At 72.7% G+C, this 57671-nt stretch carries 48 protein-coding genes and 1 pseudogene (2 of these 49 only partly in view); 35 read left to right on the top strand and 14 right to left on the bottom strand.

The features are described from left to right. Positions 1-1599 carry the 3' portion of a hypothetical protein gene (locus ABT014_RS02045; protein ID WP_350635800.1) on the top strand. 231 nt of this gene lie to the left of the window's left edge, so the window shows 1599 of its 1830 coding nt (coding positions 232-1830); its start codon lies off the left edge, out of view; the stop codon is at positions 1597-1599. A gap of 248 nt (positions 1600-1847) precedes the next feature. On the opposite strand, the gene ABT014_RS02040 is transcribed toward ABT014_RS02045, so the two are convergent. Then, the gene (locus ABT014_RS02040) at positions 1848-3794 is read right to left on the bottom strand and encodes a hypothetical protein (RefSeq protein ID WP_350635798.1); all 1947 of its coding nucleotides are present in this window, start codon (positions 3792-3794) and stop codon (positions 1848-1850) included. Between ABT014_RS02040 and ABT014_RS02035 the strand changes: the two genes are divergently transcribed. The 7 genes from ABT014_RS02035 to ABT014_RS02005 all read left to right on the top strand — a co-directional run bounded on the left by ABT014_RS02035 (position 3772) and on the right by ABT014_RS02005 (position 11022). Continuing rightward, positions 3772-5505, top strand: a complete 1734-nt coding sequence (locus ABT014_RS02035) for a hypothetical protein (RefSeq protein WP_350635796.1) — start codon at positions 3772-3774, stop codon at positions 5503-5505. The two genes, ABT014_RS02040 and ABT014_RS02035, sit on opposite strands and share 23 nt — an antisense overlap. Before the next feature lie 1268 nt (positions 5506-6773). Next, entirely contained in the window at positions 6774-7235 is a 462-nt protein-coding gene (locus ABT014_RS02030) for a hypothetical protein (RefSeq protein ID WP_350635793.1), read from the top strand. Between the two features lie 757 nt (positions 7236-7992). After that, positions 7993-8127 (top strand): hypothetical protein, encoded by a 135-nt coding sequence (locus tag ABT014_RS02025; RefSeq protein ID WP_350635791.1) that lies wholly within the window; start codon positions 7993-7995, stop codon positions 8125-8127. A 9-nt stretch (positions 8128-8136) separates the two neighbouring features. Then, positions 8137-8406, top strand: a complete 270-nt coding sequence (locus tag ABT014_RS02020; RefSeq protein ID WP_350635789.1) for a hypothetical protein — start codon at positions 8137-8139, stop codon at positions 8404-8406. A gap of 245 nt (positions 8407-8651) precedes the next feature. Next, the gene (locus tag ABT014_RS02015; RefSeq protein WP_350635788.1) at positions 8652-9083 is read left to right on the top strand and encodes a hypothetical protein; all 432 of its coding nucleotides are present in this window, start codon (positions 8652-8654) and stop codon (positions 9081-9083) included. Between the two features lie 152 nt (positions 9084-9235). Further along, entirely contained in the window at positions 9236-10126 is an 891-nt protein-coding gene (locus ABT014_RS02010) for a peptidoglycan-binding protein (RefSeq protein ID WP_350635786.1), read from the top strand. Between the two features lie 68 nt (positions 10127-10194). Then, positions 10195-11022 (top strand): CHAP domain-containing protein, encoded by an 828-nt coding sequence (locus ABT014_RS02005; protein ID WP_350635784.1) that lies wholly within the window; start codon positions 10195-10197, stop codon positions 11020-11022. A 228-nt stretch (positions 11023-11250) separates the two neighbouring features. On the opposite strand, the gene ABT014_RS02000 is transcribed toward ABT014_RS02005, so the two are convergent. From ABT014_RS02000 to ABT014_RS01990, 3 genes are all read right to left on the bottom strand, one after another. Next, positions 11251-12252: a LuxR C-terminal-related transcriptional regulator gene (locus ABT014_RS02000; protein WP_350635783.1), complete on the bottom strand. Its 1002-nt coding sequence runs from the start codon at positions 12250-12252 to the stop codon at positions 11251-11253. A 241-nt stretch (positions 12253-12493) separates the two neighbouring features. Beyond that, entirely contained in the window at positions 12494-12883 is a 390-nt protein-coding gene (locus tag ABT014_RS01995) for a peptidase inhibitor family I36 protein (RefSeq protein WP_350635782.1), read from the bottom strand. A 108-nt stretch (positions 12884-12991) separates the two neighbouring features. Further along, positions 12992-13939, bottom strand: coding sequence for a hypothetical protein (locus tag ABT014_RS01990; RefSeq protein ID WP_350635780.1), 948 nt, complete (start codon positions 13937-13939; stop codon positions 12992-12994). A gap of 601 nt (positions 13940-14540) precedes the next feature. On the opposite strand from ABT014_RS01990, the gene ABT014_RS01985 reads away from it, so the two are divergent. Then, on the top strand, positions 14541-16448 hold the full coding sequence (locus tag ABT014_RS01985; RefSeq protein WP_350635778.1) for a transglycosylase domain-containing protein: 1908 nt from the start codon (positions 14541-14543) through the stop codon (positions 16446-16448). Between the two features lie 4 nt (positions 16449-16452). Here ABT014_RS01985 and ABT014_RS01980 read toward each other — a convergent pair whose 3' ends face one another. The 4 genes and pseudogenes from ABT014_RS01980 to ABT014_RS01965 form a co-directional block, all read right to left on the bottom strand. After that, the gene (locus ABT014_RS01980; RefSeq protein WP_350635776.1) at positions 16453-17727 is read right to left on the bottom strand and encodes a polysaccharide deacetylase family protein; all 1275 of its coding nucleotides are present in this window, start codon (positions 17725-17727) and stop codon (positions 16453-16455) included. Between the two features lie 173 nt (positions 17728-17900). Continuing rightward, the gene (locus ABT014_RS01975; protein WP_350635995.1) at positions 17901-19022 is read right to left on the bottom strand and encodes a chitinase; all 1122 of its coding nucleotides are present in this window, start codon (positions 19020-19022) and stop codon (positions 17901-17903) included. Positions 19023-19112: 90 nt separating this feature from the next. Further along, a pseudogene (locus ABT014_RS01970) lies at positions 19113-19577 on the bottom strand (carbohydrate binding domain-containing protein); the annotation flags it as partial. 174 nt (positions 19578-19751) lie between these two features. After that, on the bottom strand, positions 19752-21917 hold the full coding sequence (locus tag ABT014_RS01965) for an alpha-galactosidase (RefSeq protein ID WP_350635774.1): 2166 nt from the start codon (positions 21915-21917) through the stop codon (positions 19752-19754). Between the two features lie 161 nt (positions 21918-22078). On the opposite strand from ABT014_RS01965, the gene ABT014_RS01960 reads away from it, so the two are divergent. From ABT014_RS01960 to ABT014_RS01935, 6 genes are all read left to right on the top strand, one after another. Next, positions 22079-23236 (top strand): ROK family protein, encoded by a 1158-nt coding sequence (locus ABT014_RS01960; RefSeq protein ID WP_350635772.1) that lies wholly within the window; start codon positions 22079-22081, stop codon positions 23234-23236. A gap of 149 nt (positions 23237-23385) precedes the next feature. Continuing rightward, positions 23386-24660, top strand: a complete 1275-nt coding sequence (locus ABT014_RS01955) for an ABC transporter substrate-binding protein (RefSeq protein ID WP_350635770.1) — start codon at positions 23386-23388, stop codon at positions 24658-24660. Continuing rightward, positions 24660-25652 carry a carbohydrate ABC transporter permease gene (locus ABT014_RS01950; protein WP_350635768.1) on the top strand — a complete coding sequence of 331 codons (993 nt, stop codon included), beginning with the start codon at positions 24660-24662 and terminating at the stop codon, positions 25650-25652. The genes ABT014_RS01955 and ABT014_RS01950 overlap by 1 nt, the downstream gene beginning before the upstream one ends. Before the next feature lie 5 nt (positions 25653-25657). Then, a complete protein-coding gene (locus ABT014_RS01945; protein WP_350635766.1) occupies positions 25658-26500 on the top strand; it encodes a carbohydrate ABC transporter permease in 843 nt (280 codons plus the stop codon). 73 nt (positions 26501-26573) lie between these two features. After that, entirely contained in the window at positions 26574-28565 is a 1992-nt protein-coding gene (locus tag ABT014_RS01940; RefSeq protein ID WP_350635764.1) for a glycoside hydrolase family 5 protein, read from the top strand. A 56-nt stretch (positions 28566-28621) separates the two neighbouring features. After that, positions 28622-30373, top strand: coding sequence for a glycoside hydrolase family 35 protein (locus ABT014_RS01935; RefSeq protein WP_350635762.1), 1752 nt, complete (start codon positions 28622-28624; stop codon positions 30371-30373). Between the two features lie 140 nt (positions 30374-30513). Here the strand turns inward: ABT014_RS01935 and ABT014_RS01930 are convergent, their stop codons facing one another. Then, complete coding sequence (locus ABT014_RS01930) at positions 30514-31143, bottom strand: LamG-like jellyroll fold domain-containing protein (RefSeq protein WP_350635992.1); 630 nt, start codon at positions 31141-31143, stop codon at positions 30514-30516. Further along, positions 31080-31448, bottom strand: a complete 369-nt coding sequence (locus tag ABT014_RS01925; RefSeq protein ID WP_350635761.1) for a hypothetical protein — start codon at positions 31446-31448, stop codon at positions 31080-31082. The genes ABT014_RS01930 and ABT014_RS01925 overlap by 64 nt, the downstream gene beginning before the upstream one ends. A 303-nt stretch (positions 31449-31751) precedes the next feature. Between ABT014_RS01925 and ABT014_RS01920 the strand changes: the two genes are divergently transcribed. The 3 genes from ABT014_RS01920 (at position 31752) to ABT014_RS01910 (ending at position 33522) form a co-directional block, all read left to right on the top strand. Beyond that, positions 31752-32414 carry a DUF4097 family beta strand repeat-containing protein gene (locus ABT014_RS01920; protein WP_350635759.1) on the top strand — a complete coding sequence of 221 codons (663 nt, stop codon included), beginning with the start codon at positions 31752-31754 and terminating at the stop codon, positions 32412-32414. A gap of 76 nt (positions 32415-32490) precedes the next feature. Then, complete coding sequence (locus ABT014_RS01915; RefSeq protein ID WP_350635757.1) at positions 32491-33309, top strand: alpha/beta fold hydrolase; 819 nt, start codon at positions 32491-32493, stop codon at positions 33307-33309. Positions 33310-33357: 48 nt separating this feature from the next. Next, positions 33358-33522 carry a hypothetical protein gene (locus ABT014_RS01910; RefSeq protein ID WP_350635755.1) on the top strand — a complete coding sequence of 55 codons (165 nt, stop codon included), beginning with the start codon at positions 33358-33360 and terminating at the stop codon, positions 33520-33522. A 115-nt stretch (positions 33523-33637) separates the two neighbouring features. Here ABT014_RS01910 and ABT014_RS01905 read toward each other — a convergent pair whose 3' ends face one another. Continuing rightward, positions 33638-34243: a hypothetical protein gene (locus tag ABT014_RS01905; protein WP_350635753.1), complete on the bottom strand. Its 606-nt coding sequence runs from the start codon at positions 34241-34243 to the stop codon at positions 33638-33640. Between the two features lie 279 nt (positions 34244-34522). Here ABT014_RS01905 and ABT014_RS01900 point away from each other — a divergent pair, with 279 nt between their 5' ends. The 5 genes from ABT014_RS01900 (at position 34523) to ABT014_RS01880 (ending at position 39909) form a co-directional block, all read left to right on the top strand. Further along, on the top strand, positions 34523-35998 hold the full coding sequence (locus ABT014_RS01900; RefSeq protein WP_350635752.1) for a hypothetical protein: 1476 nt from the start codon (positions 34523-34525) through the stop codon (positions 35996-35998). A 5-nt stretch (positions 35999-36003) separates the two neighbouring features. After that, positions 36004-37269 (top strand): AAA family ATPase, encoded by a 1266-nt coding sequence (locus ABT014_RS01895; protein ID WP_350635751.1) that lies wholly within the window; start codon positions 36004-36006, stop codon positions 37267-37269. Next, positions 37266-38528, top strand: coding sequence for a vWA domain-containing protein (locus ABT014_RS01890; protein ID WP_350635749.1), 1263 nt, complete (start codon positions 37266-37268; stop codon positions 38526-38528). Before ABT014_RS01895 ends, ABT014_RS01890 begins: the two co-directional genes overlap by 4 nt. A 110-nt stretch (positions 38529-38638) precedes the next feature. Beyond that, positions 38639-38902, top strand: coding sequence for a hypothetical protein (locus ABT014_RS01885; protein WP_350635747.1), 264 nt, complete (start codon positions 38639-38641; stop codon positions 38900-38902). Positions 38903-38988: 86 nt separating this feature from the next. Continuing rightward, a complete protein-coding gene (locus tag ABT014_RS01880; protein WP_350635745.1) occupies positions 38989-39909 on the top strand; it encodes a formylglycine-generating enzyme family protein in 921 nt (306 codons plus the stop codon). 52 nt (positions 39910-39961) lie between these two features. On the opposite strand, the gene ABT014_RS01875 is transcribed toward ABT014_RS01880, so the two are convergent. Continuing rightward, positions 39962-42319 carry an arylsulfatase gene (locus tag ABT014_RS01875; protein WP_350635742.1) on the bottom strand — a complete coding sequence of 786 codons (2358 nt, stop codon included), beginning with the start codon at positions 42317-42319 and terminating at the stop codon, positions 39962-39964. A 102-nt stretch (positions 42320-42421) separates the two neighbouring features. Beyond that, positions 42422-43186 carry a sigma-70 family RNA polymerase sigma factor gene (locus ABT014_RS01870; RefSeq protein ID WP_350635740.1) on the bottom strand — a complete coding sequence of 255 codons (765 nt, stop codon included), beginning with the start codon at positions 43184-43186 and terminating at the stop codon, positions 42422-42424. 314 nt (positions 43187-43500) lie between these two features. On the opposite strand from ABT014_RS01870, the gene ABT014_RS01865 reads away from it, so the two are divergent. From ABT014_RS01865 to ABT014_RS01855, 3 genes are all read left to right on the top strand, one after another. Further along, a complete protein-coding gene (locus tag ABT014_RS01865) occupies positions 43501-44247 on the top strand; it encodes a response regulator transcription factor (RefSeq protein ID WP_350635738.1) in 747 nt (248 codons plus the stop codon). Then, positions 44244-45665, top strand: coding sequence for an ATP-binding protein (locus ABT014_RS01860; RefSeq protein WP_350635736.1), 1422 nt, complete (start codon positions 44244-44246; stop codon positions 45663-45665). Before ABT014_RS01865 ends, ABT014_RS01860 begins: the two co-directional genes overlap by 4 nt. A gap of 151 nt (positions 45666-45816) precedes the next feature. Beyond that, positions 45817-46743 carry an RICIN domain-containing protein gene (locus tag ABT014_RS01855; protein WP_350635734.1) on the top strand — a complete coding sequence of 309 codons (927 nt, stop codon included), beginning with the start codon at positions 45817-45819 and terminating at the stop codon, positions 46741-46743. A gap of 33 nt (positions 46744-46776) precedes the next feature. Here ABT014_RS01855 and ABT014_RS01850 read toward each other — a convergent pair whose 3' ends face one another. Continuing rightward, positions 46777-48069, bottom strand: coding sequence for a DUF6348 family protein (locus ABT014_RS01850; RefSeq protein ID WP_350635732.1), 1293 nt, complete (start codon positions 48067-48069; stop codon positions 46777-46779). A 265-nt stretch (positions 48070-48334) separates the two neighbouring features. Between ABT014_RS01850 and ABT014_RS01845 the strand changes: the two genes are divergently transcribed. The 9 genes from ABT014_RS01845 to ABT014_RS01805 form a co-directional block, all read left to right on the top strand. Beyond that, a complete protein-coding gene (locus ABT014_RS01845; protein ID WP_350635730.1) occupies positions 48335-48820 on the top strand; it encodes a hypothetical protein in 486 nt (161 codons plus the stop codon). Between the two features lie 104 nt (positions 48821-48924). Continuing rightward, on the top strand, positions 48925-49740 hold the full coding sequence (locus ABT014_RS01840; RefSeq protein WP_350635729.1) for an ABC transporter ATP-binding protein: 816 nt from the start codon (positions 48925-48927) through the stop codon (positions 49738-49740). Continuing rightward, positions 49737-52292 (top strand): FtsX-like permease family protein, encoded by a 2556-nt coding sequence (locus ABT014_RS01835; RefSeq protein WP_350635727.1) that lies wholly within the window; start codon positions 49737-49739, stop codon positions 52290-52292. The genes ABT014_RS01840 and ABT014_RS01835 overlap by 4 nt, the downstream gene beginning before the upstream one ends. A 232-nt stretch (positions 52293-52524) precedes the next feature. Continuing rightward, entirely contained in the window at positions 52525-53970 is a 1446-nt protein-coding gene (locus ABT014_RS01830; protein WP_350635725.1) for a glyceraldehyde-3-phosphate dehydrogenase, read from the top strand. A gap of 147 nt (positions 53971-54117) precedes the next feature. Further along, a complete protein-coding gene (locus tag ABT014_RS01825; protein ID WP_350635724.1) occupies positions 54118-54684 on the top strand; it encodes a TetR/AcrR family transcriptional regulator in 567 nt (188 codons plus the stop codon). A 116-nt stretch (positions 54685-54800) separates the two neighbouring features. Further along, complete coding sequence (locus ABT014_RS01820; protein ID WP_350635722.1) at positions 54801-55289, top strand: SRPBCC family protein; 489 nt, start codon at positions 54801-54803, stop codon at positions 55287-55289. Between the two features lie 81 nt (positions 55290-55370). Continuing rightward, positions 55371-56726: a carotenoid oxygenase family protein gene (locus tag ABT014_RS01815; protein ID WP_350635720.1), complete on the top strand. Its 1356-nt coding sequence runs from the start codon at positions 55371-55373 to the stop codon at positions 56724-56726. Between the two features lie 84 nt (positions 56727-56810). Next, the gene (locus ABT014_RS01810) at positions 56811-57038 is read left to right on the top strand and encodes a hypothetical protein (RefSeq protein ID WP_350635718.1); all 228 of its coding nucleotides are present in this window, start codon (positions 56811-56813) and stop codon (positions 57036-57038) included. A 196-nt stretch (positions 57039-57234) separates the two neighbouring features. Then, positions 57235-57671, top strand: partial view of an NUDIX domain-containing protein gene (locus ABT014_RS01805; protein WP_350635716.1) — the 5' portion only. The gene runs 58 nt beyond the window's last position; 437 of the gene's 495 nt are visible here — the first part of the coding sequence; it begins with the start codon at positions 57235-57237; its stop codon lies beyond the right edge, outside the window.

Raw genomic sequence — 57671 nt, 5'->3', positions numbered from 1 at the left:
CTCACCCTCGTACGGGCACCAAGCAGCAACAACGTGCACGTACACGAAGCCGACCTCCGGGGCCTCGTCCACGCTGCGCCCGACACGGTGCTGTACGCCCGGCGGACGAAGAACCGGCGCGACGTCTCCCATTACCTGCTCGACCGACTTGGCTTGGCGGACGCGTACATCCGCACTAACGAAGCAGGAAACACCGAGCACCTCAGACTCGCCGACCTCACCCACCTGGCAGTCGTCACCGACGAACGGATGGTCGACCAGACGCCGCCCTCGCAGCGGGTCCGAGGCAACGCCGCGAAGACCGCCGCCAGGTCCGTGATGAAACTCGTCCTCACCGGTGAGGACGAGCCACCGGCGAGCAAAGTACCCAACGCCGCCCAACGCCGCATCCAGAAGGGCAAGATCGCCCTACTCGACCAACTGGTGATCGACCTGTCAGCGAAGCAGACCACTCAGGAGAACGAGGGTCAACTGCGGGCACGCCAGGTCCGACTGGCGGCCACCCTCGACACGGTGACGACCTCGTTGCGCGAGGCGACAGAGCGACAGAGCCGAATCGTGGCCGAACGGACGAAGCACACCGAAGCCGAGGAAGGACTGGCGGTGCGCCTGGGCGAAGTACGCGACCTGCTGGGGCGTTTCGACATCCTCCGACGACAGTACGAGTCGGACCTCGCTCGGCTGGATATGGTCAGCGAGGCTGGCAATCTGCTTGGCTACTTCCAGGCCGGCCGCTGCGTGTTCTGCGGGGCGGAGCCCGAGCACCAGGAACCCGCGCATGACAACCACGAGACTACCCACCTAAACGAGGCGGTCACTGCGGAGACCTCCAAGACCCAGGCCCTGCTTGCCGACCTCCGGCTCACCATCGCCGACCTGGAGGAACAGCGGGACGACCTCCTCCACCAACAGGAGCGGATGCGTGCCAGAGGCGCCGAACTCGACCGCACGATCCTGATGATCGAGGAGCAGCTCCTCCCGGCGAAGGGCGAGCTCGACCAGATCTTGGCAGAGCGATCGGAGATCGAGCGCAACCTCGAAGTGCTGGCGCGCATCGGTGAACTCGACGAGCACCGCGCCGAACTGGTCGCCGCCGGAGCGATGCCCACCAAACGTGCAGACTCGCTCGTCCCCGGACGGACGGTGCGAGTGTTCGATTCTGTGCTCCAGCGGATCCTCGAACGATGGCACGTACCAGGCACCGAGCACGCCGGCTACGACCCCTACAGCGGCGACGTCCGCGCCGGCGGCCAGGCCCGCGCCGAGCACGGCCGGGGAATGCAGGCGCTGCTGCGCTCCGCATTCTCGGCGGCGCTGGCCGAGTACTGCATCGACCGCAGGCTCCCGCACTTGGGTTTCCTCGTGCTGGACTCACCGTTGGTGACCTATGGTCAGCTCCGTGACGAGGACGAGGCGCGGCTGGCTCCGGAGGTCAATGACAGCTTCTATCGACACTTCCTCGATGCGCCAGGGCAGACGATCATCGTGGAGAACACGCCACCTCCCCTTGACGTCGTCGAGCAGGCCCACGTGGTGATGTTCCGCAGGACGGGGAACGGCAGGCGCGGATTCTTCCCTGCAAGGCCAGGACTCGCCTGAGCCCAGGGTTCGTGGACAGCCATGGCGGCTTTGCCGAAGCTCGCGGTCCCCTGCGGCTGACCGCCCCTATCACTACCTACCGTGCCCGTCCGTCCAGTGGCGCCGGCAGCTACCAGCTGCGGTACACCTGGGAAGGCTGTGCCTCGGCCGACTGACCCGAAGATTCGTTGCTTGTCCAAAGTGCGGCAGCCCAGACCCGGGGTGCCGGACCCCGGCAGCCCGGCAGCTTTCTGCGGCCGGACCGCAGGTCAGCGGGACGCGGGCGGCTTCGGCCACTGGGTTCCGTGAGCGGCGGCGTCGAGGACCTCACCGAGGCGGAGCCAGGCGGTGGGGCCGGCGTGGCTGATCGGGCTTTCTGCGAAGCGCTGCCAAGCCTGGTGGCCGTCGCCGAGCGCGGCGGCCACCAGGGCGAGGACGGCGGGGTGCGTACTGTCCCGGTAGCGGGGGCCACCGACGGTGAGTGCCGTCCAGGCTGGGAGGGCGAGGATGGTCTCGTGGTCGCAGTCGGGCAGCGCGAGGACGTGTCTGGCCCAGGACTCGCGGTCAACGGGAGCCCCGCCGAGTCGGCTGCGCAGTTCGCGAGTGAGGGTGTGAATGGCCTGCTTCGGATCGGAGTGCCGGGCGAGGATGTTGGGGAAAGCCGGTTCGCTCCGGAAGGTACCTCGTCGGGCGAGGGAGAGCAGGGCCTTCTCGACCAGTTGGTCGTTGCCGACGTGCTGGTCCAAGTACGCAGCCAGGACCTCGGGCTTCACGGCAGAGAGCTGGCGAGGCGTTACTTCGGCGGGATCGCCCAGTGCCGCTCGGCGGGTGGCAGACGGCTGGGGGAGTGGGTCAGCGACAATCCGGGTGATGTCGGTGAGCAGCTTCGTGAACTGCTGGTGGTCGTCGTAGTCCCGGTGGCTGTAGGAGCGGGGACGGCTCGTGCTGCGCTGGGCGTCGCAGATCATGAGTTGAACGGTCGCCTTCGTCTCTGCTGTCACCTCGGGAAGGTGTACCAGCATGGCGTGCACCCAGCAGAGGTCGGCGGCCCGGCTGATGCCGTAGAGCTTCTTCGGCTGCCAGGTCTGCAGGGCCTGCTCGGCAGCCATCGCGAACCGAACCGCCAACCGGGCGAGTTCGTCCGGCGGCATGCGCCATAGGTGGGGATCACCGTAGGAGGGCTTTGCCTCGGTGGGGTGGAGGATGAGCCGCCACTGCCCGTCCGCTGCCTGCTTCACCCATGAGACCGCCGCCTCGTAGCCGTGCTCGACGCCGAGTAGGGCATCCTGCCCCAGGTAAAGGCTCAGGCCCTTGCGCTCGGTGTCGCCGAGCGCGGCCAGCTCGGTGGCGAACTGCTCTCGGGCGGACTCCTCGGAGGCCCCACCGATCACGACCTCGCAGATCCGCGTCGTCAGCATGGCGGAGTCGAACGTGGCCAGGTCCGCTAGCGCAATCCGGCGGAGTAGTTCGGGCTCCACCATCCACGGCAGGCTGCCGAGCAGTTGCTCCTCGATGACTGTGCGCGCCTCGGGTCCGTCCACGACCGTCACGAACCGGGCGTGGCGGTCTGGTTGCTGTTGCAGTACGGCCCGCCACATGCGCTTCCAGGCGTCGTACTCCGCCAAGAACCGATCCGACCATCCCGTGGCGCTCTCGCCCTCCAAACGTGCGCGATCCGGCAGGCCGGGAAGCAGCGCGACCGCGGCGTCGAACACGCGATCGTCGAGGTGCCCGTTCCGGAGTACCTCCTGTGCCAGCGTCGGATCCTTCAGCATGGCGGACGTGAAGTGCGGCCGTTGCGGCACCCGCCGGTGCAACTCGATGGCTACCGCAGCGCCCAGCGCCGGCGCGTGGTCGCCAGCGCCGAGCATCCCGAGCCGGCTGGCTGAACAGTCGTGCAGGGCCTGCGCCAACAACTCCCCGTCGAAATCGGGATGTCCAAGGGCGAGGGCAGCCAGTTCGACACTCGTGCGGGCGAGGTAATCGGACTCGTCCCGCTGTAGCCCCTCCGCCACGGCGGCCGTCAGCATCCAGCCTGGCGCGCTCTTCCGGAAGGGCCCGCGCAGGAGCGCCTCCAGTAACTGCCCAATCTGCCGGTCGCCGGAGCGCTGCTGCGCCTGCTGTGCCGCCATCAGCGCGGCAGCCGAGCCGGGCTCGGCCCCGGCCGTGACGGCGATCAGGAACCCTACAGGCATGCGGTTGCCGCTGGCGGACATCGCTCTCCTCCCGAAGACGAATCGTCGCTCCATCCTGCCGCAGCGGTCGGACAATTCCGTACCGCCGGACTCCATTGTGCGATCACCGGAAGATCGGCCCGCCGATCCGGGTGGATGGGGCACCGAGGTCATGTACGGTGTTCGGCAGCACCCGGTCCGGGCCGCCGACAGCATCGGCGGAACCAGCCGCGTCAAGGACTTCACCCGTCCGGGGACCCGTCAGCAGCGCGTCCACCAGCGGAACTCCTCATCCAGAGCGCACTGCGCCGGCCTTTCCCGGAGTTTCCGTATGTCTGAACCGCAACTTAATGCTGTGCCACTCGACTTCCTGTGCGAACACACCCCGAGCAAGAGCCGCGTCCTGGTTCGTGTCAGCCACGACCGGGGCCCCGACTCCCTGCAAGCTGTCCTCACCTGCCGACATGCGGAACTGGCCGATCGCGCCACCCGGTTGCTGCTTCAGGCATTGAAGTCCACTCCCGACACATGGGCGGCGGATCGCGTGGACGAACTCTGCCGGCAACTTCCCGATGCCCCAGCCTCCTCCCTGCGGCAGGCCGTGACCCGTGCATTCGCCCGCGCCTGGCCCACCGACCCCGGCTCGCTCGCCAACTGGACCGAGAAGCAGAAGGACCAGGCCGCTACCGAGTCCAACGACAACGAAGGGGACGGTAGGGCTGAGAGTGTGGCCTGTAAGCCCGTTCCGCGCCTGCGGGACCTTCCCGGCCAGGTGGTCAGGGTGGCAGTGCTCCGGGAGTTCCACATCCACGACCGGAGCTCACTGCTGGAAGCGGCGCGCGCCCAGGGCTGGTCCCCCGGGCCGGCCGAGGAACTATACGATAACGATCCGTACGACGTGGTCGGTGCCGTCATGTGGCTCACCGACGAGGACATCGAGATCGCCGGCGCCGATACCCTCACCGGCCGCGGTCAGGGATCCGTCCTGCGCCGGGACAAGGGGCACGAGGTCGCCCGCTGGAGCCGGAATCCCGTCGTCGCCGACTTCGGCCCCGGCTCACACCTGCTCCTGACCGAACAGTCTGAAGAGCCCGTCCAGGACGAAGTGCCGGACTTCGCCTCGCTGTTCCCGGTGGAGCCCGTGCACTGCGACGACCCCGAGTGCGAGGACGATTCCTGCCTGTGGAACCTGACCCCGCGCACCGCGGACATCCTCCACGGAGCGCTGTGCGAACTCGCCGACGAGGCGTACGAAGACGCTGAAGAACTCGGTGACGGCCGGCTGGTACCGGATGCGCACGAGGGAACCTGGGGTGTGTTCACCCGGATGCCGAAACTCACTGTCGCCACGGACCTCCAATGGCGGCGCAAGTTCGCCCGTGCCGTGGACGACCTCACCGACGACCTGGAACACGGGCGCTGGCCCCAACCGACCTGTACTGCCGAGGAACTCGCCCTGCACCTCGCCCTCGACGACGCCCAGAACCAGGTCGCCGAAATCGGCACTGCCGAAGCGTCGAACCATGCCGAGCTGCCCGTCCACCGGGACGACTACGACTTCAGGTCCTGCACCGACATGTTCTTCCAGGACACCGACGTGCTAATGCTCTACAGCTCCCGCTTCGACGGCATCGAGGGCCCGGACACCGACGCCAATCAGCAGCTGGCTGTCGGAGACCTGCGTCCAGCCGCGTGGTTCGAGCCGTTCGACAACGTCGAAGCCCGCGACCCGCGGCGGGGCTTCCGCCGCTGACCCCAGGGAAGTTCCGCGCTCAATGAGGTTATGGGGCACGTCACGGCCGTGGTCGCAGAAGCGCTTGCTTCTCACGCTCTTCTCACGGACTGGGTGTCATGAGTTGTCATCAGGCATCACGCGAGCTGGACGTGACCGGCCCTGACCTGCAGTTTCCGGACCGAGCGGACGGGACGTCATCCCCTTTCGGCCGCTGGGGGTCAAGGGGTCGCAGGTTCAAATCCTGTCGTCCCGACTTGCTTAACCGCAGGTCGTAGGCCGTTTCCGCTTCTGGCGGGAGCGGCCTTTCTGGCGTTTGGTCAGCTGGCGGTCGCATGCTGGTCGCGCCGGTCACAGCGGGATGGGTGCCTGAGCTGATCGTAGTGTGCCAGCCAGGGGCAGAACAGCGGTGCTGTCCGCTTCGGGGACGACCATGGCGATGCGGATGGCAAAGTCGCCGTCCCTGCCCCCCAGGGCGCGACCAGCTCGTGCCCGGTGCGGTTGACGTAGTAGCGGGTCGAAGCCGTACCTCCGGTGAGCCGCTCGGCTGCACCACGGGCGATCGCCACGCCGCTCTTCGGCCGGTTCGGCGACATGTGCAACTGAGTAGCCCCCCCGGGGGGGCCTGTGTGCGGCCTGCCCGGTGCGTTCACGGGGACCGGTCCCGTGTCCGTGGTGCGGCGCTCGCGTGGTCACCGTATCGCCGCCGTTGCGCCGGCGCCCGGACCTGCCGGGCCCGTTGGGCATCCACGGCAAGCGCGACGGTGCGGTCGGGATGTGGCAACCGCACAAGGGCCGTGCAGCCCCGGGTTCGCCACCGGGCCCGTGGCGGTGTGACGGCGGGGATATCCGGCGGATACGCGTCCTTCCTAGGTTGGTCCCGAAGCGGACCGGTCCCACCGGTTCCGGATCGTGGCTCCTCGGCGGAACCACGCGGACCACTGCTCCCTGGGCTCGAGCCGAAGGATCTCTCATGCGCATCAGCCGGCCGTGCGCGTCGCGGGCGGGCTGGTCCGCAGTGCGAGCCGCCCCGGTGTGCGACCGCTCCGCCCGGCGGTACCCAGGCCGCCGGGTTCACCCTGCTGGTGCGTCGGCGCGCGGGCTGCTGCGCGGGGCGGAGGTTCCGGGCTGACGGCATCGTCCGTGGGCTACCGGAACCACTGCGGTACCTGATCGACCCGGAGTACCGCGACACCTACAGCCGCCGCCGCGCCGTTGCGCGGCGGCCTTTCGGAAGGACCTTCGTGACACCCAGCAAGTCCGTTCGCTCCACGGCCCGCAGGCGCATCTTGCGCACCGCCCTCGTGGGGACGGCGATCGCCTGTGCGATCGGCCTGACCGCCAACACCGCGTCGGCCACCGCCTTCGTCGCGAACTTCACGCTCTCCCAGGCCGACTGGACCGCCGGTCACAGCGTGGGGGCGGACAACAGCATGTCGCAGTTGGTCCTCCGGTCCGACGGCAACCTGGTGCTTTACAAGTTCACCGGGGCCGACAGCTACCCGGTCTGGGCCTCGGGGACCGGCGGCCACGGCGTCGTGCGGGTCGACTGGTCGCGGTCCGGCTACGTCAAGCTGCTCAACTCCTCCGGTGGCATCGTCTGCACGATGGGCGCGCTCAATCCGGCGCCCGGCGGCCATGCCGAGCTCCGCAACGACGGCAACCTGGTCTTCCTCAACAGCAGCGGCAAGGTCACCTGGGAGACCGGCACCTCCCACGGGACCGGCAACCTCAACTACTGCTACACCTGATCGGCCCGCCCGCCGGACACCTTCGCGACACGCACAGGGCGCTGGCCCGGGACCCCTCTGGTCCCCGGGGCAGCGCCCTGTGCGTTTCCGGTCGAGCACACCCGCTCTCCGTTCGGCAATCTGATGACCGGTCAAATGGTGTGCGCGTTCCCTGTTGCCGCCGGTCAGCAGTGGGGGTCGGGGGTTCGTGGCAGCGGGACCGGCTACGGCTGACGGCAGCCGAGCCGAGGGGGGATCCCGGGCTGTTGGTACCGTCCCGCACTGCTCGACGTCGCCGTTCACTGCCGTGATCTCGGGTCAACCCGGCGTCGGTAGGAGCGGCGCCGGCCGGCCAGGTCGCGCACGCTGCACCTTCCGCTGGCCAGCCGCCCCGCCGCCGAACTGCCTTTCTCCCGAGCCGACTTCGGGTGCGCGCCGGGTCACCGAGGTTCTGCCGCGACAGCCGGCCGCCCGGGGGTCGCTCATGCCCCGCGGCGAACCTCAAATGCCCTTGTGTGCGGCACTCATGACGTAGCAACTCCTGACGCCCGCGGGGGCGATCGCTAAATGATCTTGCATCTAGGTGCCAAGCGACTTGGTGCCAGCTCTCCGGTCGTGACATCGCCTTGCGTGGACGGCAGGATCTTTCTCAGCAGCGGAAAGCGGAACAAGAAATCGGGACGGGCTCCGCGCACCATTCACTTGCACAGCCTTGGTTACGAAACGGGAGAGAAAAGTCGTGGGTCACTCAATACGCATCGTGTGCGCCGCTCTGGTCGTGGCATTCACCGTCGGCCTGGGCGCGGCCGCCGCGAGCAACCTCGTCGCCGATCGGTCGGACGCCCAACTCACCACCACGGCCTCAGGTTTCGACTGGGACAGTGCTCGCCCCGCACCGCCCGCGCAGAGCTGACCGAATTCCGTGCATCTGGTCGCGGTGACGCTCGTCCGTCCTGATCCGGCGCCATCGCAGCTGACGGCGGAAGCGGTCACCGATCTGATCTGGGTGCACAGCCAGCAAGAAGACCGGGTGGAACACATCCGCTCCCGCGTCGACCTCAACCACTGTCGCGTTGCCGCCGCGGTCATCGCGGATACTCCGGATGCGGCGATCGCGAACCTGCGCCGCGTCTGCGAACGCGCTCTGCGGGACACGCCGGCCCTGCGTGGCTGGTGCCTCGTCCGCACGTAGGACCTCCAAGAACCGAGCCCACGACTCTCCTGGCCGAGTGAGCACAGTCGCACCGGGGCTCGAGAACCACCTGTCCCGTTGCCACGGGCCCTCCAGCTTCTCCGCCGGTGTCCGCGTGCCCTGAGGCCCTCCGTGCCGGGGTCTCCACGCTCCGGCCGTCCGCCGAAGAGGCTCACGCCGACGCCCTCGCGGCGGTCGAGGGCATCTCCTCCATTCCCTTTTCCTGAAAAGAAGGTTGTCCCACCATGCGAATCCTGACCAAGATCGCTGCCGTCTCCGCCCTTGCCGTGCCGACGCTCCTGGCGATTCCCGGGACCGCTCAGGCCTCCACCCCGTCCGGTTGCTCCAGCGTCACGCAGATCGGCAGCACCGCGTACCTCAACGTCGGCGGGGAGACGATGGCGTCGGTGAAGCAGTACAAGGGCTGCGGCAAGAACTACTCCTACCTGTACGTGTGGCAGGGCTACCGCTCCTCCCACAGCAGTTGGGACGCGTGTGCGGCAATCGTCACCAGCGGCGGACACGTCCAGGACCCCCAGTGCGGTCACAACGACGTTGAGCTGTGGTCCTCGGGTGCCGCCACCTTGTCGGAGTGCACCCAGGCGCTGGGCTGGAACGGGACCGGCCCCATTCCGTACTCCGGCGAGGTCGCCGTCAAGACCGACGTCCGCTGCTGACCCCTCGGCGCCACGGCGACCGCCGCACCCGCCGGCGGTGCCGCCGAGCGCCGTCCCAGTCGGAAGCCCCCCTCGGACCGCCCACCCGCCGGTGCCCCGCCGGCGGGGTGGGGTCAGGGCCGATCCTCCACCGAACCAGAAGGAACCACCCCATGGCATCCGCCACCAAGACCCGCACCACCGCGACCCGACTGCTCACGGCCGTCGCCGTCCTGAGCGGCCTGGTGCTGAGCGCCGCACAGGCCCACGCGGCAACCCCCTCGTCCCCCACCGAGGTGCCGGCAGCCACTGCCGCCGCGCTGCCCGTGGTGGACATGGAAGCCACCGTCCTGGCGGCCCAGATCGATCCCCGACGCCCCGACAACACGCTGACCCCGGGCGCCAAGGACTCGGTCCTGGCCGTCGAGCGGGCCCTGCAGGCGCGCAACCTGCTCGATGCCCGCTGGGTGGACGGGTACTTCGGCACCACCACCATCACGGCCTACGCCGCCTTCCAGCGCTCCCTCGGCTACACCGGCCTGGACGCCAACGGACTGCCCGGCTCCTCCTCCCTCACCGCGCTCGGCCAGGGGCGATTCACCCTCACCCACCAGATCTCGGCCGGCGCGAAGCTGCAGCGCGACGGGTACACCGTCGACACCCGCACCCAGAAGATGCTCACCGAGGCCGAACGCCTCCTGGGCTTCCACCTCACCCTGGACCAGGGTTCCTACAACCCCGGCGGCGATCCCACCTCCGCGGGCACGCACGACGGCGGTGGTGTCGTGGACATCAACGTCGACGGCATGTCCAGCACCACCCGCACCGCCGTCGCCCGCGCACTGCGCCAGGTCGGATTCGCCGCCTGGGTCCGCAACCCCAACCAGGGCGACTGGCCGTGGCACATCCACGCCGCCGCGATCAGCGACACCGATCTGGCCACCCAGGCCCAGAACCAGGTCGGTGACTACTACCTCGGCCTCAACGGCCTGGCCAACCACGCCGCCGACGACGGCCCCCGCATCCCCATCCAGACCTGGGAGGAGTACCAGCGCACCCACTGACCGCGCCGGTACCGCCCGAGCACGACCTGAGAACCCGTCGATGACACGTCACGAAGAGAGTTAGAGCCTTGAAGAAGATACGCACCACGCTCACCGTTGCCGGCACCGCACTGGCCATGGCCGTCCCCCTGATCGCCGCCACCTCCGCCCCCGCCTTCGCCGCCTCCCGCGACGGGTCCTGCGACTCGGGCGAGTTCTGCCTCTACTACAACAGCGACCAGGCCGGCTCGATCTCCGACTTCACCGGCTCCATCAGCGACTACGGAACCACCCAGCCGAGCTGCTACGACTTCAAGGGCGCCGGCAACGGCCAGGGCGTCTGCGTCAAGAACAACGCCGCCTCGGTGTGGAACCGCACCGGGAAGACCGTCCGCGTCTACTTCAACAGCGGCTACGCCGGCGCCAGCCAGGACTTCGCCCCCGGCGCCAAGGGCAACCTCAACGCCACCCTGAAGAACAACAACGCCTCCCACCAGTTCCTCGGCAGCACCGGCGGCGGCAGCAACCAGAGCCCCACCAACGACTTCGACCACGGCACCCGCGGCTTCGCCGCCGACAACTGCACCGCCTTCGCGGCGTACCGCGTCGCCAGCCGTCTCGGCGTCTCGAACTTCAGCAACTCCTGGGGCGGCACCACCTGGGGCAACGCCAACACCTGGGACGACGCCGCCCGCCGCGTCGGCGTCACCGTCGACACCACCCCCAGCGTCGGTGCCATCGCCGTCAACGACACCCACGGGGACTACGGCCACGTCGCCTACGTCAACGCGGTCTACTCCGACGGCTCCTTCGACGTCGAGGAGTACAACTGGAACAACCGCCTCGCCTACGGCACCCGCAGCCACCTCCGCATCAGCAGCGCGGAGAACTCCTTCCAGCACATGCTCCACTTCTGAGCGACCACCACCAAGGCACCGGCACACCCTGGACCAAGGGCAGCTCCACCGCCGGGATGATCTCGTGAGGGTGCAGGCCACGGCGGGGTGACGAGCTCTGCCGGAGCCGCAGCGGTACACAGCGAAGCCCCGCCGGGCGAAGGTGACCTGGAAAGGTCACCTACCCGACGGGGCTCCGCTGTGCCGGTACCGCAGAGGTGCATCGCGAGCCTGCCACCTGGGACGGAGTCAGAGCCAGTCCCTGCGCGCGGCTTCGGCCCCCGCCTGGAAGCGACTGTCCGCGCCCAGGCGCTGCATCAGGTCCTGCATCATTCGACGCACTGTCCGCAAGGACAGGCCCAGCTTCCGGGCGGCGGACTGATCCGTGTGGCCATGGCCCAGCAGTTGCAGCAGGGCACGCTCGGAACCGGTGAGGTCCTGATCGTCGCGGAGGGTGGGCTGGCCGAAGTCGGCGCCACCGCGCCACAGTTCGTCGAAGAGCGCGCACAGGGGCTGGATCAGGGCCTCACCGTGCAGTTCCAGTGCGCCGCGGCGGCCGTCACTGGGGTCGGTCGGGACCAGGGCGATGCTGCGGTCGACGATCACCAGTCGTATCGGCAGGAGCGGCACGGTGCGCGTCAGACCGCCCAGATCGGCCAACCACCGCGCATAGCGCAGGGTGTCGGGGTCGTTGCGGAAGCTGTCCTGGAAGATGCTGCGGATGACCACTCCGCGCTCCAGTGCGACCTGGTTGGGGTGTTTGCCGGCCTGGATGGAATCGGGACGAACGGCTCCTCCGCGCATCAAGGACAGGCATTCCTCGGTGGCGGTCGCGGCGAGCTCCTCGAGACGGTCGCGGACGGCTTCGAGCGAATCCAGCCGCAGGACCATCTCGTCATCGGGGCGTCGGTCGATGAACTCGGCGGAAAGGGCTGCGATCGCGGTGCGGGTGCTCTCCAACTGTTGCTGACGAAAGAGCAGCTGGGTCTGGTTGTGGGCGAGCAGCCTGGTCAGTCCGACCTCCGGGCTGACGACCCGCGGACTATGGGATTCGGTCGCCGGCCGCAGCAGTGTCAGTTCCAGCAGTTCGTCGAGTGCTTCGCGCGTCTCCGCCTCCGACGCGTGCAGGTTCGCGGCAATTCGGTCGACCCCCCAGTCCGGCTCGGCCAGCAGGGTCCTGTAGACGTTCTCCGTCAGTGCGCTCAGTCCGAGTGCTTGCAGCACCGCTCCCCCTTCGATGTCGGTGATCATCATCGGTGCGTGGCGGCCGGTGGCGCAATACTCTTCCGCGGAGTGAGAACTCATCCCGGTGGGGGATTTGCGCGTGCGGACGAGGATTGCGGCGGTATTGGCGGGGGCCGCGAAGTGGTCGGGCTTTCGTTCGTCGCGGCGCCGGAGCCGACGCCGGCGGCCCGGCCGGGACGGCGGATGTCCGTCGGTCCCGGCCGGGCGGCTCCGGCCCGTTCAGCGGCGGGCGAGTGAAGGAGGAGGATCAGCAGTCGTCGGCGAACCTCACCGAGGCGTTCTCGTTGTACGTGTTGACCAGGTTCTCGGCATTGCGGTAGTTCAACAGGTCCATCGGGCCGCTGTAGTTCGAGTTGTAGAACACCCGGACCGACATGCAGACGTTGGAGACGGCCGATGCCGCGTTGTTCTTGACGTGCTGGCCCTGACCGTTTCCGGGGCTGGTGAAGGTGTATCCGGCGAGGTCGCGAATGCTGGACGAGATCGCCAGGTGGGAGCCCTTCTCGTTCGAGTTGTAGAAGAGGCAGAATGTGTCGTCCGGGCAGTCGCCGACGGCGGCTTGCGAGGGGGTGGCAAGGGCGGGGAGGAGCAGGGCGGCGCCCAGGGTTGCTGCGGCGAGTTTGAGGGTGCGCTTCATTTCTCTGATCCTCTGTTCATCGGGACGTTCCAGGCAGGTGTGCAATTCCTCGGCGTGCCCGGGTAGGGGCGGGCGCGCCCGGACGTGAAAATGATTCGGCCCATGACTTCACCGATCGCGCAGCACGGCGTCGGCCTTGGCGAGCTGCTCGGTCTTCGTCGCGAGCGCCGCAGTGAATTCGGCCTGTTGCCGTGCGATGGATTCCTTCTGCAGGGAGGCCTCGGCGGCGAACCACGTGCCGATCAGATCCACTTGCTGCTTGCAGGTCACGTCGGCCGTCGCCACCTGGAGCTCCAGCGGCGTTGGCGAATCCCCCAGGAAGCGCCGGTCACCGATGGATTCCATCGGATCGGCGTAGGAGTAGCCCCTGTTCTTCATGCAGCCGGACCACGCCTCGAAGGCCTGCGTGACCTGCGCCGTCGACATGCTGTCCTTGAAGGTCCGGAAGTTGGTCTGCTGAGCCAGGCTGCTCGGGCCCAGGTCCCCCGAACCGGCCAGGCCGCGCTTCGCCTCGTCGTAGCAGCCGCCCGGTGGCACCGGCACGCCGTTGACCTGGAGGCTCGTTCCGTCCGTACCGGTCTTCCCCGGCAGGTGTCCGGTGAGCACCTGCTGCTGCTCGGCGGAGAACTGCGGTGGGCGGACCGGTTGGGTGCGCGGGTCGCGGTCGCCGAGGTGGTAGCCGTTCACCGCGGCCTCGGCCGGGTCCGTCAGGCCGTACCGGCGGTCCATGAACGTGCGTGGTCCGGTCGGCGGGTCGGCCGGGCCGACGGCGTAGTCCAGACCGAACCGCTGCATGCACGCCTTGCGCAGCACGGCCCCCGCCCTGCTCAGCTTCGCCGTCTCCGCCTCGGAGAAGAGATACGGCTCGATCGGAAGATGCAGATCGGCACTCCCCGGGAGCGCGGACGGGGACCGCATGGTCGGCATCGCCTCTGCGGCCTGCTGCCCGGATGACGAACAGCCGGCGAGGGCAAGGCACATGGACACGGCCAGCAGCCCGGTCGGCCCAACTCCCGTGCTTCTGCCGGTCGATCGCCGATGCGCGGCGGAACTCATACGCCGACGGCCTCGCTCACGGGCACCGTGGCATGCGTGGCCGGGGGATCGCACATCTTCCGCATCGCGTCCTGCGTCCTCTTTCGGTCCGTCGGCAGTGGGCCGCCGGGTGAGCCGTCGGCCTGGGCGCCATCATGGCGCGCGGAGGTATCGCGGTCGTCTCATCCCCGTCATGGCCGGTGGCGCCGGCCGAACACCTCACACCGGTGGACCCGTCCGGGGCGACCGGGCAGCCGGTCCGTGTACGTGCCACCCGGCGATACCTGCGCGCGACCATGGTCAACCAGCTTCGCGCGCAGGTCGCGCCACCGCCCGGGATCGGTGTACGTCTCGATCTGCGCCGCCCCTCGACCGCCTGCGGGTCGACCGATCGGGCGTGACGGCGATCACACGACCGTAGGCGAAACATCCCCTGCCGGTCGGTCCGTCTGAGCTGGGGGGCGATTGCCCAGTCGAGCGGATCGGGGAGCGCATGGCAGCCGGCGAGCCGAGGGTCGTGGTCGGGAAGAAGGCGTCGGGCGGGCCGTCGGGCCGTCGGGGGCGCGGTTCCGGGCTCAGGGCCGGGCTGAGACCGGACTACCCGCGCCGGGGGCGCCGAGGGGTGCGGCGCTGGCTCCCGTCGTGGCGTCAGCTGCTGGCGCTGGCCGCGACCGGCTCCGGGCTGCTGGTAGCCGGGGCGCTGTGGATGTACGCCGGGACGGAGATCCCCAAGGACCTGAACGCCTTCGCGACCCAGCAGAACAACGTCTTCTACTGGGCGGACGGCACCGAGATGGCCCGCACCGGCTTGGTCAACCGCCAGGACGTACCGCTGGACCAGGTGCCCGAGGGCGTGCAGTCGGCCGTGCTCGCCGCCGAGAACGAGACCTTCTACTCGGACCCGGGGATCTCGTTCACCGGCATCGCCCGGGCGCTCTACGAGATGGGCTCCGGTGGTGACACCCAGGGCGGCTCGACCATCACCCAGCAGTACGTCAAGAACGCCTATCTGAACCAGCACCAGAGCTTCTCCCGCAAGCTCGACGAGGCCTTCATCGCGGTCAAGCTGGACCGGCAGGTCAGCAAGCGGGACATCCTGAGCGGCTACCTGAACATCAGCTGGTTCGGGCGCGGCAGTTACGGGATCGAGCGGGCCGCCCAGGCCTACTACGGCAAGGACGTCTCGCAGTTGAACCCGAGCGAGGGCGCCTTCCTGGCCGCGCTGCTCAAGGGCGCCTCGCTCTACGACCCGGCGCTCGGCGCGGAGAACCGGGACCGGGCCGTCGAGCGCTGGACCTGGATCCTGGACCGGATGGTGAAGACCGGCAAGCTGTCCGCCGAGGAGCGGGCCCGCTACACGGTCTTCCCCGAACCGCAGGCGCCTCCGCAGCAGGCCGGCCTGGCCGGCCGGACCGGGTACCTGGTGGACCTCGCCAAGTCCTACGCGCAGAGCCACGCGGACATCTCCCCGGCGCAGTTCGACCTCGGCGGCTACCAGATCTACACCACCTTCGAGCAGCCGAAGCAGGCCGCGCTGACCGAGGCCGTCCAGGACGCCGTCAAGAACCTCGACCCGGACCACCGGCCCGCCGACCAGAACGTCCACATCGGCGGCGCCTCGGTCGCCGCGGACGGCCGGATCCTCGCCGTGTACGGCGGCCCGGACCACCTCAAGCAGGGCTTCAACGACGCCAACACCGCGAACGTGCCCGCCGGTTCGGCCTTCACCCCGCTGGTGTACGCCGCCGGGCTCGGCCAGGGCGTCCAGCACGAACGCCAGGGCCCCAGGACCCCGGTGCGCGCCACCACCGGCTACAACGGCGACAACGGCATCGACATCCAGACCCCCGAGGGGCCGTACTGGGGCCGCGACGGGAAGAAGGCCAAGGCCGCCAACGACGACGGCCGCAGCTGGGGCCAGGTCACCCTGCGCACCGCGGTCGAGCAGTCCGTCAACGGCCCGATGGAGCAGCTCGGCATGGACGTCGGCCTCGACAAGGTCCGTACGGGCGCGCTCGACCTCGGGCTGCTGCCCGACAGCATCGGCCCGATGGTGCCCGGCTTCTCGCTGGGCAACTCCACGCCGAGCGCGATCCGGCTCGCCGGCGCGTACACGGCGTTCGGCGGGCTCGGCATGCGGACCGACCCCTACTCGGTGACCCGGGTGACCCGCAACGGCGCCGGGATCGCCCTGGCCCGGCCGGCCGCCGTCCGGGCGGTGGACGCCGCGGTGGCGGCGGAGGTCGACAAGGCGCTGCACGGCGCCGTCAAGGACGGCACCGGTAAGGAGGTGGGGCGGATCGTCCCGGACGCCGCCGGGAAGACCGGTACCACCGAGGACCGCACCGCTGGCTGGTTCGTCGGCTACCTCGGCCCGGTCTCCACCGCCGTCACCGTCTTCCGGATGGACCCGAAGTCCCTGGCCCTGCTCCCGCTGACCGGGGTGGCCGGCGCCGCGCCGACCACCCCCGACTCCACGATCCCGGCCGGGATCTGGGCCGCCGCCATGAAGCGGACCACCATGCCGTGAGCGGCTACTTGAGGTAGCTCGGCCAGTCCGGCGCCTGGGCCGGGTCCAGCCGGCGCAGCTGGTCCAGGACCGCCGGGTCCTGGACGTCCAGCCAGTCCGCGAGCTCCTTGAACGACACGCAGCGCACGCCGTCCTTCTTGCAGACGGTCTTCATCACGTCCTCGATGGCCTGCATGTAGATGCCGCCGTTCCAGGTCTCGAAGTGGTTCCCGATGAACAGCGGGGCCCGGCTGCCGTTGTAGACCCGTTCGAAGCCGTTGAGGTAGCCCTCGCGGGTCTGCTTCTCCCAGGTGGCGTACTTCTTGGGGTCGCCGTCGGTGCTCTCGCCGGACTGGTGGGCGAGGAAGTTGTAGTCCATCGACAGGACCTGGGTGTCGCCGAACGGGAGCAGCTGGAGCGGGAAGTTCCAGATCCCGTTGATCTTCGACGGCCAGACCTGGAACTCGCCCTGGGAGCTGGCGTCGTAGCGCCAGCCGAGGGCCTTGGCGGCCGGTATCAGGTTCTTCTGCCCCTCCAGGCAGGGGGCCCGGCCGCCCACCAGTTCCTGCTGGTAGTCGAACGGCAGCGGGGCTTCCTTGGCGAAGCCGGTGTTGGTCTTCCAGTGGGTGACGAAGGAGTACGCCTGGTCGATCTCGCTGAGCCACTCGTCGGTGCTCCAGTCGCCGCCGCCCTTGGGGCCGCAGAAGTGGCCGTTGAAGTGGGTGCCGATCTCGTCCCCGTCCTGCCAGGCCAGCCGCAGCTGCTCCAGGGTCTCCTTCACGTGGGCCTCGGTGGGGAAGGAGATCGCGGCGCTGCCCCGGTCGTGCTGCGGCGGCCGGTAGAGGGCGCGCTTCTCGGCCGGGACCAGGTAGATCCCGGTGAGGAAGAAGGTCATGGCCGCGTTGTTCGCCTTGGCCAGTTCCCGGAAGCGGGAGAACAGGTGGTCGTCGTTCTCCAGCGCGCCGTCCCAGGAGAAGACCACGAACTGCGGCGGTTTCTCGCCGGGTTTCAGCTTCTCGGCCTTCAGCTGGTTCGGCTGCGGCCCGGTGTCGGAGGTGGACCCGTCGCCGAGCACCTTCACCTGCCCGTCCCAGCTGGGGGTGGTCGACGGGTGCGACGGGGCAGGGGCGGGTGCCTGCGCGGGGACGGCTGTCGACATCGACTGCTGCGCCGGGGACGGGCCGCCCTCCGGGAGCAGGGCCACCGCGAGCGCGACGGCCGCGCCGACCGAGACCACGGCGACCGCGCCCCGGGCGGTTCTGGTCCGGACCCTGCTGCCCGTGTGCCTGCCGTCCGTCATCGCTCGCACTCCCCTCCACCGCACGGCCGCCCGCGTGGCGGAACCGTTCGTGGTACGACGTTCCGAGCGGCCGGATGCGTTACCGGGGCGGGCGCGGCGGGTGTCCGGGCAGCGCGACGCCCCGGGAGCGACGGGTGCTGCTCCCGGGGCGCGCCACGGTGACCGGTGGTGCGTCAGCGGCCTTGCAGGGCCTTGACGTTGTCGCCGAAGGTCCAGCCCTTGGAGCCGTCCCAGTTGATCGACCAGGTCATCAGGCCCTTGAGCCCGCCGCCGAAGGCGTTCCAGGACTGGCCGACCAGGCTCGGTGCCATGTAGCCGCCGCCCGCGCCGGGCTGGGCCGGCAGTCCGGGGACCTGCTTGTCGTACGGCACCTTGACGGTGGTGCCCTGGATCGTCAGGCCGTTGTTCAGGCAGGTGGTCTGCGCGGTGAAGCCCTGGACGGTGCCGGCCGAGTAGGAGTCACCGGAGCAGCCGTACATGCTGCCGTTGTAGTACTGCATGTTGAGCCACCACAGGCGCCCGTTGTCGACGTACTTCTTGATGATCGGGAGGTACGAGCCCCAGATCGAGCCGTAGGTGACGCTGCCGCCGGTGACGTAGGCGGTCTCGGGGGCCATGGTGAGGCCGAAGCCGGCCGGCATCTGGGCGAGGACGCCGTCGATGATGCGGATCAGGTTGGACTGGGAGGCCGACAGGGTGGTGATGGAGCCGCTGCCGGACAGGCCGGTCTCGATGTCGATGTCGATCCCGTCGAAGTTGTACTTCTTGAGGATCGGCACGACGGTTGCCACGAAGCGGTCGGCGACGGTGCTGGAGCTGAGGTCGATGCCGGCGGCGGCGCCGCCGATCGACATCAGGACGGTCGCCCCCGCGGCCTTGGCCTGGCACATCTCGGCCGGGGTGGAGACCTTGACGCCGGCATCCATGCCGTCCTGCCACAGCACGGTGCCGTCGGAGAGGATCACCGGGAAGGCGGCGTTGACGACGTTGTAGCCGTGCGCGGCGATCCGGCTGTCGGTGATGGGCACCCAGCCCAGGCCGGGGTGGACGCCGTTGGCGGCGCCGTCCCAGTTCTCCCAGTACCCCTGCAGCACCTTGCCGGCCGGCTTGGGCTTCGTGGCACAGGTGTCACCCGGCGAGGTGGGGCTGCCGGACGGGCTCGGGCTGCTCGACGGGCTGCTCGACGGGCTGCTCGACGGGGAGGCCGAGGGGCTGGGGCTGCTGGACGGGCTGGCGGAGGCCGACGGGCTGGGGGACGGGCTGGGGCTGCTGCCGCCCGGCCCGGTGAGCGACACGTCGTCCGCGTAGTAGGCGGGCTGGCCGTACCAGCCGTGCACGTAGACCGTCACCGAGGTGGTGCTCGCCCCGGTGGTGAAGGCGACGCTGAGCTGGCCGTACGAGGCGTTGTTCGGCGTCCAGGTGGACGGCGCGGTGGTGAGTCCGGCGCCGGTTGCGCCCAGGTAGACGTAGCTGCCCTGGACGTAGGCGCTCAGCGTGTACTGGGAGTTGGGCTGCACGCTGATGGTCTGCGAGCACTGGGCGTTGTCCTGGCCGCTGGGGGTGGCCCTGAGTGCGGAGGTGCCGGCGTGGACCGGGCTGCTCACCGCCGCACCGGAGCCGCCCGAGCAGGTCCAGGAGGACAGGCCGCTCTCGAAGCCGGGGTTGGCCACCAGGTTCGGGGTGGCGGCGCCGGCCGTGACGGTGCCGGCCACGGCGATCCCGGCGCCGACGACGGCCGCCGCGCTCACGGCGGCCAGCGAGCGCCGCAGGGTGGTCGGTCCGTGCCCGGGCTCCGGAACGGGGCCGAGGCCGCCCGGCGGACGTGGCGTACGGGACCTTCGACGGAACATGGTGCGCTCCCTTCCCACCGGGCAATGGGCATGGACATGACCGGCGCGTGGGGGCGCAAGTGCCCGGCTCTGGGTGAGGTGGGGACATGTGGGGCTGTGCCGCTCCGGATCGTAGGAGCGGCGGCAGCGGCCGTCAATAGGTCTGGACCAATTGTGGCAGGAGGTGGCGCCGCGTCAGGAGCAGCCGCCCGGAGCGGTGGCGGCGCCCGGCGTGGTGGCGCCGCCGTCCGCCCGTGGCACCCGGGTCAGCCGGATCAGCCGGCTGGCGTGGTCCCCGGCGGGCAGCCGCAGGTCGAGGCCGTGGTGGCGCAGGGCGGCGCCGCTGTACTCCTGGCCGGTGTCGAGGTCCCGGTAGCGGGCGTCGCCGTCCAGCGCGGGCAGCGGCAGCGGGGCGCCGGCGTGGCCGAAGCGGGTGGTGGGGCGCCAGGCGAGGACGGCGTGCTCGGAGCCGTCGTGGGCGGCGTGGTGGACGGCGGTGACGCCGCCCGGGCCGGCCAGCCGGTGCTGGTGGCCGCGCTGGATCAGCGGCCGGATCTGCTGGTAGCGGGCGACCAGTTCGGCGGCCTCGGTCAGCTCCTCGGCGCTCCAGCGGGTGAGGTCGCCGCCCAGGCCGAGGGCGCCGGCCATCGCGACGTGGAAGCGGAAGCGCAGCGGCGTGGCGCGGCCGGTGGCCGGGTTGGGGCTGTCGGTGACCCAGGCGGCCATGGTCTGGGCGGGGAACAGCTGGCTGAAACCGTGCTGGATCCCGATCCGGTCGACCGGGTCGGTGTTGTCGGAGGTCCAGGCCTGGTCGGTGCGGGCGAGGATGCCGAGGTCGACCCGGCCGCCGCCGCCGGCGCAGGCCTCGATGCGCAGGCCGGGGTGGTCGGCGCGCAGCCGGTCCATGATCCGGTAGACGGCCCGGGTGTGGTCGGTCCACAGCCGGTCCGGATCCGGGTCCCCGACCCGGCCGGCCTCGGTGAAGGGACGGTTGGCGTCCCATTTGAGCCAGTCCACCGCGTTGTCGGTGACCAGCCCGTCCAGGGTGTTGTGCACCCACGCCTCGACCTCGGGGCGGCCGAGGTCGAGCATCAGCTGGTTGCGCAGCTCGGTGGCGTCGCGGGTCGGCGCGTGCAGCACCCAGTCGGGGTGGGTGCGGTACAGGTCGCTGTCGCGGTTGACCATCTCCGGCTCCACCCACAGGCCGAAGGCCATGCCGAGCCCGTGGACGTGGTCGGCGAGCGGCCGCAGCCCGTGCGGGAAGGCCGCCGGGCGGGGGGTCCAGTCGCCGAGGCCGGCGTGGTCACCGGTGCGGGCGCCGAACCAGCCGTCGTCCAGCACGAAGAGTTCGGCGCCGAGCCCGGCGGCCAGGTCGGCGAGCCGGCACTGGGCCGCCTGGTCGACCTCGAAGCCGGTGGCCTCCCAGGAGTTGTAGAGGACCGGGCGGTCGCGGTCCGGCTCCGGGAGCACCCGGGCGCGGATGTGGTCGTGCCAGCCGCGGCTGGCCGCGCCGAAGCCGGCCGGGCTGTAGAGGCCGGCGAAGACCGGGGTGTCCAGGGTCTCGCCGGGCCGCAGGATCCGGCGCAGGCCCTCGTGGCCGGAGCCGCCGGTCCAGGTGGTCCGGCCGACCGGGTCCCGGTGCACGGTGATCCGCCAACTGCCGCTCCAGGCCAGGGCGGTGCTCCAGACCTCGCCGTGCTCCTCGGTGGCGGTGCCGTCGTCGAGGGCGAGCCAGGGGCCGGCGTGGTGGCTGGTGATGCCGCGGCGGCTGGTGAGGACGGTCTCGGCGACCGGCAGCCGGTCGCGCCGCAGCTGGAACTCGCTGTTCCAGCCGCCCACCAGGTGGCTGAGGCGGGGGTCGGCGAGCCGCGGCGCGGTCCAGGCGGCCGAGTCGAGCCGGTCCACGCCGATCGGGCCGTCCTCGGGGCCGCCGGTGTGGGTGAGTTCGGTCCAGCGCTCGATCACGTCGCTGCCGGGGTGGACCCGGTAGCAGAGCGTGGCGGACAGCGGGTAGTGCCGGTCCGCCAGGCCGATCCGCAGCTCGCCCCCGCTCGCGGTGTGCCCGGTGAACCGCCACTGGGCGCCGCGGACGCCGTCGGCGAACTGCACCTGGAGGCCGGCCGGTCCGAACCGGGCGCCGCTCTGCGGGGCGAGCTCGTCGGCCGCGGCTTCGGACTCGAAGCTGCTGTCGGCGGGGGAGTGAGGTGCCGGCAGCTCGGTGAACCCTTCGGGTGCGCCCCAGTAGAGGTGTCGGGGGCTGCCGTCGGCGCCGATCCGCAGGGCGTAGCGGCTGCGCGGCGTGGCGAGGACGGCGAGACCGCGGGCGGGGTCGAAGGACACCGCAGGGGGAGTGTCGGACACGGAGACTTCCCAGGGGGAGGCGCGGAGGGCGGCGGCCGTACGGGCCCAGGACGAGACCCCGGGCCGGGCCCAGGACGGGCGTGGAGGCGGCACGAGCGTAGGCCCGGCCCGGAGTGAAATCAATACTGGACGAAGTTATTTATTTGCCCTAGGTTGCAGTCGTGTTTCCGAACCATGCGCAGCCACTGGTCACCGCACCGGCCGAAACCGCGGTGCTCGCCCTCCTGCTGTCGGAGGGTCCGCTCAGCCGGGTCGAGCTGGCCCGGCGGATCGGCCTGTCCTCGACCGCGGTCACCAAGGCCGCGCGGCCGCTCATCGACGACGGCTACCTGCACGAACTCCCGCCCGAGCGGATCGCGCCCGGCGCCGGCCGCCCGGTGAACCCGCTGGCCGTCACCCCCGACCGGGAGTTCTTCGTCGGGGTCAAGATCAGCGCCGACGTCCTGTTCGGCGCGGTCTGCGACCTCCTGGGCCGCACCCTGGCCACCGCCGGCGAGCGGCTGACCGACCGTGGACCTGACGCCGTGCGGGCGCAGCTGTCCCGGATGGTCGACGAACTGCTGGACACCGAACCGGCGTTCCGCGAGCGCACCCGGCACCTCGGGATCGCGGTCTCCGGCGACGTGGACCGCGCCACCGGGCGGGTGCGGTACTCCGTGCTGCCCGGCTGGCAGGACGTCCCGCTGGCCGAGACGGTCGCGGAGCGGACGGGGCTGACGGTCACCGTGGAGAACGACGTGAAGGCGCTCACCGCCACCGAGCACTGGTTCGGCGAGGGCATCGGCACCGAGTACTTCGCGCTGGTCACCATCGGCGCCGGCATCGGCTCCGGACTGGTCGTCAACGGCCAGCTGATCACCGGCGCGTACGGCGTCGCCGGCGAGATGGGGCACATCAGCATCGACCCGGCGGGGCCGACCTGCCACTGCGGCCAGACCGGCTGCGTGGAGGCGATCGCCTCCTCGGACGCGATCCTGGGCGCGGTCCGCGGCGCGACCGGCCGCCCGGACCTCGACTTCGACGCGGTGGTCGAGCTGGCGCGCGGCGGGGACCCCGCCGCCCGCCAGGCCTTCGCGAGAGCCGGCCGCGCGATCGGCACCGGCATCGCGACCCTGGTCAACCTGCTGGGACCCGAGCGCGTCGTCGTCACCGGCGAGGGGCTCGACACCTACGACCTGTTCGGGGCGCACATCAAGGACGCCTACGCCGCGCACTGCTTCAAGGCGGCGGCCAAGTGCCCGCTGACCCTGCGCCCCCTGCCCTGGGAGGAGTGGGCCAGAGGAGCCGCGGTCCTGGGCATCCAGGCGCTCTTCCCGTAACACCCGCCGGCGTGCCCGGCACCCACCCCCACCAGCACACGCTTACGCACACGCACGCACACCGGTCGGTGCCCGTCCTTGCCTGGCAGCAATCGACGGCGGACACCGACCGGAACGGGTACACCCACCCTCACCCCGAAGGATGCGACATGAGCGCACGCAGTTCGCAGCTTAGCCGACGTGGATTCCTCGGCGGCTCCCTCCTGTTCGTGGCCGGAGCGGCGGTCGGCTGCAGCACGACCCCGGGCGGATCCGGGGACGCCGGCGGCGCCGGGACCACCCTGAACGTGTGGTCCCACGCCTACGGCGAGGCCGGCACCCAGCAGGCCCTGACCCGCTACGCCGCGCAGTTCACCAAGGCCAACCCCGACATCGCGGTCAAGGTCACCTGGGTGCCGGGCGACTACACCGCCAAGCTCAACGCCAGCCTGCTCGCCGACGGCGCCCCGGACGTCTTCGAGATCGGCGACTTCAGCCAGGCGCTCGCCCGCCGTGGCCAGATCGCCCCGCTCGACGACGTGTACGGCAGCGCCAAGGCCGACTTCGGCCAGGGCGACCTGGACTACGTGACGGTCGACGGCAAGATCTACGGCATCAAGATGATCGACGACGTGATGATGCTCTACTACCGCAAGAGCGTCCTCGCCAAGGCCGGGATCACCCCGCCCACCACCTTCGACGCGCTCGCCTCCGCCGCCAAGGCGCTCACGAGCAAGAGCGGCAAGGGCCTGTTCCTGGGCAACGACGGGATCGGCGACAGCCCGATCCTCGCCGTCTGGTCCAACGGCGGTGAGCTGGTCGCCGACGGCAAGGTGGCCTACGCCTCCCCGAAGGCGGTCGAGGCGGTCACCGCGCTCAAGCGCCTGGCGGACGACCAGTCCCTGCTGCTCGGCTTCACCACCGACTGGTGGGACCCGTCCGCCTTCACCCAGAACGTCGTCCCGATCCAGTGGTGCGGCCTGTGGGCGATGCCGGCCGTGAAGACCGCGCTCGGCGACGACTTCGGCGTGCTGCCGTGGCCCGCGTTCGGCAGCGCGGGCAAGCCCGTCGTGCGGGTCGGCGGCTGGACCAGCTGCGTCAACGCCAAGGGCAAGCACGTGGAGGCGGCGAAGAAGTTCGTCAAGTGGCTGTGGGTCGAGCAGAGCGACCTCCAGAAGGACTGGTCGGAGAGCTACGGGTTCCACGTCCCGCCCCGCCGGCCGGTGGCCGCCACCGCCGACAAGCTGAGCCAGGGCACCGCCAAGGAGACCGTGGAGCTCGCCGCGACGAGCGGCCGGTCCAACCCGAACACCTGGGACACCGAGGTCTCCACCCCGTTCGCCGCCGCGGCCAAGAAGATCGTCAGCGGCCAGGGCGACCCCGCCCAACTGCTCGCGGACGCGGCCGCGCAGGCCCAGACCGCCCTGGACAAGCAGCGATCCTGATGACCGCCCTCTCGGACACCGGCCCCCGCGCCGGGCGTGCCGGCCGTCCCGCGGCCCGGCCGCGGGGCGGCCCCGCCCCGACCCGCCGGCCCCGCGCCGACCTGCGGGCCTGGGGGGCGTTCGCGCTGCTCGCGGGGCCGATCCTGGTCGGCCTCGGAGTGTTCAAGTACGTCGCGATCGGCTGGAGCTTCCTGCTCAGCTTCTGCGACGCGCACGGCACCATCGCGCTCGGCCACTGGGTGGGCCTGGACAACTACCGGCAGCTGCTGGGCGATCCGGTCCTGCGCTCCTCGCTGGTCCAGATCCTGCTGTTCACCGCCTTCATCGTGCCGGTCACCTTCGCCGTCTCGCTCGCGCTCGCGCTGCTGGTGCACCGGGTGCGGCGCGGCCGGGCGCTGCTGCGGACCGCCTTCCTGATCCCCGCCGCCGTCTCCTACGTGGCGGCCTCGCTGCTGTGGAAGATGTGCCTGTTCAACGGGCTGCCCTCCGGCATCGCCAACCTGATCGGCAGCTGGTTCGGGATGGACGCCGTGCCCTGGCTGCAGACCACCTCGCCGCCGCTGTACTGGGTGGCGCTGATCACCCTGCGGCTGTGGCTCCAGGTCGGCTTCTACATGGTCCTGTTCCTGGCCGGCCTGCAGGCCATCCCCCGGGACGTGTACGAGGCCGCCGCCCTGGACGGCGCCACCGGGTGGCGGCTGCTGCGCCGGATCACCCTGCCGATGCTGCGCAACACCTCGGTGGCGGTGCTGATGCTGCAGTTCATCGCCGCGTTCCAGGCCTTCGACGAGTTCTACAACCTGTTCAACAGCGGGCTCTCCGGGACGGCGACCGCCCCCGTGCAGACCCCGCTGGTCCACCTCTACGACACCGCGATGGGCGCGCAGAACTACGGTCTCGGGTCGGCCGGGGCCTTCGTCCTCACCGCGTTGATCGTGGGCGTCACGCTGATCCAGGGCCGGTTCACCGGCTTCGGCAAGGGCGAGGAGTGAGCCCCGTGAAGAACCGTTCCCTGGCCGGCGCCCTGCGCCCCGGGCTGCGCGGGCTGCTGGTCGGCCTGCTGATGCTCGCCTTCGCCGCCCCGTTCTACCTGATGCTGCGCAACGCGCTGATGGACGCGCGGGGCCTGACCTCGCCGCAGTGGACGTGGTGGCCGGGCACCATGCACTGGGAGAACTTCACCGCGCTGTTCTCCGACCCCTCGCTCCACCTGGGGCAGGCGCTCGGCAACTCGCTGCTGATCGCCGGGATCACCGCTCCGCTCTCCACCCTGCTCGCCTCGGCCGCGGGCTACGCGCTCGCGCGGATCCCGGTGCCGGGCCGCGGCCTGCTGCTGGCGCTGGTGGTCGGCACCCTGATGATCCCCGGCTCGGCGACCTTCGTGCCGACCTTCGTGGTGGTCGGATCGATGGGCGGGGTGAACACCCTGTGGGGCATCATCGCGCCGGGGCTGTTCAATCCGTTCGCGGTGCTCCTGTTCCGCAACTTCTACCTGCAGTTCCCCGCCGAGATCGAGGAGGCCGGCCGCCTCGACGGCCTCGGCTGGCTCGGCCTCTACCGCCGGATCGCGCTGCCGAGTTCAGGTGCGATGCTCGCCTCGCTCGGCGCGCTCGCCTTCATCGACAGCTGGAACTCCTTCCTGTGGCCGCTGGTGATCGGCCAGGACCCGTCGACCTGGACCGCCCAGATCGCCCTGTCCACCTTCCTCACCTCGCAGACCATCAACCTGCCCGGACTGTTCGCCGGCGCCGTGGTGACCGTCGCCCCGCTGGTGGCGATGTTCCTGATCGCCCAGCGGTACATCGTCGAGGGCGTCGCCACCAGCGGACTCAAGGGCTGAGCGGCGCCGCTCCGCACATCCCGCACTCCACAGCACCACCCCCACCCTCACCCCGTGCTCCCGGAGCCTCGCCATGAGACCTGCCACCACCGTCCGCGGGCGCGCCCGCCTCGCGACCCGCGGCCTGCCCGCCGTGCTGGCCACCACCTCCCTGCTCGCCGTCGCCGCGCCCGGTGCGGTGGCGGCCCCCGTACCGGCCGCACCGACCGCCGCCACCGCCTCCACCGTCGCCGACGCGCCGGTACCGATGACCGGCGCCCAGCTGGCCGCCTCCTGGACCGGCCCGCTCTCCACCCGCGGGCGGTACGTCGTCGACGCCCACGGCGACCGCTTCAAGCTGAAGTCCGGCAACTGGGCCGGCGCCCAGGGCACGTACGAGGGCAGCGGCGACGTCGGCGACGTCACCAACCACCAGGCCGACCAGAAGTCGAACAACATCCCGCTCGGGCTGGACCGCACCCCGATCGCCCGGATCATGGCCGACTTCCACGCGCTCGGGATCAACAGCGTCCGGCTGCCGTTCGCCAACGCGATGATCCACGACACCGCCCCCGTCCCGGACGCCGCCGTCACCGCGAACCCGCAGCTGAAGGGGAAGACCCCGCTCCAGGTGTACGACGCCGTGGTCGCCGCCCTGACCGCCGACGGGTTCGCGGTCATCCTCAACAACCACACCACCAGCTACCGGTTCTGCTGCGCCCTGGACGGCAACGAGCGGTGGAACAGCGGCCAGAGCACCCAGCAGTGGATCGACGACTGGGTGTTCCTGGTCGACCGGTACAAGGACAACAAGCGGGTGGCCGGCGCGGACCTGCGCAACGAGGTCCGCCGCGACACCTGGGACGACCCCAACTGGGGCATGGGTGACGACCACGACCTGTACAAGGCCTTCGAGGAGGCCGGCAACCGGATCCTGCAGGCCGACCCGGACCTGCTGATCATCATGGAGGGGATCAACTGGCAGGGCATTCCGCAGGGCATGTTCAGCCACGGCCGGCCGATGCTCACCCCGGTCCGCACCCTCTCCAACACCCTGATCGACTCCGGCAAGCTGGTCTACTCGGCCCACTTCTACGCCTACACCGGTCCCAACCACACCGGGGCGACCGGCGGTTGGCAGAACGGCGAGACCAACGACCCGCGCTACCAGGACCTCACCCCGGCGCAGCTGGCCCAGGCCGTCGACGACCAGGCGCTGTTCGTCACCGGCGCCGGCCAGCACTTCACCGCCCCGGTCTGGATCAGCGAGTTCGGCGCGGGCGGCCGCGGCTCGGACAACGCGAAGGAGCGGGCCTGGTGGGCCGACTTCACCGACATCCTGGTGAAGAACGACACCGACTTCGCCCAGTGGCCGCTGGTCGGGTGGATGGACGCCACCGGCCGGCCGAACGACAACTGGGCACTGATCAACTACGACGCCACCGGCCGGAAGGTCACCGTCGAGGACCCGGGCGACTGGCGCGCCGCCGACTGGAACAAGCTGATCAACGCCCCGGCGAGGAGCGGCCCCGTCCCGCAGGTCGACCACTGGAACATGCTCGACCTCGACTTCGCCGACCAGAACCGCTCCGCCACCATGCTCGCCCGGCCCGACTGGAGCACCGGCAACCGCAAGGGCGACTGCCCGGACGGCCAGCGCCTGACCGGTCTCGGGCGCAGCGACCGCCGCGGCCTGTGCACGGACGCGAACCGGCCCGCCACCGCCGGCGGCACCTGGACCGTCGTCACCGACGAGCGCTACGTCAAGAGCGACTGGGCGAGCGGTTACAACAAGCTGCAGTGCCCCGACAACACCTTCGCCGTCGGGTACAGCGTGAACGGCAACGCGATGGCCGCCCTGCTCTGCGCACCCGCCGCCGGCCCGCTGCCGGCAACCGGCCGCACCGTCTGGTTCGACCACGGCGACAACCGGCCCGCCACCGGCGGGTCCACCGGCAGCGACTGGGCGCCCGGCTACTACAAGGGCCAGTGCACGGACGGCGAGTACCTGGCCGGCGTCGGCTTCACCTGGCGCTGGCAGCACGGCGGCGTCCCCGACCTGCTGCTCTGCCGCCCGCTCGTCTGACAGCGCCGCCACCCGGCGGGCCCACCGCACCCCTTCCCCGTTCGAGGAGACCAGGCATGCCCCTGGAGATCGCCGCAGACGGCTTCCGTCTCGACGACCGACCGTTCCGCATCATCTCGGGCGGACTGCACTACTTCCGGGTCCACCCCGAGCAGTGGGCCGATCGGCTCCGCAAGGCGCGCCTGCTGGGGCTCAACACGGTCGAGACCTACGTCCCCTGGAACCTCCACGCCCCCCGGCCTGGCGAGTTCCGGCTGGACGGAGGTCTCGACCTGCCCCGCTTCCTCGACCTGGCCGCCGCCGAGGGCCTGCACGTGCTGCTGCGGCCCGGCCCGTACATCTGCGCCGAGTGGGAGGGCGGCGGCCTGCCCTCCTGGCTGCTCACCGAGGACGGCATCGAACTGCGCAGCCGCGACCCCCGCTTCCTGCGGGCCGTCGACGGCTACCTGGCCGACCTGCTCCCGGCGGTCGCGCCGTACCTGGCCACCCGCGGCGGCCCGGTCCTCGCCGTCCAGCTGGAGAACGAGTACGGCGCCTACGGCGAGGACACCGGCTACCTGGCCGCCCTCGCCGACCTGCTGCGCGGCCACGGCGTCGACGTCCCGCTGTTCACCTGCGACCAGCCCGCCGACCTCGCCCGCGGCGGACTCGACGGCGTGCTGCGCACCGCCAACTTCGGCAGCCGGGTCGAGGCGGGGCTCGCCGAACTGCGGCGCCGGCAGCCGACCGGGCCGCTGATGTGCTCCGAGTTCTGGATCGGCTGGTTCGACCGCTGGGGCGGCACCCACGTCACCCGCGGCCCGGAGGAGGCCGCCGCCGACCTGGACCGGCTGCTCGCCGCCGGCGCCTCCGTCAACATCTACCTGCTCCACGGCGGCACCAACTTCGGCTTCACCAACGGCGCCAACGACAAGGGCACCTACCGCCCGACCGTCACCTCGTACGACTACGACGCGCTGCTCGACGAGGCCGGCGACCCCACCCCCAAGTACCGGGCCTTCCGCGAGGTCATCGCCAGGTACGCGCCCGTCCCCGACGAGCCGCTGCCCGACCCCGCCCCGAAGCTCGCCCCGCTCACCGTGGCGCTCGACACCTGCGCCGCCCTGCTCGACCAGGCCTACGCGCTCGGGGCGGCCGTGCCGGCGGACCGGCCGCCGACCATGGAACAGCTCGGCCAGGACGTCGGGTTCGTGCTCTACGAGAGCATCCTGCCGGTCGCGGGTCCGGCGGTGCTGCGGGTCGGCGAGGTCCGCGACCGGGCGCAGGTCTTCGTGGACGGGCAGCCGGTCGGCGTCCTGGAACGCGAACGGCACGAGCACGCCCTCGCGTTCACCGCGCCGCGGCCGGGCGCGCACCTGGCGGTGCTGGTCGAGAACCAGGGCCGGGTCAACTACGGCCCCGGCGTCCACGACCGCAAGGGCCTGCTCGGCGAGGTCACCGTCAACGGCGCGGCGCTCGCCGACTGGGACGGCCGGCCGCTGCCGCTGGCCGACCTGGAGCGGCTCACCTTCCTGCCCGCCGACCCCGGACGTCCACCGGTCGGGCCGGCCTTCCACCGGGGCGCCTTCCACCTGGACCGGCCCGCCGACGGGTACCTCGCGCTGGAGGGCTGGACCAAGGGCAACGCCTGGATCAACGGCTTCCCGCTCGGCCGCTTCTGGTCCCGGGGCCCGCAGACCACGCTGTACGTGCCCGCGCCGGTGCTGCGCGCCGGCCGCAACGAGATCACCGTCCTCGAACTGCACGCCACCACCACCCCCACGGTCGAACTCCGCCCGGCGCCCGACCTGGGGCCCATCGAGGACTGAGCAGGCCTGGCACGGGGCCGGCCCAGCACGGCGGCCGGCCCCGGCGGCGTGGTTGCCGGGGCCGGCCGGCCGTCAGGGTGCGGGGATCGGGGCGACCTCGCGGACACTGAACCACTTGTAGTACTGCGGCATCGCGGTGGTCAGGCCGTCGGTGCGCAGGTAGACGGAGTAGTTCGGCGCGGTGAAGGGCTTGGCCGCGGCGCCGTACGGGTCGTCGTCCGGCGAGGAGCGGTGCACGCAGGGCTTGCCCTTGCTGAGGTGGCCGTCGTCGGTGTACGAGGTGACGAGCTGCCAGGTGCCGCCGCCGGCCGGCGGGCCGGGTTGACCGTGTTGCCGATCGACATCTCCTTGTACAGCTCCAGCCGGACCTGGGTGTCGTTGCGCCAGTCGCCGTCGTTGCCGGCGTCGATGTTGCGGGCCACGAACTTGAAGCCGATCCACCGGTTCAGCGGCAGCGCCCCGCCGACGCTGCCCTCGGCGGCCGTCCAGTAGGCGGACTCGCGCACGTCGCCGTGGAAGGAGATCAGCCCGACCCGGCCGTGCGGCAGGCCGCCGCCGGTGCCGGTCAGCTGCTCGACGCCGTCCACGGACAGTTCGAGCGCGTCGCCCTTGACGGTGCCCCGGAGGGTGTACCAGGTGCCGGTGGTCAGGGTGAAGGGCTTGCTGGCGACGGTGGTCACCGTGCCGCCCGCCTTCTTCTTGATCTTCAGCGCTCCCTCCTCGTGGACGAAGAGGTAGTAGTTGTCGGTGTCGGTGTAGCGGGCGAGCAGGCCGGCGGTGCGGTCGGTGTCGGTGTTCCACCGGCCACCTTGATCGAGGCCTGCACCTGGACGTCGGTGGTGGCGGCGTCGCCCACCACGGCGCGGGCCGAGTCGGAGGTGGTCCGGTAGACCTTGGAGCCGTCGGCGACGACGGCGTAGGTGCCGGTCGCCACGGTGAAGCCGTGCGCGACGCCCTGCTCGAAGTCCTCGTCGACGGAGATCGCCGCGTTGGCCGACCCGCCGACCACCAGCAGGGTCACCGCGAGCGCCCCGGAGGCGACGGTGGCCGCGACTTTCCTTCTTCGGTGCTTCATGGACGCCCTTCTCGGATCGGTGATCGGAAGGAAGTCCTTCCGTCCCCTTCTACGGATCCGCGGGCCGCCGCGGGCCGCCCGGGCGGGCACTCTCCACAGGGCTTGCACAGCGGCGGAGCCTTCGATGCAGTCCAATGCAACGACGGTGCTGATCGATGTTGCATTACCTTCGGATTCGTTGCAACGAAATAGTGCACTCCAGCTGGGGTGATGGCATTCGGGCGCAATGAAGGTGTTGCCGAGAGTGCAAATGCAACGTAGCGTTCGTGATGTCAGAAACACACACTCCCCAAGGAGCGCACGATGCAGAAGTTCGCCGCCCCCGCCCCGATCGCCGCCGTCCTGGACATCCCCGCGGGCCGGGTGCAGATCATCGCCGCCGACCGGGCGGACGCCACCGTCGAGGTGCGGCCCGCCGACCCCGGCAAGGGCCGCGACGTCCGGGCCGCCGCCGGGGCCGCCGTCGCCTACGCTGACGGCGTCCTGCGGGTCCGTACCGAGTCGGGGAGCCAGCTCTTCGGCCCCTCCGGATCCGTCGAGGTCACCCTCCAACTGCCCGCCGGCTCCCGGGTCGAGGGCAAGGCGGGCGCCGCCGAGCTCCGGGTGGTCGGCCGCCTCGGCGACCTCGCCTTCGACGGCGCGTACCGCCGGATCAAGATCGACGAGGCCGCCAGCGTCCGGCTCAGCGCGGTCGACGGCGATGTCGAGGTGGGCCGCCTCGGCGGGCCGGCCGAGATCGGCACCGCCCGCGGCGCCATCCGGATCGCCGAGGCGCTGGGCGGCAGCGTGGTGCTCCGCACCGAGTCCGGCGACATCTCGGTCGGCGCCGCCGCCGGGGTCTCGGCCGCCCTGGACGCCGGGACCGGCCTCGGCCGGATCAGCAACGCGCTGAAGAACGACGGCGCCACCGCCCTCGACATCCGCGCCACCACCGCGCACGGCGACATCACCGCCCGCAGCCTCTGACCCGGAACGCCCCATCCGCCCGACCCGGCACCGCCGGCGCCTCCTCCGACCGAACCGACGCGAACAGGTGGACGACATGACCGACGACCGCACCCCCGCGACCCCCGCCCGCTGGTCCGGCCTGCTGCCGGTGGACGACACCGCGCTCGCCGTGACCGACAGCGGCGGCACCGGCATCCCCGTGCTCTACCTCAACGGCCAGTTCGCCACCCAGGGCTACTGGCGCCGGACCATCGCCGAACTCGGGCCCGGATGGCGGCACATCACCTACGACGAGCGGGCCCGCGGCAGGCGGTCGAAGCGTTCGGCCGACTACTCCTTCGAGGCCGCCGTCCGCGACGTGGACGCCGTTCTCGCGGCCCGGGGCGTGGACCGCGCCCTGCTGGTCGGCTGGTCCTACGGGGCCTTCGTCGCCGCGCACCACGCGGCCCGGCACCCGGAGCGCACCCTGGGCGCGGTCCTGGTCGACGGCGCGTTCCCGTACGACTGGCTGGACGAGGCGATGGAGCAGCGGATCCGCAAGCAGTTCCGGCAGTGGGGCCGGTTCATGCCGGCGCTGCGGCTGACCGGTCTGACCCCGCGGATGAACGCCGAGGAGATGGCGGAGTCCAACATCGAGATCGGCCGGATCTCCCGCGAACGCGAACTCGGCCCGGTACTGGACAGGATCACCGTCCCGGTCCGGTACGTGGTCGCCTCGGGCAGCTCGCTCGGCAGCCGCGGCGACGAGCAGGAGCGGATCCGCACCAGCCTCGACGCGGTGACCGCCCGCAACCCGCACATCGAGGTGGGCGCGAAGGTGGCGAGCAACCACGGCGCCGTCCTGCGCAAGGACTTCCGCGCAGTCGCCGCGGCCGTCCACGCGATCGCGGCCACCCACGAGCCGACCGGCTGACTGTTCGGACGGCTGGCCGCCACCACTCCGGACCAGGTGCAGGGGAGGGTGATCAGCGTCGTCGTCCTGCTCGCCACGGCGTCGGCGTCACTGGCTCCCCTGGTCGCCGGCCTGCTGGTGCAACGGCTGTCCGGTACCGGCGCGTTGGCGGTCTGCGCCGGGGTGGCGGGAGCGGCGGCGGTCGCCGCGCTCGGCCTCAGGGCGCTCCGGTAGGTCGCACCGACGAGGTCGCGCCTCCGGTCCCCGCGGCCGGGGCAGGGTGATGACGGGATGCATCCGGGCCCGGCCGGAGGCGGTACTCCGACAGGGCCCGGGCGGTCGGGACGGGTCAGGTGCGGGCCATCTGCCAGGCGCCGACGAAGTCGCAGGCGTACGAGCTGAACACGGTGATCCGGTAGCCGGGCGGGATCGGGGAGCCGGAGCAGGCCCAGATGCCGGGGCGGATCTGCTCGTGCAGCCAGCTGCCGATGCCGTTGCAGCCGGCGATGGTGTGCCGGGTCATCACGTAGCCGGCCACGATGGGGGAGCCGGAGCAGGTCCACATGCCGTTGTGGACGATCTGGTGGTACCAGCCGCCGACGCCGTCGCAGCCGCTCCGGTCGTAGTTGGTGATCACGTAGCCGGGGACCACCGGCGAGCCGGAGCAGGTCCAGATCCCGTCCTGGACGGGCTGCTGGTACCAGGAGCCGGCGCCGTTGCAGCCGCCGGCGTTGTGGCCGGTGATGACCCACCCGGCGGGGACGGGCGCCCCCGAGCAGGACCACTGGCCGGCGGGCCAGCGCAGCGCTCCGGCGGTGGCGGCCCCGGCCGGCGCCGCGGCTCCGGCCAGGACGGCGACGGCCAGCAGTGCCACCGCCGCCGCTGTCGCGGCGATCCGGCCGCGCACGGCCTTCGTCCTGCCGGCGATCCACGGTCGGCTGATCCGGATCCTCATGTCACACCTGTCCTTTCGGTGGGCACGGCGACGCGCCGCCGGTCCCGGGCGGGCGGGACGGCGGAGCTGGGGTGGTGTGATCGAAACCCTGTCAGATGCACGGCATGCAAACCAGAATGAATTCCAGCCATCATCATCGAGCTGATGTGGATCCACCGGGTGTGGTGCGCCCGGACCGGAAAATGCCCCGCGCCGCGGGCCCGGCCCGGCTAGGCTCCCCGCGATGACCACTCCTTCCGTTCACAGATCGGGGGTCCCGTCCGCGCAAGGTGAGTGCTGATGCTCACTGCGAACGCGAACGGGGACACCCACCACTCCTTCTGGCCGCGCGTGCGCGAGTACGCCGTGCCGCCGTCGATGATCGAGGCCGCCTCCGCCCGCCGCCGGGCCGGGGACTGGGCGGGGGCCTGCGCCGCCGCCGGCTACGAGGTCGACCTCGACCTGCGGGCCGCCGCACGGGCCCACGGCCGGGAGTTCGCCTCCCTGGTCCGGGCGGACCTCCGCCACCTCGCGCCCGATCTGCTGCGCTGGCACTTCCCCCGGGTCGCCCCCGACGGGCTGCTGCGCCCGGGGCTGACCAGCACGCTGGCCCGCTACCCGGGCGCGGGCCGGGACGGGGTGAGCCCCGTGCACCTGGTGGTGCGGACCGCCCCCGCCTGGGCGGACGCCGGCCAGCGGATCAGCCTCGCCCTGTGGGACGGCTCCGCCGGGCTGCCGGCCGGCCGGCACCCGCGCCCCGACCGGCGGTTCCGCCTCGACCTGCACCGCCACCTGTGGGACGCCCGCGCCGCCGGCGACCTCCGGGGCCAGTCCGGCGCCGACCGGGAATCCACCGCCGGCGGCCCGCCCCGCGGCGAAGGCCCGGACCCGTGGCGGCCGCTGCTGCCGCCCGGACCCCGCTGCGCCGTCGACCGGTGGGCGGCCGAGGCCGAGATCCTGCTCCGCGCCGAAGGGCGGCCGGCCACCGGGACGTTCGGCGTACGGCTCGGCGGCGGACGCCGGCTGGTGCTGGAAATCCACCCGGGTGAAGGCGAGTTCGGGCTGCGACCGGCCCCGGCCCCCGCCGATGGCAGCGCGGCCGCGCTGCCGTTGCTGCCCGACGCGGCCACCTGGCACCTGCCCGATCTCGAACTGCTCCGGGCCGGCGTGATCGGCCCCGACCACCTCCACCCCCTGGTGGCCGACGCGCTGGCGCCGGGCCGCCCGGCCGCAGGCCCGTACCGGCCGTCCGACCCGGCGGGGCAGCCGCGGACCGTGGAGTGCCGCGGCGCGCTGCACCGGATCGGCCTGGTCGACGGCGTCCTGGCGCCGCTCGACCACGACCCGGCCGAGATCCGGCGGGAGGAACTGCTGGTCGCGCTCACCGGTACGCCGCTGCCGTGCCTGCGGGCCATCGACGAGGCCCACCGGCGGCCCGACTGCCTCACCGGTGTCCGCGAACGCCTCGACCACGGCGACACCGCCGGGGCGCTGGCCGTGGTCGAGGGGCTGCTCGGGCCCGCCGCCCTGCTGCGCGACGGCGCGCTGCGGGACGAGCTGGAGGCGGCCGCCCGGCAGCGGATCACGTACGGGCTGTACCGGGCGGGCCTGGCCCTTCCCGGGCCCGGCCGCGACCGGCCGGACCGCCACTGCCCCGGCCTCCGCCGCTCCCACGGCCGTTCCCACCCGCGCCACGCCACCACGCGCTGGCCGGGCCGGGCCGCCTCCGCCCGCCCGCGCACCCCATCCAGCTCCCTCCTTCGAACCCCCAGGTGATGCCCATGTCCGAGAACGTCCGCTCCACCCCGACCAACACCACCCAACTCGACCTGTCCGCAGACCTGTTGGCCCTGCTGCGGGACACCACCACGGAACCCCGCCCCGACCCCCAGCTCGACGCGCTCACCCTGGCGGTCGCCGCCGACCTGCCGGTCCTGCTGTGGGGCGAGCCGGGGATCGGCAAGACCTCCGCCCTCACCCAGCTGGCCACCACCCTGGACCTCCCGCTGACCACCGTGATCGCCAGCGTGCACGAGCCGTCCGACTTCTCCGGCCTCCCCGTCCTCGGTGACGATCCCGCCTCCCAGGGCGTCCCGATGGCCCCGCCGGACTGGGCCGTACGGCTGGTTCGGGCGGGGCGCGGGCTGCTGTTCCTCGACGAGCTGTCCACCGCACCACCGGCCGTGCAGGCCGCGCTGCTGCGCCTGGTCCTCGAACGACGCATCGGGGCGCTCCAACTTCCGCCCGGCGTACGGATCGTGGCCGCCGCCAACCCGCCCTCCTCGGCGGCCGACGGCTGGGAGCTGAGCGCGCCGCTCGCCAACCGGTTCGTCCATCTGAGCTGGACCCACGACCACGAGGTGGTGGTCCGGGGCCTCGGCGGCACCTGGCCCCGGGCCACGCTGCCGCGGCTCGATCCCGAACGGCTGCCGGCGGCGGTGGCGTTCGCCCGCCGCGCGGTGTGCGCGCTGCTCGCCGCCCGGCCCGCGCTGGTCCACCGGCTGCCGTCCGGCCAGGGCCCCCGGGGCGGGGCCTGGCCCTCGCCGCGCAGCTGGGAGATGACGCTGCGCCTGATCGCCTTCGCGACCGCGGCGGACGCCTCCCGGGAGGTGCTCTCCCTGCTGGTCCGCGGCACGGTCGGGGACGGTCCCGGGCTGGAACTGCTCGCGAGCCTGGACCGGTTGGACCTCCCGGACCCGGAGACGCTGCTCGCCGACCCCGGGTCGGCCGACCTGCCCGCGCGCGGCGACCTCCGGCAGGCCGTCCTGGACGGGGTGGTGGCGGCGGTGCGGGCCCGCCCGGAGCGCCACCGCTGGGACGCGGCCTGGCGGCTGCTGGTCCGGGCCCTCGACACCGGTGCCCCGGACCTGGTGGTCGTCCCGGCGACCACCCTCGCCTCGCTGCGCCGGCCGGACTGGGACGTACCGGCGGCGATCGAGCGCCTGGCCGGAGCGGTGGACCTGTCCCGCCGGGCCGACCGGGCCGCCGACCGGGCCGCCGACCGGGGCGCCGGACACCCCGCGGCCACGGCGGGGGCGGGCCGATGACCCGGTCGACCGCGGCGATGCCGGCGACCGCGGGGACGCTGGACCTCGACAAGCTGTACGCGGCCCGGCTCCAGGCCGCCCGTGCCCGGCCCTACCTGGCGACGGCCCTGTTCGCCCTGCACGTGGTGGAGTCGCCGCAGGTGCCCACGATGGCCGTCGACCGGTACTGGCGGTGCTACGTCGGCCCCGCCTTCGTCGCCCGCACCCCGGAGGAGGAGCTGGCCTCGGTGTGGGTGCACGAGGTCTCGCACCTGCTCCGCGACCACCACGGGCGCAGCGACCGGCTGGCCCGCGAGCGCGGCCTGACCGGGGCGGGGGAGCGGCTCCGGATGAACATCGCCGCGGACTGCGAGATCAACGACGACGCGTTCGGGGACGGGCTGGTCGAGCCCGAGGGCCTGGTCCGGCCGGGGCTGCTGCGGATGCCGGCGGGCTACCTGATGGAGGACTACCTCCCCCTGTTCACGCTCGGCCCGAACACCCGGGGGCTGGCCTGGCTGGACTGCGGCAGCGGCGCCGACGGGCTGGAGCGGTCCTGGGAGCTGGGGCCCGACGGGGCGCACGGGCTCAGCGAGCAGGAGCGCGACGCGGTCCGGTTCCGGGTGGCGCAGGGCATCACCGGCCGCCCGGGCACCGCCCCGGAGGGCTGGCGGCGCTGGGCCGAGCAGGCCTTCCACCCGCCGCAGCCCTGGCGCGAGTTGCTGGGGGCGGCGGTCCGCTCGGCGGTCTCCGGTGCGGGCGCGGGCGAGGACTACACCTACGGCCGGCCGGCCCGGCGCGCTGCGGCCCTGCCCGGTACCGTGCTGCCCAGCCTGCGCCGCCGCCCGCCCCGGGTCGCGGTGGTCGTCGACACCTCGGCCTCGGTCAGCGACGCCGAACTCGGCAGCGCCCTCCTGGAGGTCGCCGCCATCTCCCGTGCCGTCGGCGGCCGCCGGGACCAGGTCACCGTGCTGTCCTGCGACGCGGCGGCCCGGGTCGTCCAGCCGCTCTGCCAGGCCGAGGGGATCCCGCTGATCGGCGGTGGCGGCACCGACCTGCGGACCGGCTTCACCAAGGCCCTCGCCACCCGGCCGGCCCCGGACGTCATCGTCGTCCTCACCGACGGCCAGACCCCCTGGCCGTCCCACCGCCCCCCGTGCCGCACCGTGGTTGGCCTCTTCCCCCGGCAACGGCCCACCACCTGGGACGAGGACGACCCCCACCACGTCCCCGACACCCCACCCCCTTGGGCCCGCACCGTCACCGTCGGCCCACCCTGACCGGCCCGGCAACGGCCGCGCCGGCCGGGGCGCGGGCAGCGGATGAGGGTGGGGGGCTTCGGTGCGAAGATGGAGGATGCCAGGTCGGCCGGTGTGACGCAGGAGGAGACATGGCGACGTATGACGACGTGCATCGGGTCCCCGAGGACCTGCACGGGGCGCTGGCGGAGACGCAGGCGGCGTACGACCGGCTGATGGCCGCGGAGGAGCCCGACCGGCGGATGCTGCTGGAGCTGCGGCGGCGCGACGCCGAGCTGCACGCGGCGGCCGAGCTGGCCCGGGTCGAGGAGCCGCACGGGCGGGCCGAACGGATCCACAGCCGCTGCGAGGGCGCGACCCGCGGCGCCCGCTGGATCATCCAGCACTCCGGCTGACCTCCGGTGTTTCGGCGCCGCTCCGGGCGCCGCGGTCGGCAGGGTGGGGGTCAGGACACCGCCGCCGGCCAGGGAGCGACACCGCCATGGAGCACGAGAGCGAATCCCACTGCTGCGCGCCCGCCCGCCCCGGGGCGCCCGCCGACCCGCCGCAGGCCCGGCCGGGGTCGGTGCGCGGTCCGGACCGGGGCCCGGTGGTGGCGCTGGCGGGCGGCCGGTTCAGCATGGGCAGCGACGACGCGTCCGCCTACCCCGCGGACGGGGAGGGGCCGGTGCGGCGGGTGGAGGTCGGCCCGTTCACGATCGACGCGCACTGCGTCAGCAACGCCCGCTTCGGGACCTTCGTCGCGGCCACCGGGCACCGCACCGACGCCGAACGCTACGGCGCCTCCTTCGTGTTCGGCGGGCTGCTGCCGGCCGACTTCCCGCCCACCCGCGCGGTGGCGGCGGCCCCGTGGTGGCGCGAGGTGCCCGGGGCGGACTGGCGGCATCCGGAGGGCCCGCGGTCGGGGCTGGCAGGCCGCGCGGACCACCCGGTGGTGCACGTGTCCTGGCGGGACGCGCTCGCGTACTGCGCCTGGGCCGGGCGTTCGCTGCCGACCGAGGCGCAGTGGGAGTACGCCGCCCGGGGCGGCCTGGAGCAGCAGCCGTTCCCCTGGGGCGGCGAGCTGCGGCCCGGCGGCCGGCACCGGATGAACGTGTGGAACGGCAGCTTCCCCGACCGCAACACCCGCGAGGACGGCTATCTGGGCACCTGCCCGGTGGACGCCTTCGAGCCGAACGGCTACGGCCTGCACAACATGACCGGCAACGTGTGGGAGTGGACGGCCGACCGGTTCCGCCCGGCGGTGGCCGGGGACGACTCGCTTGCCCTGCGTGGCGGTTCCTACCTCTGCCACGCCTCCTACTGCCGCCGCTACCGGGTCTCCGCGCGGATGGCCAACACCCCCGAGTCCTCCACCGGCAACATCGGCTTCCGCTGCGCGGGCCCCGCCGACCGGCCCTGAACGGCCCTGACCGGCCCGCACCTTGAGGGCCGGGCCGGTCGGGGTGGCGCGGTCACTCGCGCGACAGCATCGCCGCGGCCTCGCGCTCCAGGTCGACGTACGGCTCGCCGCTGACGTCGACGGCCACCCGGTGCAGGGTGCCGCCGGTGAACGTCCACGGCGCGCTGCCCGGGTAGTCCTCGGTGACCGCCTCGCCGAGGTCGCGGCCGGCGTTCAGGCCCTCGCCGCCGACCCCGAACTTGCCGGGCTGGGTCCTGATCCGGCCCTCGCCGACCTTGCGGTCGTCGTGGTAGAGGCTCAGGGTGCCGCGGGCGGTGCCGGGCGGGTCCTCGCCGTCCTTGTCGAAGGAGGCCGCCAGCAGCAGCCGGGTGCCGGTGGGCAGTTCCTCGGTCGCGCGGATGGTCTGCTGCTCGCTGCCGAGGAAGTTGTAGGTGTAGTGCAGCCGGTTGTCCTTCACGTACAGCGCGTGGCCGCCGAACCGGCCGCCGTGCGCGAACAGCACGCCCTGCGCGCCGGGCCCCGGCAGGTCGACCACCGCGCCGATCGAGTAGGAGCGGTTGCGGACGCTGACCGCCACCGACTCCGGGACCTCGGCCCCGCCGGGGCGGTACAGGTAGCGGTTGCGGGGCGGGGCGAGCTGCGGGCGCGGGGTGGTGAGGATCTCGACGGCCGACCGGTCGTCGAGCGGGAACGCCTGGTTGGCGCCCGCCTCGTGGAACCACAGGCCGATCAGCTCCGCGAGCCTGACCGGCTCCTGCTCGGCGAGGTCGTGCAGCTCGGCCCGGTCGGTGTCGGTGTGGTACAGCTCCCAGGCGTCCTCGGGGAAGTGGCCCCAGCCGCTGATCGCCGGGTGGGTGGTGACGGCCTTCCAGCCGTCGTGCCAGATGCCGCGGGTGCCGAGCATCGAGTAGAACTGGGTGCGCTTGGCGGTGGGGATGTTCGCGGTGTCGAAGCTGTACCGCATGCTGACGCCCTGCAGCGGGTGCTGGGTGTAGCCCTTGACGGTGTCGGGGAGTTCGATGCCCAGGCAGTCGAGCAGGGTCGGCACCACGTCCACCGCGTGGTGGTACTGGTCGCGGACCTCGCCCCGGGCGGCGATGCCGGCCGGCCAGGAGATCACGCACGGGTCGCAGGTGCCGCCGTTGAAGGAGTACCGCTTCCACATCTTGAACGGCGCGTTGAACGCCATCGCCCAGCCGTTCGGGTAGTGGTTGTAGGTCTTCGGGCCGCCGAGCTCGTCCAGCATCGCCATGTTCTCGGCCAGGTCGTCGGGCACGCCGTTGAACACCTTGTTCTCGTTCACCGAGCCGTCCGGGCCGCCCTCGCCGCTGGCGCCGTTGTCGGAGACCACCACGATGATGGTGTTGTCGAGCTGCTCGATCTCCTCCAGGTACGCGAGCAGCCGGCCGATCTGGTCGTCGCAGTGCGACAGGAAGCCGGCGTACACCTCGGCCATCCGGCAGAACAGTCGCTGCTCCTCCGCGGAGAGGGACGCCCACGGCTTGGTGTAGTCCAGCGGCGGGAACGGCTCGCCGCCGGGGCCGGTACGGGTCTCGGGGGTGCCGATCGGGTTCACCGGCGGCAGTTCGGTGTCCTGCGGGACCAGGCCGAGTTCCTTCTGCCGGGCCAGGGTCCGCTCCCGGATCGCCTCGTACCCCTCGTCGAACCGGCCCCGGTAGCGGTCGCTCCACTCGCGCGGCACCTGGTGCGGGGCGTGCGCGCACCCCGGCGCGTAGTACAGGAACACCGGGCGCTCGGGGGCGATCGCCTTCACGTCGTCGAGGAAGGAGAGCGCCTTGTCGGTGATGTCCACGCCGAAGTGGTAGCCCTCCTCGGGGGTGGCGGGCTGCTCGACGGGGTGGTTGTCGTGCACCAGGTCCGGGTAGTACTGGCTGGTCTCCGCCCCGAGGAAGCCGTAGAACCGCTCGAAGCCGCGGCCGACCGGCCAGTTCTGCTTGGTCGAGGCCAGGTTCATCTCGTCCTCGGCGCACAGGTGCCACTTGCCGACCAGGGCGGTGCTGAAGCCCCGCTCCACCAGGATCTCCGCCAGCGTCGCGCACTGCGGCGGGATGTGGCCGTTCGCCCCCGGGAAGCCGACGGCGGCCTCGCTGATGCACGCCATGCCGTTGGTGGTGTGGTTGCGCCCGGTCAGCAGGCAGGAGCGGGTCGGCGAGCAGAGCGCGGTGGTGTGCCACTGCCCGTAGCGCAGGCCGCCGGCCGCGATCCGGTCGATGTTCGGGGTCTCGATCGGGCCGCCGTAGCAGCTGAGCGCCCCGAAGCCGACATCGTCGAGCACGATGTACAGCACGTTGGGGGAGCCCGGCGGGGCCTTCGGTTGTTCGTACGGGCCCCAGTCCGGGACCGAGTCCCGGATGTCGAGGTTGACCACACCTCGGAACGGCTGCGCCATGATCCGTCTCCCAACGCGAGCAGGACAGTCCTGCTACCAGGGGAGCACCACCGGGCGCTCCGCGCGACGCGGAAGCCGCCGCACGCGGTACGCGCGGGCCGGTCAGGAGGTGAGGGACAGCGGCAGCTCGAGGTCGGCGGTCAGCACCTCGACCGGCAGCAGGTCGCGCGGGTCGCCGGAGCAGGACGCGCAGGAGCGGACGTGCCGGGTGGTGCGCTTGCGCCAGAGCGGGGTCAGCGCGCCGTCCCAGCCGGCGGTGGTGGCGGCGAGGCCCTCGCAGCCGGGCGAGGCGGCCAGCGCGCGGACCACCGCCCGGCTGGCGGACAGCCGGGTCTTCAGCCGCTGGATCCGGACACCGACGTGGCAGGCCGGCAGCCGCATCAGCCGGGCCAGCTCGGGCCGGCGCAGTTCGCCCCGGCTCTCCTGCCGCCACAGCGCGAGCAGCCGGCGGTCCTCCTCGTCCAACCAGCGGCTGGCCTCGGTCAGTTCGCGCCGGGCGTCGAGCAGGCCCAGGCGCAGGATGGTGAGGTCGACGAACTCGGCGTCGGGGTCGGGCAGCTGGTCGCCGGGCTCGACCGGTGCCAGGGCGAGCTGCTGGCTGCTCCACCGGCGGCGGACCTCGTTCATCGCCACGGCCACCAGCCAGGACCGGAACGAGCGGGGTTCGCGGAGCGTGCCCAGCCGGGTGACCACCCGGACCATGGTCTCCTGGACCACGTCGTCGACGTCGTCGTGGCCGTCCATCTCACGGCCGACCACCTTGTAGACCAGCGGCAGGAAGGCGGCGGTGATCCGGTCGAGCGCCGCCGGGTCACCGGTCTGCGCGGCGGTGACGTCCGCCGCCGTGGGTTCCCGTTCGGGTTTCATGGGGTGTCCTTGTCCGTCGGTCGTTCCGCGGGCGGCCGGGGCCGGGAGGCACGCGGTTCCCAGACCGCGGCGCTCCCGACCCGACCACCGGTTCCCGCCGGTCGGACCCGGTGGCCGGGCCTGCCGGCGGGCCGGTGCGACCGATCGTAGGAGCGGTCCGGCGGGCCGCCGCGGGTGTTCAGGGCGGCCTAACGGAGCCCTAATGTTCCGCTCAGCTCCGCCGTGCGGGGCCCGTCCCGGCCGCCGTCGCCCGGGGAGTTCGCGCAGTTGGCGGGGGATGGGGGCGGGGCCGCGGGTGGGCTACGGTGTCCGCCATGACGTCCGTGCTCGTCGTCGAAGACGACCCGATCATCCGCACCTACCTGATCGACGAACTCACCGCGCACGGCCTGGTGGTGCGCAGTTCCCCCGACGCGCTCGGCGCGCTGCGGGAGGTCACGCAGTGGCAGCCGGACGCGGTCGTGCTCGACCTCGGACTGCCCGACCTGGACGGCGCCGACGCGCTGCGGATGATCCGCGGACTCTCCCAGGTCCCGGTGCTGGTGGCGACCGCCCGCTCGGACGACCGGGAGATCATCAAGCTGCTCAACGCCGGCGCCGACGACTACCTCGTCAAGCCCTTCTCCGCGGGCCAGTTGGTCGCCCGGCTGGCCGCCGTGCTGCGCCGCAGCGCGGTGCACGCCGTGCCGGCGTCGGCGGCCGCGGCGATCGGGGTGCCGGGGGCGGGCGGGACGGACGGCGGTGCGGCGGTCGGCACGGCGCCGCTGGTCGTCGGTGAGCTCCGGGTCGACCCGACGGCCCGCTCCGCCCACCTGGAGGGACGCGAACTGGCCCTGACCAGGCGCGAGTTCGACCTGCTGGAGTTCCTGGCGAGGAACGCCGGCCGGGTGGTCTCCAAACGGCAGCTGCTGGCCGAGGTGTGGCGCCTGCCGTACGTGGACGAGCAGACCGTCGACGTGCACCTGTCCTGCCTGCGCCGCAAGCTCGGTGAACGGGCGTCGATGCCGCGCTACCTGCACACCGTGCGCGGTGTCGGGGTGAAGCTGGTGTCCCCGCGGTGAGGGCGACCCTCGCCATGGTCGCGCTGGTGGTCACCTCGATGGTGGCGGTGTCCTTCCTGATCCCGCTCGGCATGCTGGTGCGCACCCAGGTCGAGGTCGGGGCGACCACGCTGGCCGAACGCCGGGCGGTCGCCGTGGTGCCCGCGCTCACCCTCGCCCCGCAGCCCGGGGAGCTGGCGGTGGCCGTGTCCGGGATGCGGCCGGCCGACCGGCCGTGCGTGCACCTGCCCGAGGGCCAGGTGGTCGGCGACAGCCACGCGCCGCAGGAGATGCTGGCGCGGGTCGTCCGGGAGCGGCAGTCGGTCTCCGGCGACGTGCCCGGCGGCTGGGCCTACCTGCAGCCCGTCCTGCTGGACGACGCCCGGGTGGCGGTGGTGGAGGAGTTCGTCCCGCAGTCCGAACTGACCCGGGGGGTGGCCGGCGCCTGGACGGTGATGGCGCTGCTGGCGGTCTGCCTGGTGATCGCCTCGGTCCTGGTGGCGGACCGGCTGGGCGCCCGGATGGTGCGCGCCTCGCGCGGCCTGTCCCGGGCCTCCGCCGCGCTCGGCGCCGGCGACCTGGCGGTCCGGGTGGAGCCGGCCGGCCCCGCCGAACTGCACGAGGCGGGCCTCGCGTTCAACGCGATGGCCGACCGGGTCGCCGGGCTGCTGGCCAGCGAACGGGAGCTGGTCGCCGACCTGTCGCACCGGCTGCGAACCCCGCTGATGGCGCTGACCGTGGCCTCCGAACGGATCGGACCCGTCCCGGGATCGGCGCAGCTCGACGCCGCGGTGAGCCAGCTGGAGTCGGAGCTCGACTCGATCATCCGGGCCGCGCAGACCCCGCGGTCCACCCGGGCGGCGCAGCCGGGTCCGGGCGTGGCCGGTGCCGATCCGGCGGGCCCGGACCCGGCGCTGCCGCAGGTCTCCTGCCGGGTCGCGGAGGTGGCCGGGCGCCGGGTCGGCTTCTGGTCGATGCTCGCCGAGCAGCAGGGCCGGCCCTGCACGTTCGGCGCCACCGACGAGCCGACCCGGGTCCAGCTGCCGGAGGACGACCTGGCCGCCGTCGTGGACGCCCTGGTGGGCAACGTCTTCCGGCACACCCCGCAGGGCACGGCCTTCGCGGTGAGCGTGCTGCGGACCGCGCAGGACGTCGTCCTGGTGGTCGAGGACGCCGGGCCCGGCATCGCCGATCCGGACGGCGCCCTGTCGCGCGGCGCCAGCACCGGCGGATCCACCGGCCTCGGCCTGGACATCGCGCACAGCGCCGCCGGCGCCACCCGGGGCCGGCTCCGGGTGCTGCGCAGCACCCGGCTCGGGGGTGCGCGGATCGAGGTGGTGCTCGGGCTCGCCTCCGAGCCGCGCCGCGGCCGCGCGGCGTCCTGGGGCCACCGGCGCCGCCGCGCGCTGGAGCGCCGGCGCCAGCGGCGCGAGGTCTGATGCCGGGCCGCGGCGCAGGTCGGCGAATATCTGTTATTCCCGGCCCGGGGCGTGTATCTCCTGAACGGGTGACCGCGGCGGACGCGGTCACCGGGGTGACCGGGCCGGTCGGCGGCGGCCGTGGCCGGTGGCTGAGGACAGGAGTTCTGCCATGAGAGCAGCACCGCGCTGTGCGGCGTGCGAGCGGCCCGGACCGGCGTACGGCTGCCGGTGCGGCCGGCAGGACCCGGCGCTGCGGCAGGCCCGTACCGGGTTCCCGCCCGCGTACCGGGAGGCGGGCGCGCCGACCGTGACCGTGCCGCGCCCCGCCGTCCCGCCCGGGCCGGTCGGCGGCCCGCCGGGGGAACCGCCGAGCCGCGGCCGGGTCGACCGACGGCGGGTCTACCCGGCGATCGGGGCGCGGCTGCGGGCGCCGCACGTGGTCGGGATGCTGGCCGCGGGGCTGGTCGCCACCACCGCGGCGGTCACCGTGCTGGCCGTGGTCACCACGCCCGACGGGCTGACCGCGCCGGTCGCGGCGCCCCTGCTGCCGGCCGCCCGGCCGTCCACCGCCTCACCCACGCGGTCGCCCTCCCCGACGCCGTCCCCCTCGCCCTCCCCGACGCCCTCGCCGTCGCCCTCCCCGTCACCGTCGCCGTCGGTGGATCCGGTCACCCCCTCCCCGGCTCCCGTTCCCTCGCTGCCGCCCGTGCCGTTCGCGCAGATCCTGGTCAGTGCGGCCTCCGGGCGCTGCCTGACGGCCGGTGGGGGCACCCGGGTCGACATCCGGGACTGCGACGGCGGCCAGGACCAGCTGTGGACCCTCACCGCCTCCGGCCAGGTCCGCGACGAGGACGGCGACTGCCTCGACCCGTGGAACGGCTCGGTGCAGCCGGGCACCCCGGTGCTGGTCCGGCCGTGCACCCGGGACGACAACCAGAAGTGGCGCACCGGCGTCAGCGGCGCCCTGGTCGGGGCCCGCTCCGGCCTGTGCCTGGACGTCTACAACGGCCGTACCGCCAACGGGACCACGGTCCAGCTCTGGTACTGCGGCCTGCACCAGACCAACCAGACCTGGACGGTCACCCGCGCGGTGTAGCGCCCGGCGCCGGGACCGGGCCGGGTGCGTCGGTCAGCCTGCGGACAGGCGGGGATCACGGTCGCCGAGCACGAACTCCGCCGGCCACCGCTTCCGCAGTACCTCGGCCAGCAGCGGCTGGTCGGACTCCAGGACCTCGGGTCGGCGGATCGATCCGTCCTCGTCGACCTGCTGTCCCCCGAGGACGACGGGCGCGCGCAGGAGTTCCTCGCCCCAGGGGCTCACCCCGTTGGCCAGAAGACCCTCGAAGCGGTGTCCGGTCAGCCTGTCGTCGCGGACCCGGTCGATGAAGTCCTCGAACACCCGGGGCTGGAGGAGGGCCCAGACGAGGTAGACCACGGTGCGGCCGTCCTCGAGCCGGACCGGCAGGCGAACCTTGAGGAAGTTGCCCACCCCGTCCACGATCATGATCGCCCCGGTGTCGGCCGTCACGCGCCGCGCGCGCTCCTCCTCGGGGAGTTCGGCGACCGGATGCGGCCAGGCGAGGTCGAAGCCGGGTTGCTCCGGGTCGAGGTTGCCGCAGCAACCGCAGGCCGCACCGTGGGCGTGCTCGGGCGGGGTGAGGTCCAGCCTCGTCGCGGGGTAGGTGGGCTCCGCCGCGCCGGGCGGAAGCGGCAGCAGCAGGGCGTACTGACGGACGGTCGTGAAGGTGCTGGGCTCGGGGAGGTCCAGCGCGGCCAGCGCGGCGGACGCGGCCTCGTGGCGCACTCCGTTGACCCGGATCTCGGCCTCCATCGTGCCCGGGCTCCCGCCGTAGAACACCTTGACGCCGTTGAAGAAGGGCGATTCCAGGTCCGCGGTCATCGAGCCCGCGACGTGGTGGAGGACGTTCGCATCGAGCAGCGCCACCTGCAGGCGACGGTTCTCGGCGGTGTCGAGCCCGAGGCCGACCACACCGGAGATGATCGAGTGCCAGCCGGGGACGCCGTGCCCGTGATCCGGTCCGGCATGGTGGGCGAAGCGCTCGCCCCGGTCGAGGAGTTCGAGCAGGCAGGCGCCGGCCGTCTCCACCCAACCGTCGATCGCGTGCCGAGGGTTGCCGCCCGGCGCGACGACGTGGTCGACGAAACAGGGCACGTCGGGCTGGACGCTCACATCCGGGAACACGATCAGGTCGTAGCGGTGGCTCCCGGCATCATCGGGCGGCGCCACGCCCACCGCCCATCCGCTCGGGCTCAGCAGTGAATTGCCCCTGAGCTCGGCGCCCCGCGTCACCCCGGGCGCGTACTCCTCCAGCCGCTCCCGCACCAGGGCCAGGAACGCGAGGTCCGGCAGCCGCTCCGAGGACGGCTCGGCACGGCGCGTACGCCGTCGTTTCCACAACATGCAGCGGATCCTACGGAGCCCGCCGCCCGGCTCCCCCACCGGACCGGCCTCCGGGTCACCCCAGGTCCCACCGGTCGTCCCGGCCGGGCCGTGGGTTAGCCGGAGCTGAGCGCAACCCTAGGCGTTCCTCAGGGCCGGCCCGCTGCCGCCGCGGCGCTCCTAGCATCGGGCGGGCGGGCCCGGCGCGCCGTCCGGCGGGGGGTGCCCGCGGTCGTGGCGACGCCCACCCGTGGCGCGACGCGGCCCTCACCCGAGGAGGACGTTGATGAGCCGGTTCTCACGAGTTCCCGCCACCCGGGCCGACAACGAGCAGGGGGTGAAGCTCCGGGCCAGAGCGATCACCTGCCTGGAGCAGAAGGCGGCCGAACTCTGGTCCCAGGTACCGGCGGTGTACCCGGACGGTGCGCCGTTCCGGGCCCGGACGGCGTTCGACGAGGTGGTGGCGCTCGGCCGGCTGCTGATCCTCTGCTCCCCGCCGCACGGCGCCGAGTTGATGGGCCACTGCCTGCGCGCCCTGTCCGGCCTCGCGACGGTGGGCGACCCCGCCGCGTACACCGTCCGGGCGAGCATCGAGGCGACCACGGCCCGCCGCCTGCTGCTCCGGGACGGCCTGGCGGCCTGGGACCAGACCCTCACCCGGGCCCTGCTTCTGACGGTCCGCTACCACCGCAAGGCCGGTCACCGCCCGGGCACCGCCGACGACGCCCGCGCACCCGCCGGGGGAGTGCGGCAGGGTCAGGGGTGGGGCTAGCCCCAGGGCCGGTCCGCCGGTGGACTCCATGGTGGCCGCGAGGGCCTCTTCCTAGCCTGGAACACGTCGAAGACCAGCGATGATTCCGGACGGAAGGCTCCACCATGGCACGCCGCCACGACCACCCCCACGCCGAACCGGCGCCGCCGTACGGGCGCCCCGCCGCCCCCGCGCAAACGGCCGCGATCGAGCTGCGCGGGGTGCGGCGCAGCTACGGCCGGGGCGGCGAGACCGTCCACGCGCTGCGCGGCATCGACCTGGCGCTGGCCTCCGGCAGCTTCACCGCCGTCATGGGCCCGTCCGGGTCCGGCAAGAGCACCTTCCTGCAGTGCGCGGCAGGCCTGGACCGGCCGGACGGCGGCGAGGTGTTCCTCGGCGGCGAGGAGATCACCCGGCTGAGCGAGAACCGGCTGACCAAGCTGCGCCGCAGCCGGATCGGCTTCGTCTTCCAGTCCTTCAACCTGCTCCCCTCGCTGACCGTCCTGCAGAACGTGCTGCTGCCGCAGCGCCTCGCCGGCGGACGTCAGGACCGCTCCCGGGCGAAGGAGTTGCTGGCGCAGGTGGGGCTCGGCGAGCACGCCGGGCGGCGGCCGGGGCAGCTGTCCGGCGGCCAGCAGCAGCGGGTGGCGATCGCCCGCGCGCTGATCACCCGGCCGGACGTGGTCTTCGCCGACGAGCCGACCGGCGCGCTGGACACCCGGACCGCGCACGAGGTGCTCGGCCTGCTGCGGCACGCCGTGGACTCCATGGGCGCCACCGTGGTCATGGTCACCCACGACCCGACGGCGGCCTCGTTCGCCGACCGCGCGCTGTTCCTGGCGGACGGCGCCTTCGCGGGCGAGATCCACCACCCGGACCCGCAGTCCGTCGCCGACCGCATGGTCGCGCTCACCGCCCGGCCGGTCGGAGCGGCGGCATGAGCAACGGACTCGCGCGCGCCTCGGTGCGCTTCCGGCCCGCCTCCTTCGCGGGCACCTTCGTCGCGCTGCTGTTCGCCGCGGCGGTGATCACGGCCTGCGGTGCGCTGCTCCAGACCGGGATCACCGCGAGCGTCCCCCCGGTCCGGTACGCGGCCGCGCCGGTGGTGGTGGCGGCCGACGCGAACGTCTCGATCACCGTCCGGACCGGCGAGGACACCGACACCGAGGAGCTGGCCGTCCGGGAGCGGGCCCGGGTGGACGCCGCCCTGACCGCGCGGATCGCCGCGCTGCCCGGGGTGGCCGCCGCCCGCCCCGACACCGCGTTCCCGATCCCGGCGAGCGCCCGGGACCGCTCCGGCAGCGCTGCGCTGCCGCCGCTGACCGGCCGCGGGTTCGCCGCGCTGGGCATCGCCGGGCCCGGCGAGCAGTTGGTCGAGGGCCGGGCCCCGCGCGCCGGCGAGGTGGTGCTGGACGCGGACACCGCGCACGCCGCCGCTCTCGCCCCGGGGGCCACCGTCACGCTCACCGCGCCCGGCGGCACGGCCGCCTACCGGATCGCCGGTCTCGCCGCTGCCCCGGGCACCGGCACCGCCTGGTTCGCCGACCAGGACGTCGACCGGCTCGGCGGGCACCCCGGCCGGGTGGACGCGATCGCCGTGCAGCCGGGCGACGGGGTGGACCCCGGGGCGCTGGCCGCCCGGATCCGGCAGGCCGTCGACGGCCGTGCCCTGGTGCTCACCGGCGACGCCCGGGGCACCGTCGAGCAGCCGGAACTGGCCACGAGCCGCACCATGCTGATCGCCCTCGGCGGCTCGTTCGGCGGCGTCGCCACGATGACGGCCGTCTTCGTGGTGGTGAGCACCGTCGCCCTGGCCACCGGCCAGCGCGCCCGGGAGTTCGCCCTGCTGCGGGCGATCGGCGCCACCCCGCGCCAGATCCGCCGCACCATCGCCACCGAGGCGGTGCTGCTGGGGCCGGTCGCCGGACTGCTCGGCAGCCTGCCCGGACTGGCGCTGGCCCATTGGTGGTTCGGCGAGCTGGCGCGGCGCGGCGCCGTGCCGCGGGCGGTCTCCCTGGACGTCGGGTTCATCCCGGTGCTCGCTGCCGCCGGCGGCTGCACGCTGGCCGCGCTGGCCGCCGGCTTCCTGGCCGCCCGCCGCCCCTCCCGGATGCGGCCCGGCCAGGCGCTCGGGGCGGCCGCGGTCGAGCCGGTCCGTCCCGGCCCGGTGCGGACCGTCCTCGGGCTGCTGTTCACCGCCGGCGGCACGGCGCTCGCCGGGGTGGCCGCCCACCTGAACGGCGCGGACGCCGCCAACACCGCGCTCGGCGTGGTGATGTGCTTCCTGCTGGCCGTCGCGCTGCTCGGCCCCTGGCTGGCCGGGGCCGCCGCCCGGGTGCTCGGTCTGCCGCTGCGGGCCGGCGCCGGTGCGGCCGGCTCGCTGGCCGTCGACAACAGCCGGGCCAACGCCCGCCGGCTGGCCTCGGCGATCACTCCGATCGTGATGGTCACGGCCTTCTGCGGCACCCTGCTCTTCCTGCAGAGCACCGTCAGCCGGGTCGCCGGGGAGCAGCTGCGGGCCGGCGTCACCGCCGACCAGGTGCTCGGCGCCGCCGGGCCGGGCCTGCCCACCGCGACCGCCGGCCGGGTCGCCGAGGTGCCGGGCGTGGCCGCCGCCGTCGGCGTGCTGCGCACCGGCGTCGTCTACCGGGACGGCCCGACGCTGGGTGCGGCCGAGGCGCTGGGCGTCGGCGGCGACCCGGCGAAGCTGCCCGCGGTGCTCGACCTGGGAGTGCGCAGCGGGTCGCTCGCCGACCTCGGCCGCGCCACCGACACCGTCGCGCTGGACGCCGCCCTCGCCGAGACGCTCGGGGTCCGGGTCGGCGACCGCGTCCCGCTCTGGCTCGGCGACGGCACCGAGGCCCGCCCCACGGTGGTCGCCACCTACGGGCGCGGGCTCGGCCTCGGCGAGGTGCTGCTGCCCCGGGCGGCCGTCGCGCAGCACGTCACCGCGGGCTACGACAGTCAGGTACTGGTCGCGGACGCACCCGGCGCCGACCGGGCCGCGGTCGCGGCGGGGCTGGCCGCCGTCGCCGGCGACGCCGGGGGCACGGTCACCGACCGGACCGGCTACCTGGCCCGGGCCGACCGGGACCGTGAGGTGAGCGCCTGGGCGAACACCGTGATGGCCGGGGTGCTCGGCGGCTTCGCGGCCGTCGCCGCCGCCAACACGCTGGTGATGACGGTGCTGGACCGGCGGCGCGAGGTGGCCCTGCTGCGGCTGGCCGGCACCACCCGCCGGCAGGTGCGCGGGATGCTGCGCTGGGAGGCGCTGCTGGTCGCCGCGACCGGGCTGTCGGTCGGCGGGGCGATCGCCTGGGTGACGCTGGTCCCGATCACCCGCGGCGTCGCCGGCTCGGCCCCGTACGTCCCGGCCGGTCTCGCCCTGCCGCTGGCGGCCGGCGCCGTGCTGCTCTGCCTCGCGTCGACCGGTCTGCCGGCCCGCGCGCTGCTGCGGCTGCGGCCGGTCGCGGGGGGCGGCGGGCGGCAGTAGCGGCGGGTGGCGGAGGGCACCGGCGGCAGGCCCGAACGGGCCTGCGCGGTGGGCCGCAACGGGCGGTGCGGGGTGCTCCCGCACCGCCCGTTGGCGGGTGCGCGGACGGCGGGCGGCCGCCTGACCTGGGCGGCGAGTCGGCGCCGGGGGCGCCCTGCGGGTGGCCCGCCCGCTTGATCGAAAACTGCCAAAGCTAGCATGGGGCCATTCGCCTAGCTCGAAAGATGGACCTGTGACTGTCAACGAAGACGTGTTCACGAACTGGATGAACCGTGAGGAGATCGCGGAGTCGATGATCCCGATCATCGGGAAGCTGCACCGCGAGCGGGACGTCACCGTCCTGCTGCACAGCCGCTCCCTGGTGAACAAGTCGGTGGTCAGCATCCTCAAGACCCACCGGTTCGCCCGCCAGATCGCCGGCGAGGAGCTCTCGGTCACCGAGACGATGCCGTTCCTGGAGGCCCTCACCACCCTCGATCTCGGCCCCTCCCAGATCGACATCGGCATGCTCGCGGCGACCTACCGCGCCGACGACCGCGGCCTCACCGTCGAGGCGTTCACCGCGGAGGCCGTGGCCGGCGCCACCGGTGCCAACAAGGTGGAGCGCCGCGACTCGCGCGACGTCGTGCTGTACGGCTTCGGCCGGATCGGCCGGCTCCTCGCCCGCCTGCTGGTGGAGAAGACCGGTTCGGGCAACGGCCTGCGGCTGCGCGCCATCGTGGTCCGCAAGGGCCGCGGCGACGACCTGGTCAAGCGCGCCTCGCTGCTGCGCCGGGACTCCATCCACGGCCAGTTCCACGGCACGATCACCGTCGACGAGGCGAACAACAAGATCATCGCCAACGGCAACGAGATCACGGTGATCTACTCGGACGACCCGACCACGGTCGACTACACCGAGTACGGGATCAAGGACGCCATCCTGATCGACAACACCGGCCGGTGGCGTGACCGCGAGGGGCTGTCGAAGCACCTGCAGCCCGGTATCGCCAAGGTCGTGCTGACCGCGCCCGGCAAGGGTGACGTGCCCAACATCGTGCACGGCGTCAACCACGACACCATCAAGCCGGACGAGCAGATCCTGTCCTGCGCCTCCTGCACCACCAACGCGATCGTCCCGCCGCTGAAGGCGATGGCGGACGAGTACGGCGTGCTGCGCGGCCACGTGGAGACCGTCCACTCGTACACCAACGACCAGAACCTGCTGGACAACTACCACGACTCCGACCGTCGTGGCCGGTCCGCGGCGCTCAACATGGTCATCACCGAGACCGGTGCCGCCTCGGCCGTCGCCAAGGCGCTGCCCGACCTCAAGGCGAAGATCAGCGGCAGCTCGATCCGGGTGCCGGTGCCGGACGTCTCGATCGCGATCCTCAACCTGCAGCTCGCCCGCGAGACCACCCGCGAGGACGTCCTCGACTACCTCCGCAACGTCTCGCTGACCTCGCCGCTCAAGCGCCAGATCGACTTCATCAGCGCCCCGGACGCGGTCTCCAGCGACTTCATCGGCTCGCGGCACGCCTCGATCGTCGACGCCGGCGCGACCAAGGTCGAGGGCGACAACGCGATCCTCTACCTCTGGTACGACAACGAGTTCGGCTACTCCTGCCAGGTCGTCCGGGTCGTCCAGTACGTCTCCGGCGTCGAGTACCCGACCTACCCGGCGCCGGCCGCCTGATCCCCGGATCGCGCGCCCTGCACGCCTCGTCGGCCTCGTAGATCTCGCAGGCCCGAAGGCCGCTCCCGCCACCCGCGGGGGCGGCCTTCGCGCTGCCGGGAGCGGGCCGGCCTTGACAGCCAAAAGTGTGAGTGGTTGAGTACTCACATGCAGACGGAACGCCAACGCCAACTCTCCACCGCCGAGGAGCGCCGCGACACGGTGCTGCGCACCGCGATCGGGGCCTTCGCCTCCCGGGGCTACTTCGGGACCACGACCACCGAGGTCGCCAAGGCCGCCGGGATCTCGCAGGCGTACGTGTACCGGCTTTTCCCCAGCAAGGAAGCCCTGTTCGTCGCCGTGGTCGAGTACTGCTTCGTCCGGGTGCGGGCCAGCCTGGAGGGCGGTGCGGCAGCGGCCGGCGGCAGCTCGCCGGAGGCCGTGCTGAGCGCGATGGGCGACGCCTACGCCCGTCTGATCAGCGACAACGACCTGCTGCTGGTGCAGATGCACGCCCAGGCGGCCGCGGTCTCCGAGCCGGCGATCCGCGATGCCGTCCGGGCGGGTTACGCCCGCCTGGTCGAGTACGTCCGCGGGGCCTCCGGGGGTGATGACCGGCAGGTCCAGGAGTTCTTCGCCGTCGGCATGCTGTGCCACCTGGTGGCCGCGATGGACGCCGACAAGGTGGACGCGCCCTGGACGCGCACCCTCACGGCGGGCATCCGGCACTACTGAGGGCCGGCCCTCGGGGCGGCGGTCCGCCGGGAGCGGGCTGCCGCTTCTTCGGGCCAAAGAGTGAGTGATCGACCACACATACCATCAGCGCCACGACCGAAGGAAGCGCCACCGTCATGAGCATCGAGACCGGCACCACCACCGCTGCGGCCGCGACCACCGGGGCCCCGACCACCGTCGACGAGCACGCCCCCGTGGTCGTCCGGCTGTCGACCACGATCGACGCCCCGCTGGCCGCCGTCTGGCGGGTGCACACCGACATCAACGCCTGGCCGGACTGGCACCCGGACGTCACCCGGGCCGCGCTGCTCGGCCCGCTCGCCCCCGGCGCGGCCTTCCGTTGGTCCACCCACGGGCTCGACATCACCTCCACCGTCCTGCAGATCGTGCCGGGCGAGCGGATCGCCTGGGGCGGTCCGGTGCAGGGCATCGACGGCATCCACGTCTGGACCTTCGAGGAGTCGGACGGCGTCGTCACCGTCCGCACCGAGGAGTCCTGGTCCGGCGCCCCGGTCGAGGCCGAGCCGGAGCTGCTCGGGGACGCGCTCCGGCTCTCCCTGGAGACCTGGCTCGACGAGCTCAAGGCCCGCGCCGAGCGCCGCTGAACCGGTCACGCCCACCGCAGCCCCGACCCTGCCCTCCCGGCCACGCCCTCCCGCCGCCGCACCCATCGAAGAGGCACCCCGATGACCAGCAAGCCCTACCTGACCGGCCACTACACCCCCGTCGCGGACGAGATCACCGCCACCGGACTGACCGTCGAGGGCACCCTGCCCCCGGAGCTGACCGGCCGGCTGATCCGCAACAGCCACAACCCGAAGCCCGGCATCACCCCCACCCACTGGTTCAAGGGCAGCGGCATGGTGCACGGCATCCGGCTGCGGGACGGCCGCGCCGAGTGGTACCGCAACCGCTGGGTCCACACCCCGGCGCTGGACGGCGCGCCCTACATGACCGAGAAGGGTCCGGACCTGACCGCGAGCACCGCGGGCACCCACGTGATCGAGCACGGCGGCCGGCTGCTCGCCCTGTGCGAGGCCAACCTGCCGTTCGAGCTGACCGCCGACCTGGAGACCGTCGGCGCCTACGACTTCGACGGCAGGCTCACCTCGGCGATGACCGCCCACCCCAAGGAGGACCCGGTCACCGGCGAGCTGCACTTCTTCTCCTCCTCGCCGTTCCCGCCCTACCTGATCCACCACGTGGCCTCGGCCGACGGCCGGGTGCTGGAGAGCCAGGAGGTCCCCGGGGCCGGCCCGGCACTCAAGCACGACTTCGCCATCACCGAGCATCACGTGGTCTTCCTGGAGGGATCGGTCACCTTCGACCCGGCCGAGCACTCCGGCATCCCGTACGGCTGGAACGACGCCCAGGCCTCCCGGATCGGGGTGCTGCCGCGCGGCGCGGGCGGCGCCGGGAAGGTCCGCTGGTTCGAGATCGGCCAGGGCTACGCGATGCACCTCGCCAACGCCTACGAGGACGCCCGCGGCCGGATCGTGGTCGAGGGCCCGTCGGTGGGCCGGGCCGGCTGGCAGCGCTCCTGGAACTGGTGGGTCGGCGCGCCGGACCGCGGCGCCGAGCCCAACTCCGGCTCCCGCAGCCACCGCTGGACCATCGACCTGGCCGCCGGCCGGGTCCGCGAGGAGGAGACCGACGACCTCACCGTGGAGTTCCCGACCATCAACGACGCCTTCGTCGGCCGCGCGCACCGCTACCAGTACGCGCTGGCCTTCCCCGACGACCTCGGCGTCGGCAACCACACCCTGGTCAAGTACGACCGGGCCACCGGTGAGCGGCAGCTGCGACCCGTCGGCACCGGCCAACTCCCGAGCGAGGCGGTGTTCGTGGCCTCCGCCGACGGCGCCGACGAGGACGCCGGCTACCTGCTGACCGTCGTCAGCGACCTGAACGCCGACGCGTCGAGGCTGCTGGTGCTGGACGCCTCCGACCTGACCCGGCCGCCGGTCGCCACCGTCCACCTGCCCCGCCGGGTCCCCGCCATGATCCACGGCTCCTGGATCCCGGACGCCGACCTGGCCTGACCCGCCGGCCGCGGCACACCCTGGCCGCCACCCCGCACCACCCCGTACCGGTCCGAGAACGCCGAACACCCCCTGGAGGAAACGATGACGGAGAACCACGCCGACCTGGCGGAACCGTTCGAGAAGCAGACCGTGGCGCAGGACGGCGAGGCCGCCCGGAAGGCCGGCAAGAAGGCCGACAAGAAGCGCCGGCGCACCCGCCGCCGGGCCGCCGAGGCCGCCGTCTACACCGGCCTGGGCGTGGCCGCCCTCGCCGAGCCCTGGCTGCTGCTGCTCATCGTGCCGGCCCTGCTGCTCGCCCTGCGCGACTGATCCGCCCCGCCCACCTGGGAGCCCGCCACCCGTACCGAGGGGTGACGGGCTCCAGGCGTACCAGGGGCCGGTCCACCACCCGTTCAGGTGACGATCGATCACATTCTCGGCGCAGCGGCCAGAATGGGCGAATGGACCAGTGCATCAGCGCCGACGTGATCGGCCCCATCGCCCTACGCGCGGACGGAGCGGGCCGGTGACGATCCCCGCGAGCCACCGGTGGCTGTTCGGCGGCTACCCGTTCGCCCTCGGCTGGGCGTGCACCTACACCACCGACGAGGCCGGCCGGCCGATCCTGCTGAAGTCCCGCGACAAGGGCTGGCAACTGCTGGCCGGCGGCATGATCGACCCTGGGGAGACCCCGTGGGAGGCCGCGGTCCGCGAGACCGAGGAGGAGACCGGCCGCATCCTCACCGGGGAGCCGCGGTTCCTGGCCTCGGTCTTCCGGCCGCCGACCGAGCGGCTGCCCACCCGGTTCGGCTTCGTCTTCGACGGCGGGGTCATGACGGCCGAGCAGATCGCCGCGATCGTGCTGGACCCGGCGGAGCACACCGACCACGCGGTGCGCAGCCTGGACGAGTGGCAACCACTGGTCCCGGTCGGGCAGTTCGAGCTGATCGGCAGGCTCGGGGA

This window comes from Kitasatospora sp. NPDC094015, from assembly GCF_040304075.1.
Lineage (GTDB): Bacteria > Actinomycetota > Actinomycetes > Streptomycetales > Streptomycetaceae > Kitasatospora.
This window is presented reverse-complemented; position numbering and strand designations above follow the sequence as displayed.

What these genes read in the sequence shown, in the direction of transcription:
- ABT014_RS02035 (WP_350635796.1), top strand. Translation starts at nt 3,772, where the DNA reads ATGCGGTTGCCGCTGGCGGACATCGCTCTCCTCCCGAAGACGAATCGT.
- ABT014_RS02040 (WP_350635798.1), bottom strand. Translation starts at nt 3,794, where the DNA reads ATGTCCGCCAGCGGCAACCGCATGCCTGTAGGGTTCCTGATCGCCGTC.
- ABT014_RS02015 (WP_350635788.1), top strand. Translation starts at nt 8,652, where the DNA reads ATGCGAATCCTGACCAAGATCGCTGCCGTCTCCGCCCTTGCCGTGCCG.
- ABT014_RS02010 (WP_350635786.1), top strand. Translation starts at nt 9,236, where the DNA reads ATGGCATCCGCCACCAAGACCCGCACCACCGCGACCCGACTGCTCACG.
- ABT014_RS02000 (WP_350635783.1), bottom strand. Translation starts at nt 12,252, where the DNA reads ATGATCACCGACATCGAAGGGGGAGCGGTGCTGCAAGCACTCGGACTG.
- ABT014_RS01995 (WP_350635782.1), bottom strand. Translation starts at nt 12,883, where the DNA reads ATGAAGCGCACCCTCAAACTCGCCGCAGCAACCCTGGGCGCCGCCCTG.
- ABT014_RS01990 (WP_350635780.1), bottom strand. Translation starts at nt 13,939, where the DNA reads ATGAGTTCCGCCGCGCATCGGCGATCGACCGGCAGAAGCACGGGAGTT.
- ABT014_RS01980 (WP_350635776.1), bottom strand. Translation starts at nt 17,727, where the DNA reads ATGACGGACGGCAGGCACACGGGCAGCAGGGTCCGGACCAGAACCGCC.
- ABT014_RS01955 (WP_350635770.1), top strand. Translation starts at nt 23,386, where the DNA reads ATGAGCGCACGCAGTTCGCAGCTTAGCCGACGTGGATTCCTCGGCGGC.
- ABT014_RS01950 (WP_350635768.1), top strand. Translation starts at nt 24,660, where the DNA reads ATGACCGCCCTCTCGGACACCGGCCCCCGCGCCGGGCGTGCCGGCCGT.
- ABT014_RS01940 (WP_350635764.1), top strand. Translation starts at nt 26,574, where the DNA reads ATGAGACCTGCCACCACCGTCCGCGGGCGCGCCCGCCTCGCGACCCGC.
- ABT014_RS01935 (WP_350635762.1), top strand. Translation starts at nt 28,622, where the DNA reads ATGCCCCTGGAGATCGCCGCAGACGGCTTCCGTCTCGACGACCGACCG.
- ABT014_RS01925 (WP_350635761.1), bottom strand. Translation starts at nt 31,448, where the DNA reads ATGAAGCACCGAAGAAGGAAAGTCGCGGCCACCGTCGCCTCCGGGGCG.
- ABT014_RS01920 (WP_350635759.1), top strand. Translation starts at nt 31,752, where the DNA reads ATGCAGAAGTTCGCCGCCCCCGCCCCGATCGCCGCCGTCCTGGACATC.
- ABT014_RS01915 (WP_350635757.1), top strand. Translation starts at nt 32,491, where the DNA reads ATGACCGACGACCGCACCCCCGCGACCCCCGCCCGCTGGTCCGGCCTG.
- ABT014_RS01905 (WP_350635753.1), bottom strand. Translation starts at nt 34,243, where the DNA reads ATGAGGATCCGGATCAGCCGACCGTGGATCGCCGGCAGGACGAAGGCC.
- ABT014_RS01900 (WP_350635752.1), top strand. Translation starts at nt 34,523, where the DNA reads ATGCTCACTGCGAACGCGAACGGGGACACCCACCACTCCTTCTGGCCG.
- ABT014_RS01895 (WP_350635751.1), top strand. Translation starts at nt 36,004, where the DNA reads ATGTCCGAGAACGTCCGCTCCACCCCGACCAACACCACCCAACTCGAC.
- ABT014_RS01890 (WP_350635749.1), top strand. Translation starts at nt 37,266, where the DNA reads ATGACCCGGTCGACCGCGGCGATGCCGGCGACCGCGGGGACGCTGGAC.
- ABT014_RS01885 (WP_350635747.1), top strand. Translation starts at nt 38,639, where the DNA reads ATGGCGACGTATGACGACGTGCATCGGGTCCCCGAGGACCTGCACGGG.
- ABT014_RS01880 (WP_350635745.1), top strand. Translation starts at nt 38,989, where the DNA reads ATGGAGCACGAGAGCGAATCCCACTGCTGCGCGCCCGCCCGCCCCGGG.
- ABT014_RS01875 (WP_350635742.1), bottom strand. Translation starts at nt 42,319, where the DNA reads ATGGCGCAGCCGTTCCGAGGTGTGGTCAACCTCGACATCCGGGACTCG.
- ABT014_RS01870 (WP_350635740.1), bottom strand. Translation starts at nt 43,186, where the DNA reads ATGAAACCCGAACGGGAACCCACGGCGGCGGACGTCACCGCCGCGCAG.
- ABT014_RS01865 (WP_350635738.1), top strand. Translation starts at nt 43,501, where the DNA reads ATGACGTCCGTGCTCGTCGTCGAAGACGACCCGATCATCCGCACCTAC.
- ABT014_RS01855 (WP_350635734.1), top strand. Translation starts at nt 45,817, where the DNA reads ATGAGAGCAGCACCGCGCTGTGCGGCGTGCGAGCGGCCCGGACCGGCG.
- ABT014_RS01850 (WP_350635732.1), bottom strand. Translation starts at nt 48,069, where the DNA reads ATGTTGTGGAAACGACGGCGTACGCGCCGTGCCGAGCCGTCCTCGGAG.
- ABT014_RS01845 (WP_350635730.1), top strand. Translation starts at nt 48,335, where the DNA reads ATGAGCCGGTTCTCACGAGTTCCCGCCACCCGGGCCGACAACGAGCAG.
- ABT014_RS01840 (WP_350635729.1), top strand. Translation starts at nt 48,925, where the DNA reads ATGGCACGCCGCCACGACCACCCCCACGCCGAACCGGCGCCGCCGTAC.
- ABT014_RS01835 (WP_350635727.1), top strand. Translation starts at nt 49,737, where the DNA reads ATGAGCAACGGACTCGCGCGCGCCTCGGTGCGCTTCCGGCCCGCCTCC.
- ABT014_RS01825 (WP_350635724.1), top strand. Translation starts at nt 54,118, where the DNA reads ATGCAGACGGAACGCCAACGCCAACTCTCCACCGCCGAGGAGCGCCGC.
- ABT014_RS01820 (WP_350635722.1), top strand. Translation starts at nt 54,801, where the DNA reads ATGAGCATCGAGACCGGCACCACCACCGCTGCGGCCGCGACCACCGGG.
- ABT014_RS01815 (WP_350635720.1), top strand. Translation starts at nt 55,371, where the DNA reads ATGACCAGCAAGCCCTACCTGACCGGCCACTACACCCCCGTCGCGGAC.
- ABT014_RS01810 (WP_350635718.1), top strand. Translation starts at nt 56,811, where the DNA reads ATGACGGAGAACCACGCCGACCTGGCGGAACCGTTCGAGAAGCAGACC.